The following is a 57,470-nucleotide window of genomic DNA, read 5'->3' as shown; positions in this document are numbered from 1 at the left end:
CAAATCGGCACTGGCGTCGACAAAGGTGTGACATACGCCGATACCGGTTTCAATAACGGGGATAGTACTGTTTTCCACGACGGTTTGAATAAGGCCCGCACTGCCGCGGGGGATGATGACGTCGAGATAGCGGTTTAGGCGCAGTAAGGCATTGACGGCCTGCCGGTCGGTAGTCTCAATCAGCTGGATAGCCCCTTCCGGAATGCCGGCTGCTTGCGCCGCCCGGGTAATTACCTGGGTGATCGCGATATTGGAATTGATGGCTTCCGACCCGCCGCGCAAGATTACCGCATTGCCCGCCTTGAGGCACAGCCCGGCGGCATCGACCGTAACATTGGGCCTGGCCTCGTAAATAATGCCGATGACGCCGAGCGGCACCCGCACTTTGCCAATTTCCAGGCCATTGGGACGTCGCCACATGCCGAGCACTTCCCCCACCGGATCAGGCAGGGCGGCGATTTGCCGCAGCCCCTCGGCCATGGCCTTGATGCGACTGCCGTTTAAAAGCAGCCGGTCAAGCAGGGCAGCGCTAAGGCCTTTGGCCCGCCCGGTCTCCATGTCACGGGCGTTGGCCGCCAGCAGCGTTTCCTGGTGTTCTTCCAAGGCATCGGCCATATTTAGCAATGCCTGATTTTTGATATTTGACGGTAAAGTTGCCAGCTTGCGCGCCGCCTGCCTGGCTCTACTCCCCTTCGCCTCCAGTTCAGCCCGGTAGTCCATCATGTTTTGCCCCCTCCCACTAATAGTACCATGTTGTCACGGTGAATGACCTCATCATAAAGCTTATAGCCCAGAATGCCGGCGATCTCGTTGGTATGAGCGCCCATGATTTTGCGGGTATCCTCGGCGCTGTAATTGGTTATCCCCCGGGCAATTTCCCGGCCGGTGATGGACAGCACCCGAACGGTGTTACCCTGTTCAAAATCGCCTTCTACCGCCCTGATGCCGGCGGCAAGCACGCTCGAGCCTTTTAGCAGCGCCTGTTCACACCCTTCATCTACCGTTATGGCGCCATGAATGCGGGCGCCGAAGGCGAGCCATCGTTTGCGAATTTGCAGACGGCTTTCTTTCGGCACAAACAAGGTGCCTATCTCGGCGCCGCTCAGTACTTCCCGAACCACGCCGTCGCGGCTGCCGGAAGCAATAACCATCATTACGCCGGAACTCATGGCGATTTTCGCGGCCTGGATCTTTGTATACATGCCGCCGGTGCCCCGCACGGTACCCGGACCGCCGGCCAAAGCCTCCACGTCCGGGGTAATTTCACGGATTTCGCCGATCAGCGCGGCATCGGGGTTGGTTTGCGGGTTGGCGGTATATACACCTTCCACGTCGGAAAGGATAATGAGCACGTCGGCATCGACAATACTGGCCACCATCGCCGACAAAGTGTCATTATCGCCGATTTTTAGCTCATCAATGGCAACGGCGTCGTTCTCATTGATGATGGGAATGACGCCCATATTAAGCAGGGTCAGCAAGGTGTTGCGGGAGTTGGCGTAGCGCTTGCGGTTAACCGAATCTTCCCGCGTCAAGAGTACCTGCGCTACCGTCTGGCCATATTCACCGAACAGTTTTTCATAGGTGTGCATAAGAATACCTTGCCCCACCGCCGCCGCCGCTTGTTTTTCCGGGATAGTTTTCGGCTTTTCCTTAAGGCCCAGCCGGTCCATGCCGGCGCCAACCGCGCCTGATGTAACTAAAATTATTTGTTTCCCCTGGTTAGCCAGGTCGGACAGTTCTCTTACCAACCGTTCAATGCGGAGTAAGTTCAGCTTACCGGTGCTATGGGTAAGCGTACTGGTGCCTACCTTGACGACAATGCGCCGAGCCGCGGCAAGGCTGTTTCGCGTAAGCATACCCTCTCCCCCATCCATACCTCTTAAGGCAGTTCAATTTTACTTTTTTCGGGGTTGCGTTTATATAACAGGCCATTGCGACCAATAACCTGGACGACCTCGGCGCCAACGGCTGCGGCCAGGGCCGCAATGGCCGCGGTCGGTTCTTGCGGACAGTTGCGCAACACCCGCACCTTGACCAGTTCCCGGGCCAGCAGGGCCTGTTCGGTGCTGACGGCCACTGAGCCGACGACTCCGGCCTTGCCGATTTGGACGACCGGGTCGATAACACTCCCTTTAGCCCGTAAAAAGCGTTTTTGTTTACCTGTTAACATCGTATTGTATAAACTCCTCCTATGGTCTGAATTCAAATTCCACGCCGCGGATGCGTACCGTATCCCCTTCTTGGATCCCCCGCTCGCGCAGCGCATCGTCAATGCCCAGCTTCCGCCAGATTTGCTGAAAGCGGCGCACTGCCTCGTCATTGGCAAAGTTAGTCATGGCGATCAGCCGCTCGATGTTTTTGCCTTCGACTACAAAGGCGCCGTCGTCATCGCGCCGAATCGTAAACGGCTCTTCCGGCTGAGCAGTGTACACTTTTACCTCTTCGGCCGCTTCCGGCTCTTCCCGGTACTCGGCCAAAAGCTGGGCGGCCCGCTGCATCAAGAGCGGAAGACCGTCGCCGGTGGCCGCCGAAATGGGATAAATCTCCCGTCCTTCCCGCGCCATGTACTCGGCAACCCGTTTGTAATTCGCCTGTGCCTCCGGCAAATCCATTTTGTTGGCGGCAATAATTTGCGGCCGCCGGGCCAGTTTCTCGTTATACAACCGGAGTTCCTCGTTAATCTTGTGATAATCGTCAATAGGGTCGCGCCCCTCAATGCCCGATACGTCAAGGACATGAATTAGCACTTTGGTCCGTTCGATATGGCGCAGAAAATCATGGCCAAGCCCTACACCGGCGTGAGCACCCTCAATTAATCCCGGAATGTCGGCCAGCACAAAGCTGTACCCTTCGCCGACACTGACGACCCCCAGCACCGGTGTCAGCGTGGTAAAGTGATAGGCGGCAATCTCCGGTTTGGCCGCCGACACCCGGGCCAGAATGCTTGATTTGCCGACGCTGGGATAACCAACCAGCCCCACATCGGCCAACACTTTCAGTTCCAGAATAAGCCAACGGCTTTCGCCAGGCTCGCCTTTTTCCGCAAATGTGGGAGCACGGTTAACACTGGAAACAAAGCGGGCGTTGCCGCGGCCGCCGCGGCCGCCCTTGGCCACCAATGCCTGCTGCCCGTTCTCGGTTAAATCGGCGATCACTTCGCCGGTAGCCTCATCGCGGACAATGGTGCCTGGCGGCACCTTGATGATCAGGTCTTCGGCGTCTTTGCCGTGCTTGTTGCCGGAACCGCCGGCACCGCCGTTTTCTCCCTGAAATTTACGTTTATAGCGAAAATCAATCAATGTATTAAGGCTGTCGTCAACAACAAGGTAAACGTCAGCACCGCGGCCGCCGTCCCCCCCACTCGGCCCGCCTTTGGGCACGTACTTTTCCCGCCGGAAGCTGGACATGCCGTTGCCGCCGTCGCCAGCCTTAACAAAAATCCTCGCACGGTCGATAAACATTCAAAATCCCCTTTGACTTTTCGTTTGGCCAGTGGGCCATATCTGGCAAGTAATAAGTAATATGCACTTTTTGCCAAAAAATAATCACGTTCCGGTTTTCCGCTGGCAATTGGCCAGCTCTTTGTGGCTGGCCAACTGGTCAGTGACCAGCGCCTGGTCGCGCGACAAGTCTTCGATATACCTGAGCGCCTTTTCCACCCGCCCGAGCTGCAACATGGCATGGATAATCTGTAGGTGATTAATAAAGTCATGGCGCTGCAGTTTCAGTAAGCGGAGAAGTTCGGAACATATCTCGCCGGTAGCCATTGATATCATTCCTTCCGGATTATTGGCACTTTGCTTGACTCTTTCGCGCTAAAATACAAAATTCCTACCGGTGTAGAAAAAAATAATACCTGCGGTCAGCCGCAGGTATTATCTCATTACATGGCTTGTTCGCTTTCCAAAGGATATACGCTTACCTGCCGGTTGTAGCGCCCTTTCCGTTCAAAAGCGACCCGTCCGGCAATTTTGGCGTACAAGGTATCGTCTTTGCCAATACCGACGTTAACGCCCGGATGGAAATGCGTACCACGTTGGCGCACCAAAATGCTGCCGGCGGTGACAACCTCACCGGCATGGCGCTTTACGCCAAGACGTTTCGATTCACTATCGCGGCCGTTGCGCGAGCTGCCAACACCTTTTTTATGGGCAAAACGCTGAAGATTAAACTTAAACACGTGTTTCACCTCCCGTGTTCAACAATCCGGACAATGCGCGGATATAAGCGGGCAATTTCCTTAATACCTAGCAGCATAGTTTCCAAAATGGCGTCCGTCCGCTCATCAGGCGGCGCCGCCAATTTCACGGCCAGAAGACCTGAGCCGGCCTGCAAGGTCAGCTTGCGGCCAAGATAACGCTCGAGACCGAGCACCGCCGAATCCGTCAGCGCCGATACGCCGGCGCAAACGATATCCGCACCGTGCGGCGCCGTATTAGCATGGCCGGTAACACAAAAACTTTCAATCGAACCGGCACGGTTACGAACTATCTCCACCCTAATCATGGTTAGGCGTGAATCTTCTCAATTACAACTTTGGTAAAGGGCTGACGATGGCCTTGCCGTCTGCGGTAGTTGGACTTAGCTTTATATTTGAAGACTAAAATTTTCTTGCCTTTACCATGTTCCAGCACTTTGGCGGTTACTTTCGCACCAGCCACCATCGGTTTGCCGATAAGTACTTCGCCGTCTTTCACAACGGTGAGAACACGGTCGAAATCGATCGTTTCCCCTTCACCGGCGTCAATTTTTTCAATCGTCAGTACATCGCCTTCGGCTACACGGTATTGTTTGCCGCCAGTCTCGATAATTGCGTACATTGCTACACCTCCCTTGCGATAGACTCGCCGGATACGGTATCCTTCCGGATTTTTCCCACCTCTCCGAGCGGTTGAAAGCAGGCCAGTGCCTACATCAATTAATTCTACCAGCCCAAATAGGCTTTGTCAATGAAGCCCAGTCATTCTTTATCATATAAAATAGAGTAGCATTCGGGGTGCATGGTCGGCACCGCCTCAAGTGTAAGTTTTCGCGCCAAATCCCGCTCCAGTCGCGCCAATTCGCCCTGGCGGGATAATATTTCCACAACCTGCGGGTGGGCCTGAATAACCAGGCGCGATGCCAGTTTGCGCTGCGCCGCCGCCTGGCGCAGACGCCGGCGGATATTAATGGCCACCGTCTCTGGCGACTGAATTCGTCCCCGTCCTTCGCAGCAGGGACACTCACTATACATAAGACTATTCAGGTCCGGTCGTCCCTTCTTGCGGGTAATTTCCACCAGTCCCAGGCTGGTAAGACCCAAAATCTTGGAGCGCGTGCGATCCTGACGCATTTTTTCCGCCAAAAAAGCGAGTACGGTCTGTTTATGTTCTTCCTTGGCCATGTCGATAAAATCGACAATTATAATGCCCCCAATGTCGCGCAACCGGAGCTGGCGGGCAATTTCCGCCGCCGCCTCCATATTAACCCGGAAGACCGTATCACCAAGGCTGGTATCGCCGACAAATCGGCCGGTATTGACATCGATTACCGTAAGCGCTTCGGTCTGGTCAATAACAAGAAAACCGCCGCAGGCCAGTTCCACCTCCCGTTTGAGCAAGCGGCTCAAGTCAGCGGCAATACCATAGTGGACAAAAACATCTTCCGGGTCTTCATAAAACTTTACTTTCGCCAGCGCCGCCGGCGCCAGATGCTGCAAGAGGTCGCACACCCGCCCGTAGGCATCGCGATTATCAATGACCACCTCGGTCACATCGTCATCCAAATAATCGCGCACAATGCGAATCGCTAAATCTACGTCGCGGTAAAGCAAGGTCGGCGCCGGCGACCGTTTGGCCCGGGCAGCAAGGGCTGCCCAGAGGTTATATAAATATTCCACATCACGCGCCAGTTCCGTTTCACTGCACCCGGCGGCAGCGGTACGGACAATCACTCCCATACCCTCGGGCTTGACCTTATCGGCTAATTGCCGGAGCCGCTGGCGCTCAGCCTCGTCTTCGATCCGGCGGGAAACGCCGGTGCCGTCAGCATAAGGCGCAAGCACCGCATAGCGGCCGGGCAGCATTAATCCCGTTGTCGCCCGCGGTCCCTTACTGCCGCTGGCGTCTTTGACAATTTGGATCAGTATGTCCTGCCCGACCGTAAGCCGTCCTTCGTTCGCGTCAACATTTTCCACATACAGATAGGCGTTTTTGTCGCCGCCAATATCAATGAATGCCGCCTGCATACCAGGCAGGACGTTTTTTACTTTTCCTTTATAAATATTGCCTACCAGGTGACCGGTTGCGCCCCGCTCGAGAACATACTCCACCGGTTCGCCATCCTCTACCAGCGCCATCCGGCTCTCTTCCGGCATAATGCTGGCGATAATGGTTTTGTTCACAGGCCTCTCCCCCTTTAGCCTTCCCTTATACGTCAAGGGGCGTCAGCCGCACCGCCCCGTCACAAATGTACAAACCGGTGCGGTCAATTACGGCCGCCATAGGCTCTACCGGCAGGCCAAATTGCCGGACAAGACATTCGAGCACTTCGCCGGGCTTGACACTGCCAACCTTGGTAATCTTTACCTCCACTGCCAGCCGCAGTACGTCGCCTGTCGTCACGGCCTGTACCGGCCCGGCCAGATACTGCTTAACGTCCACTTCGCGCCGGCCTTTCGGGCTTTCTTTCACATAAGGAGCAACTGGCGCATCGTGAAACCGGGCCAGGCTGGCCAGCGCCGCCGGTGCCGCCGCCAGCGGCAGGGGAGCGCGAATTTCGTAAGCCGCCAAATTAACCGTTGCCATCAGGGCCGGCGTTTTCGGATTGATGTAGCGCGCCCGGTTTACGCTAATTCCGGCCGGAAGCTGCGGCATCACCCGGGCGAGAAAATCGTTCAGGGGTATTTCTTCGGTCAGTTCAATATCCACATATTCGGCGGAGCTGGCTATCCCCACCGCCAAGGCAGACGCATAGGCTACCTTCATATGCGGATTAAAGCCCTCTGAGTAAGCCACGGGCACGTTAGCCCGCCTAAGCGCCCGTTCTACGGTGCGCGAGTAGTCAAGATGCGAAATATAACGTATTTCATCGCCTTTGGTAATCTCCAGCCGCACTTTGGCCATCACCGCTTATCCCCCCAGTCAATGATATCCACGCCTAGTCCCGGGCAGACGCCACAGGCGCTGCACAAATCGCGGCGGCAGTCGGCCGTGAACATGCCGGCCAGCGCCCGCTCGTATTCACGGCGCAGAAAAGCCTTATTAACGCCGGCATCAAGGTGATCCCACGGCAGCCGCTCAGCGAAGGAGCGCTCCCGCGTGGCGTAGAAATGCGGATCCAGTCCGGCCGCCGCAAAAGCCGCCAGCCAAACTTCGTATTTAAAGTGCTCCGACCACCCGTCAAATTTAGCGCCGCGCCGCCAAGCCTCCATAAGAACTTTGCCCAGCCGGCGGTCACCGCGCGCAAAAACGCCTTCCAGGAAGCTGATGCGGGCATCGTGCCAATTGAAGGAAATATTGCGGTCGCGCAAAAGCGAGCGGAGATAGTTTTGTTTCTCATGAAGCGTATCGACCGTGTTCTGGCCGTACCACTGAAAGGCCGTATGCGGCTTAGGCACAAACGACGACACGCTGACAGTTACTTTGGCCCCGCGCCGCCCCTTGATTGCTTTATATAGGTCGAGAACGCGATATGCTAAGTCGGCAATGCCTTTTATGTCTTCCTCTCGTTCGGTAGGCAGGCCAATCATAAAATACAGTTTAACGGACGACCAGCCAGCCCGGAAGGCGGCGCCCACGGCCTCCTCCAAATCTTTTTCGGTCACGCCTTTATTAATGACATCGCGCATACGCTGGGTTCCCGCCTCTGGCGCAAACGTCAGTCCGCTTTTGCGCACCTGCTGCACTTTTTGGGCCAGCCCGATGGAAAAGCTGTCAATCCGCAGTGAGGGAAGGGAAACACTAACCCCGCGGTCGCGGAAACGATTAATCAATGCGGTTACTAACCGGTCTAGCCCTGAGTAGTCGGCCGAACTGAGCGAGGTGAGGGAAATCTCGCTGTAGCCCGTATTGTTTACCAGTTCTTCAGCCAGGCGGAGCAGCGTTTCCACTTTGCGCTCGCGCACCGGTCGATACAGCACCCCGGCCTGGCAAAAGCGGCAGCCCCGGGTACAGCCGCGGAAAAGTTCCAGCATAATGCGGTCATGGACAATGTCTATATATGGTACTATCGGTTTAGTGGGATAGTCGATTTTCTCCAGGTCCTTAACAATCCGCTTGGTAATGGCCGCTTTGGCCTCCGGGCGGCGGGCAGCGACGGCCGCTACCGTGCCGTCGGCATGATAGGTCACATCATAAAAGGAAGGAACATAGACGCCCTCGATTGTCGCCATGCGGGCCAACAAACCGGTGCGCCCGCCCGGCCGCCCGGCCTTTTTCCAGGCGGCAATGCCGGCGGCAACTTCTTCTATTGCTTCCTCTGACTCACCCAGCACAAAAAAGTCGATAAAGTCGGCCAATGGTTCGGCATTAAACGCGCAGGGGCCGCCGGCAATAACAACGGGATCATTGTCCCCCCGCTCAGCCGCCAAAAGCGGGATCCCCGCCAGATCAAGCATATTGAGAATGTTGGTATAGCTCATTTCGTACTGCAGCGTGAAGCCAAGGACATCGAACTCCCGGACCGGGCGAAAACTCTCCAGCGCAAATAACGGAATACCGTGGCGGCGCATTTCTTCTTCCATATCCACCCAGGGGGCAAAAGTGCGCTCCGCGGCCGTATCCGAACGCCGGTTAAGGATATGGTACAAGATTTTGAGACCGAGATGGGACATGCCCACCTCGTAAACATCGGGAAAAGCCAACGCAAAAGTAACATCAACCTTTGCATGGTCTTTGTGCACACTGTTCCACTCGTGGCCGGTATAACGGGCAGGTTTAGCCACTCGGCTGAGAATGGCCGGATCGAGAACAATCATCGGTTACCTCCAAAGCAAGAAAAATATCGCCTTTTTGCCATAGTATTGCCCATAAAGGGGCATTACTTCCTGAATGCAACCTTAGCTTCTCCGCCCCATGCAAAAATCCTGCCAAACGCGGCAGGATTAAGATAAAAAATCACCGATTTTAGCGTACATTCCATGCTCTGGCAACGCTTCCCACACCTCTGTCTCGGTGAGGGCGCCGCGCAAGCGGAAGGTATCATCAACAATGAGCACAATATGATATTGCTCCGGACCAAAAAGGCGGACAACGTCGCGGGCAGCCGCACCCGCCACCGCCGTGAAGTGAACGGTGGGCAACACCCCCCGCGCCGTCAGTTCGGCCTTTTTACCGGCCAGCACCCGCATTATGCGGAAACTGGCAGCAGAAGTTTCTGCCTTGGCGGCGGCGTATAAAAACACGGCGGCAATAAGAAAGGTGAGATTAATACTCTGGTGGACAAAGTAGTCAAAAGCCACGGCCGCTACTAGTCCCAAGCTGATAAGTTTGCCCAGCCTGACGACTGCCGCTGTCGCCTGGCCGTAATCACGCCCTTTACTGAGCAGCGCCCGCAAGATGCGGCCGCCGTCGAGCGGCAGAGCCGGCAAGAGATTAAAAGTGGCCAAGGTTAAGTTCACGTGGAGGCAGAAGGTAAGTTCCTCCGCCCAGGCTGGCCATGCCGTGCGCCCCATAGCTAAAAGGCCGGCCACAACAAGACTGGACAGCGGCCCGGCCGCGGCAATCCAAAGTTCGCTCGCCGCCGCGGCTTCCCCCAGCCGGTCGATACGGGCAACCCCCCCAAACGGCAGCAGTTCGATCTCCCGCACGCGATAGCCCAGCTGGTGCGCCACCAGGGCATGGGCCGTCTCGTGCCACAAAACCGCGACAAACACCACCAGCGCTTTGCCTAGCATGCCGGCAGCAGCAAATAAAGCCATCAACAGTAAGAACCAATTATTAAGGATTAACTGTACGCCTGCTACTTTGCCGGCCCGCAAACTGTCACTTCCCCTCTTTGTCCGGGTATGTTCCTTTAAGCCGTGTCAGCGGATCTACCGGTTTGCCCTTTTCCCTGACCTCAAAGTACAAAAGCGGCCCGGCCGTGATGCCGGTTTTGCCCACTCGGGCGATTACCTGGCCCTGGCTGACCGGTTCATTTGGTTTTACAAGCACTTCGCCTAAATGCCCGTAAAGCGTTTCCACTTCCTGGCTATGTTCGATAATGACCACCCGGCCGTATTGGGCGCTGTCCGTAACCATTTTTACCTTGCCTGGCGCTGCCGCCTTAACGCTGGCCCCCAGCGGCGCTTCGATATCAATGCCTTCATGCAGCATTTGCTGTTTGAGCACCGGGTGGGTCCGCCAGCCAAAAGGAGCAACAATGTTACCGTCCACGGGCTTACTCATATACAAGAGCGGATCGGCCGGACGGGAAACAGTCGTCTGGACCCGTTTGAGCACCGTCGTGTCAAACCCGTGTGGCGCGTAGTTTGCCAACCGGTCGGCAAGATAGGCAAAATCCGTTTCCGTAGCAAGGATGTAGCGGATGCCGTCATCTACCAATCTGCCGACTACCGTCTCGGAAACATGGGCGATGTAGACAACGGAAAAAATAAGTGTTGCCACCGCCGTGCGTTTGAGCCAGCCGTAATCCACTTCGTCATCACGGTACTGCCAATGATAGTCCCTGCTGTCCCAGCGGTTTTTCCATCTATGCCACAGCTTTGCCATCGCCATCCCTCCACCTGCATGCGGAAAATAAGTTCTTATGCAATATATATGACAAAGCCGTTTAAATATAACAAAAGAGTGCACAAGCCTAATTGTGCACTCTTTTAGTCAAAAGAGGATTTTCTGTCGCCGCATATAGATATTTAGCAAGAGACCAATACTCATTAGGTTGGTGGTAAGCGAACTTACCCCATAGCTCATCAGCGGCAGCGGAATACCGGTCACCGGCATGATGCCCGCCGTCATACCTACGTTGACAAGTACGTGGAAAGTCAGCATTGACGTGATACCGGCCGCCAGCAGCGTACCAAAGTTATCCTTGGCGGCGGCGGCAATCTTCACGCCGCGATACAGGAGAATAAAATACAGCAGAAGAATGGCAACGGCACCGACAAACCCCAGTTCTTCGCCAATGACGGCAAAAATGAAGTCGGTATGGTTTTCGGGCAAAAAGTTAAGCTGACTCTGCGTACCGGCAAAAAGACCTTTGCCAAAGAGCATGCCGGAGCCGATGGCAATCTTGGACTGGATAATGTGGTAACCCGACCCGAGCGGGTCAACGCTGGGGTCCATAAAGACAATGAGCCGCTTTTTCTGATAGTCTTTGAGAAAATGCCAAAAAATCGGCATAAAGGCGGCGCCGGCGCCAAAAATGGCCAGCAAGTGCTTAATGCTGATACCGGCTATAAAAAGCATCCCGAACAGAATGGCCAGAAAGACGAGGGACGTGCCGAGGTCAGGCTGCTTGAGCACCAGGAGAAAGGGGACGCCCACAAAGATAAAGACGGGAATAATGTCTTTGAAAGTGTTAAGCTTATTCATGCGCTTATCCAGCATATGCGCCAGGCAAATAATCATAATCAGTTTTGAAAATTCGGAGGGCTGCAGGGTAATCGGCCCGATTTGAATCCAACGCTGGGCGCCGAGGGCGGAAGTGCCGACAAACATGACCGCCAGCAGCATGACCAGGTTGAAGACGTACAGGATATTGGCATACTTGCTTAGCACCTTGTAGTCGAAATGGAGCATGATAAAAATTAACACGAAGTTAATAAGGGCGAACAAGCCCTGGCGCTGCACATACCAATAACGGTCCTCGCTCGGCGTATTAATATGGGTGGCACTGCCAATGATGACCAAACTAATCATGATCAGCAGCACGGTCACGGTGATAACCGTGTAATCGAGATTTTTCAGTAAACGACGGTTTAACATTCCTATTTTCCTTATCTTAAACAAATTTCGGTTATATTATAATCCCAAACGCCGCCGTCGTCCAGGCGCACTTAAAGTGACAAAAGCAGGGCTACCCCTGCTTTTATGGCTCGGGCATCAAAGCGCTGCGTTTCATACGGTTAACAGGAATATTGGCCACCAATGCTACCGAACTGTTGGTATGGGTAAGCTGAACTTCCATTTCCCGTTCGTTAATCTCCATGTAATTGGAGATAACCTTAATCATGTCCTCTTTCAAAACTTCCATAAACTGTGGCGAAACGTTGACCCGATCGTGGACCAGCACCAACCGCAGCCGTTCTTTCGCGATGTCCTTTGACCCACCCGTCTCTTTGCCGAACACTTTCTGCAACAACTCAAACACGCCGCTCCCCTCCTAACCTTACAGGCCGAAAATTTTTTTCAGTTTGCCGAAAAACCCTTCCTCGGCTTCCAATGTCATTAGCGGCACATTTTCACCCATTAGCCGCCGGACGATATTTTTGTAAGCCGTGCTGGCCAGGGAAGCCGGATTGGCCACCGCGGGCTCCCCGCGATTCGTGGAAATAACGATATACTCATCTTCGGGAATAATGCCCAAAAGGTCGATAGCCAGAATTTCGATGATGTCGTCAATATCCATCATGTCGCCCTTTTTCACCATATGGGGCCGGATCCGGTTGATAATGAGCTTAGGATTGTGTTTGCCTTCGGCTTCCAAAAGACCGATGATACGGTCGGCATCCCGTACCGCCGAAACTTCGGGCGTAGTCACAATAATCGCCCGGTCAGCGCCGGCAATGGCATTCTTAAAGCCTTGTTCAATGCCGGCAGGACAGTCAATGATTACATAGTCAAAGTCCTGCGCCAAATCCTGACACAACTGCTTCATTTGGTCTGGACTCACCGCCGTTTTATCCCGGGTCTGGGCCGCCGGCAACAAATACAGCGTTTCATAACGCTTGTCGCGGATTAACGCTTGCTTTAGCCGGCAGTTGCCCTCGGTGACATCGACCAAATCGTAGACGATACGATTTTCCAGGCCCATTACCACATCCAGGTTGCGCAGGCCGATATCTGCATCAACAAGTACGACCCGCTTACCCTGAAGGGCAAAGCCTGTTCCCAGGTTAGCGGTAGTCGTCGTCTTGCCAACGCCGCCTTTGCCTGATGTTATAACAATGACCTCTCCCATCTAATTCCTCCTCGTCACTAATTGGCTGGCTCAATAATTACCGCTTCGCCCACGATGCGCGCCCGCTCCGGACACTGCGGCTCTTCCAGCTGATCAGGCGCACGGGCTATTAAATCGGCAATTCTAAGTTGTGTGGCCATAAGCCGGTCGGCAGTAATGGTTGCCTGCCGGTTACCGTAAGCGCCCGCATGGGCAACGCCCCGGCAGGCGCCGAGAACGGTTATATCGCCGCCGGCAATGACGACGGCGCCCGGATTTACATCACCGGCCACAATAATGGCGCCCTCATATTCCACTTTCTGACCGCCGCGCAGCGTCTTGCCGATCACCAGTACTGACGGCTTGTCCTGGCCAGCGGGTAGCGGCGCCTCTTCCCGCTTGGTCGGCGCTAGTTCGTCCGGTTCGGCCATGATCAAACCATACCGGGCCAACAGGTCGCGGAGCTGCTGCCGCTGCTCAGGCATGAATGTTGCTGCCGCCGGGACGGCAATGCTGGCGCCGGCGGTAAAGAATGCGGCTGCCTGCTCCAGCTTTGCGGCTAACTGCTGTAAGACGACGGCAAAATCTTCTGTTTCATCAAAGAGCAGTCTAAGACCACCCTTGGTACCTTTAAATACTACAGTTTCCGCCATATTCTCTCCCAAATTTTACCATATACACTGAATCTCTGCAATTAAATTCGCGGCCCAGACGAAATATTCCTGCCGGAAACGGAAAAAGGGGCGCGCCTGGCCCCTTTTTCCGTTTTCATATGCCGCTATGCTTATAAGGCGGTATGCGGTTGATACACGCGCTGTTCCTCGCTCGGCGGCTGATTTAGGTTAAAGGCCGCCTCAAAGATTTTCTTAGCAATGGGCACGGCGGAGGAAGCGCCGAAGCCGCCCTGTTCCACAATTATCGCCACGGCGACCCGCGGGTCTTCATAAGGCGCGTAGGCCACAAACCAGCCGTGGTCGTCGCCATGGGGGTTTTCCGCCGTCCCTGTCTTGCCGGCAATGGTGATCGGGAAATCGCGGAAGACTTCCCCGGCCGTACCACCTTCCTTGGCCACCTCGCTCAGCGCCTCGCGGATCAGGCCCAGCGTCTGCGGCGAAAGCTCGACCTTGCCTACGACTTCAGGCTGAAAGGTTTTGATAACACTTCCGTCCGGCCCGGTAATTTTGCTTACCAGATAAGGCCGGTAGCGATAACCGCCATTAGCCACTTCACTGATAAGCATCGCTAATTGCAGCGGCGTCGCCAATTGAAAACCCTGACCAATGGCCGCATCAAAAGTTTCAGATAAGTACCAGTCTTCGCCGTATACTTTTTCCTTATAACGGCGGTTGGCCACCAGCCCGTCCATTTCGCCGGGCAGGTTTATACCGGTGGGAGCACCCAGGCCAAACATCCGTGCGTACTTCTCCAGATTGTCGATGCCAAGCCGGTTGCCCATCTCGTAGAAATATACGTTGTCCGACTTGGATAACGCTTCCTTAAAGTTAATCCAGCCAAGGGCCTCGCCCATTGCGTTGCCTTTGGGAATGAGCCAGTGTTTGCCGGTGTCCAGAATTTTTTCCTCAGGCGTAACTTTTCCCAGTTCCAGGGCGGCTGCCCCGGTCACGATTTTAAAAGTTGAACCAGGCGGATATTCCCCGGAAATAGCCTTATTCGTCATCGGGTCAAAGGGATTTTCGTTAATCGCCTTCCAGTCTTTAGCCGAGATACCGCCGTTAAACAGATTAGGATTGAAGGCCGGCCGGCTGACCATGGCTATAATCTCGCCTGTTTTCGGGTTCATTACCACGGCCGCCGCCGCTTTCGCGTTAATATATTCGGTCTTGGTCTGCAGATATTTAAGCTGTTCGTCAATAGCAGCTTCGGCCGCCTTTTGTACCCGGTAATCGAGAGTCAAAACAAGATTGTTGCCCGGGACCGGATCTTTTTTGCCCAAAATCTGTACCGGCCGGCCGGTTACGTCAACCTCTACCTGGCCGCCGCCGTCAACCCCGCGCAACTGACGGTCATACACCCGTTCCAACCCGGCTTTGCCGATAATGTCGCCGATTTTATAGCCTTCGGCTTTCTTTTTTTCCAGTTCCGTATCGTTGATCTCGCCGACATAGCCGAAAACATGCGCGCCGAGTTCGTTATAAACATAGTTGCGGACAGGCTGGATCTCGATTACCACACCGGGAAGCTCACTGCGCCGCTCCTCGATTTTCGTCACGATTTCCGGGCCAATATCGGTCTTGATGCGGATGGGTTCAAAGGTGCCGGTGTGCTGTTTTATTTTGGTCTCAATTTCTTCCCGCTTCATCCCCAAAATCCCGGCCAGCTTGTCCACTACTTCCGGCGGCACAGGCCCGGTAATCGGCAAGAGCGATACGGTAAAACCGGGGCGGTTGGATACCAGCGTCATCCCGTTACGGTCATAGAAAATGCCGCGGGGGGCCATAATAGGAATAAGCCGGATACGGTTGCCGTCTGCCAGTTGCTCGTAATATTTACCTTGTACCACCTGCAAAAATGCCAGACGACTGACAAGCGCGACGAACACCAGGATAATGATTATCGCCAGCACGTCAAAGCGGTGGTTAATCCGTTTGACCAGCACCCAACACCCCTCCTTTCTAACCAAAAACCCCCGCTTAATCAGGCGCGGGGAGAATTGCCAATCCGGCTGACGCGAACCACCAGCAGATGGACAGGAATGGCCAAAACTACATTATACGCAAGTTGCGGTAAAAAGTTATAAATAAAAGCCGCCGCAATATCGACCTTATACCCCAAACCGGCAAGCAGCACCACAATGATAGCGCCGTGAAACAGGGTAGCGGCGACGGTAGCCAGCACCGGCAGCAGGACGTTTTCTTTAAAGACCTTGCGTTCCGCCAGACCGGCCACATAACCGGCCGCCATTTTGGCCAGCGTATTAAGTCCAAAGATATTGCCTGACGCCAAGTCCTGGACCAGGCCGGCAAAAAAACCGACGCCCACTCCCTGTTCTTTGCCCAAGAGCAGACCGGTGGAAACGGCAATAATCAGAAGTAAATCGGGCCGCACTCCCTTATAGGCAATGAGCGGGACCACGGCCGCCTGAAAAATTATCGCAATCAGAATAAGCCCCGACCATATGAGCGTCCTCATCCTCCCGCTCCTTTCGGCGTCGCAGGCGCGCTTTTTCCGGCAGGCGACGGCGCCGGCATAGCAGGCACGGGTTCGCGAGAACGGACGATTACCATAACCTCTTCTAGTCTATCAAAATCGACAGCCGGCTTCAAGATAGCATATTTTAACAGCCCGCCTTCTTCGTTGACGATGTCAGTAACCTCGCCAATCAAAAGCCCCTTGGGGTAAATACCGCCAAAACCGGAGGTAATAATTTTATCACCTTTAATAATATCGGCATCGCGGGCCAGGTTAACCATGCGGGGCGCCAGCGGATTGGCGCCGGTCCCTTCGACAATAGCCGCTACCCGTGATTCGGGTCGCTGCACCATGGCGCCGACAGCGCTGCGCGGGTCTAAAATAAGCTGTACCTTGGCCGTCGTTTGGTACACCTGGACAACGTTGCCTACCAGTCCTCGCGGCGTGACGACCGGCATGTCCTTGGTCAGGCCATCGGCTGCCCCGCGGTTAATAACAATCACATTTGTCCATGTGCCCGGATCGCGCGCGATCACTGCCGCCGTTACAAAATCAAACTGCGGCGCTCCTTTTTTATAGTCGAGCATGGCCCGCAGTCGTGCGTTTTCGGCAAGAATTTCCGTCACGTTCAGGTTGGTTTGTCTGAGTTGTTCGATTTCGGCCCTAAGCTGCTGGTTTTCGCGATATGCGGTCACCAACTGCCAGGAAGAGGATGTTGCCCGGCGAACACTAAAGCCAATTTGGGCCACCAGTGATTCTACCGGCGCCAGCACCGTCGTCACCACTTGCTCCAAAACGGTGAACTGGTATTTGCCGCGGGCAGCGAAGAAGGCCAGCGAAAAGACGGTCAATACCGCTACTGTTAACAGGACCGCTTTTTTTCGAAAAAAACGCACCGCGGGCCTCCCCCTTATCCGAGCTTTTTCGGCGACATTAGCACGCGTTTAAGCAGGTCAATACTCTCCAGCGCTTTGCCGGTACCCAAAGCGACGCACGACAGGGCGTCTTCCGCAATATGCACCGGCATGCCGGTTTCTTTGTTAAGTAGCGTGTCCAGACCGCGCAGCAGCGAACCACCCCCGGTCATGACAATACCCCGATCCATAATGTCGGCGGCCAATTCGGGCGGTGTCTTCTCCAGCGTAACTTTTACCGCCTCAATAATCCCGAAAACAGGCTCACTGAGCGCGCGCTGAATTTCCGTTGCCCGAATCGGCAGTGTTTTCGGCAGGCCGGTAACCAGGTCGCGACCACGGATCTCCATGGTCTCATCCGCCGGCGGCACAATGGCCGAACCAATGGAAATCTTTATTTCCTCGGCGGTCCGCTCGCCGATCATGAGGTTATACGTCCGTTTAATGTATTGAATGATGGCCTCGTCCAATTCGTCGCCGCCAATGCGAATCGAGCGGCTGGTAACGATACCTCCCAGGGATATGACCGCCACTTCGGTCGTACCGCCGCCGATGTCTACAACCATGTTACCGGTCGGTTCGTGTACCGGCAGTCCGGCGCCTATGGCCGCCGCCATCGGTTCTTCAATCAAATATGCTTCCCGGGCGCCGGCCTGAATGGTGGCATCAATGACGGCCCGTTTTTCGACCTCCGTCACGCCTGACGGAACACCGACAACAACACGGGGGCGGATGAAAGACCGCGTATCCATTGCCTTGCGAATAAAATACTTGAGCATGGCCTGCGTAACGTCAAAATCAGCAATGACGCCGTCTTTCAGCGGCCGGATGGCAATAATATTGCCAGGCGTCCGACCGATCATTTGCTTGGCCTCCTCGCCCACGGCCAGTACTTCGCCTGTATCGCGCTGAATCGCCACTACCGACGGTTCGCGCAGCACAATGCCTTTGCCTTTTACATGAACAAGTGTATTGGCCGTGCCAAGATCGATCCCCATATCGCGCGCCAGCGAATTGAATAAACTAACCATATATGATTAATACTCCTTTCATCAACACATAAAACTAATTATATTATTCCCTTTTCTTTCAGGCTAACATACTTGCCGTCACCGATTATTACATGGTCGAGAACGGCAATGCCCAAGATCTCGCCCGCCTGGATCATCTTCCTGGTAATTTCTATATCTTCCCGGCTGGGAGTAGGGTCGCCGCTCGGGTGGTTGTGAACAAGAGCGACGGCGGCGGCGCTATGATTGATGGCCTCGCGGAAAAGTTCCCGCGGATGAACCAGCGAAGCGTTCAGATTACCTACCGAGATAACCGGCATGGCCAGAACATGATTCTTGGTCGACAGCAGCAGAGCGACAAAGTGCTCCTTGGTTTCATAGCGTAAGCGTGGCATCATAAGATCCCGAATGTCCTGAGGCGATCTGATGACCGCGCGCTGCATGGCTTCGAGCGATGCCAACCGCTTGCCAAGTTCCATGGCGGCGACAAGCGTAACGGCTTTGGCCGCGCCAATGCCTTTTATCTTGCTAAGCTCCTGAGCCGTAAGCCGGCTAACCTTAGCCAAACCATCCTGCATGGCGAGCAGTCCTTCAGCCAGACGCATGACCGACTGATTTTTCGTGCCGGTGCGGAGCAAGATCGCCAGCAGTTCGGCATTGCTTAAAGCCTGAGGACCTTTGGCCAGCAGTTTTTCCCGTGGCCGCTCCTCTGCGGGCAGCTCTTTAAGTAACAAAGGTTTATCCAGCGTTGTTTTCATAGTAATTCAACGCCTGCTTTTTTCAAGAGTCCGGCCAAAGTAACCAGAGGCAAGCCCACTACGTTGGCGTAGCAACCGCTGATACCCTCGACCAAGAGAGCGCCCTTGCCCTGAATAGCATAAGCGCCGGCTTTGTCCATCGGTTCACCAGTGGCAATATAGCGTTCAATTTCCACGGCGGACAAATTACGGATCCTGACGCTGGTTACGGCAAAGTCGGTCCATATGTTTTGGCCCTTGACGACAGCCACGCCGGTAATGACATGATGTTCCTTGCCAGACAAGTCGGTTAGCATGCGCCGGGCATCGTCGGCATCGGCAGGTTTGCCATAGACCTGCCCCTCCAGCACGACAATGGTATCAGCGCCGATCACTACCTGATCGCTGCTCACCCTGGCCGCTACGTCAAGCGCCTTAGCCTTGGCCTGTGTTACCGCCAATTCGGCAGGCGGCACGTGCTGTCCGTTATCCTCAATCACATCACTGACAACAATCTCGAACTGACACCCTACCTGCCGCAATAGTTCCTGCCGCCGCGGCGACGCGGACGCTAAAATAATGCCCATTAAGATACCTCCTAGAAACGACGGAAAAGAACCAGCGCCACAATAACACCCAACAGGCTAATCAGATTTGGATGGAAAGCAAATCCTATTACCAGGCGAAGCACGTATAAGTTTATGGTAACCGGCGGAAAATCAAAGACCGGATAAGTTTTAATCAAATAGGGTACAATTCCGGCCATCAGTGTCGAACCGGCAATGACCTCGCCAAGGACCCCGCCCAACACCGCGCCGGTTACTAAAAACAACACCAGCGTACCAACGCCTTTGTTTCTGCCGCCCTTCACCAGTATAACCCCCTGTATCGTCCAAGATACCGCTTGTGCCGTATCAAACATTCTTCTACAAAAAAAAAAGAAATCCTTGCACCAGCGGTCTGGGATTTTATGTTTCTATTGCTAAATTTGTCATATTGAAATAATTTGCCAACATTGTCCACCCCGATTTTTTGCTTTTCTGTTATATTATCGACATGAAAATATTCGTCATCGTTGTGCAGCTGATTTTGACGCTACTATGGTTTCCTAACCGCAAATTCACGGGGCAGTTTCGCTAAAAAATGGCGCGCCGTCAAGCCGGTCATTAGGCCGGTAGGCACCGCAAACAGCAGTAAATAGGGCAAATACCAGAGAAGGCCGGGGCTGGCCACCACAATGGCCGCAATTAGCATTTGGGCTATGTTGTGTACCGCCGCGCCCATGACGCTGATGCCGACCAGCGAGAAAGGCGGGCACAGTCGCGGGAGAGCCGCAGCCATGACCACCGTGCTGACAACGGCGCCGCTTAAGGCCATCGCAAAAGCCGGGCCAAGCAAGGCGCCGCCCAGCAGCGTCCCCAGCAGAACGCGCAGCAGGCCAACAAGTAGTGCCGCCCGCCAGCCAAACAATTCCAGGACAACAAGCGACACAATATTCGCCAAACCAAGCTTGGCGCCGGGTACGGCCACCGGCAGGGGCAGCCAGCCTTCCACCGCGTGGAGGACACCTGCGACCGCAGTAAGTAGCGCAATAAGAACCATTCGTCTGGTGTGCATGGCTTTTCCTCACTAACGGACGATTGTATCAACGTCGGGCGGAGCGGATGACACTACTTTGACCACGACCCGGTAGGGCAAGCATACCACCTGCTGCGGTTCGGCCATAACCCAGCCGGTGCGAACGCACAACCGGTCGGGACAATCGGCATCGCGCACCCGCACCCGCGTACCGTCTATTTCCACGATATTGAAGCGACTGGCGCCGCCTAGCCGTATTTCCTCGCGGTAGCCTTCCCGCAGCGTAATCGTCCGAACAAGTTGGCCGTCCTGCCAAATTTGGACAACTTTACTGCCTGACTGGGGTAAAAACCACAGCTCAAGGCCTATTCCGACCAGCGCCGCCGCAACCAGCAAAGCCGCCAGCCATTTATCCGCCCGTGTAATGCCCATTAATCTCAACCCCGCCGGCATATTTTTCTGTTTACCATTGTAAACTATCGGGGCAGTCGTGTAAACAATTTAAAAAACTTAAGGAGGTGGTACACCACCTCCTTAAGTTTTTTAAATTAGACCCTCGACATGCAGCATGATTTGCGCAATCAGCGTGGCAAAGACGAAAGTGCCGGTGTAAACAGCCAGCGCCACGATTACAATCCGCCAGGACATTTGCTTGAACATAGGCAAATCCTTGCCGACCGACAAACCGGCATAGGCTAAGATCGGCGTACAGAGGGCGAGGAAGTCCACTTTATTAGTATAAGCAAGCACGATTTTCGCTACCGGCGAAAACGGCGCCGTAGTGAGCAGGGCAATAATCGAAATCCAGAAAACCATCGGCAATTTCAGGGGAACAACCCGCGCGAGCAGGATACCGACCAGGGTAATGGCCATAATAATCGCATAACCGATTGCCCCGTCCAGGATGGATGTTTTATAACCGATGCTATTGCCAATGACGGACATAACGCCCATCAGCGCAAAAATCAAAATCATGTCAAGCCATTTCATTTCGCTTCAGCCTCCTTCGCCGGCTGCTGACGCCGTCCGAGAATAGGGGTAAGCATTTTGTACAGTCGTTCGGTCACAGGCAGGGAGACAAACAACGAGAAATAAATGCCGATAATAGTCGTAAGTAAGTTGCTGGCGCCCGCATACATAAGGATTTCGTTGGCCTGCTCGGGAAATACCGCCTTAATCGCCCCCGACGCCGCCGCCATCATGCTGCCGGAACCGACGCCGGCGCCCATCGCCAAGGCGTAAGGGTGAAAAATCTTGAGAGCGGCAAGATAACCAGCGAGCAGCCCCAACCAGACCGCCCCGAACAGCGTACCGCAGATATATACCGACATAACGCCGCGGCCTTCCGGCGAATTAAGGCCGTATTTTTCGGCAATGATGGCGATGTTGGGTTCACGGTCGATCGAGAAGGTGGCGCCGATGGACTCTCGGCCCAGACCAAGCAGAATGGCAATTGGCAGCCCGAGAATAACGGTGCCGAAAAAGTGCCCCAGCTCTTGCAGGGAGAGCGCCAGGCCGGACTGGGCCAGCTTGGCCAGCTGCGGCCCGATGATCAGGCCCAGTTTGGTGACAAGAACAAGCGCGGTCAAGCTCAGAACCGATGCCGCGGCATTCATCTCGTCCAGTTTAACGAACTTTAACCGGGGCAAACTCAAAAACCCGCCAATAATCATCGCCCACAACATGGGCAGGAAAAGCAGCACGCCCGGGCCGAGCGGCACCTTGCGGGTCCCAATGAGTTCACAAATAATGACAATAATGAGGGCACAGACATGGATTTTCCAATTCTTCAGGACATTCACCCCTAGTTCCTCCTTCTTGGTTGGTTCAGCAATTCGCAATGTTTTTCACAGGGACAATTGTATCACCGTACAATACAAAGCGTCAATAGTATGGGAGAAATTTTTCACCTGTCTAACCTACCCGGACAGGAATTCCTGGACAAGATAGCGAAAGGGAAAGAAAAAAGAAAAAACGTGATGGAGTGATATTCGTGACTGTCCAGGAATTAAAAACACTTGTCTGCCAGGCCATTGACGAACAGGCGGACAGGATAATTGCTTTCGCCAAAGCCGTGGAAGAGACTCCAGAACTAGGTTTTAAGGAAACCAAGACGGCGGCGCGGACGGCCCGGTTTTTTCAGGACCTTGGCCTTCCGTACCGCGAGGGGCTTGCCCTTACCGGCGTTAAAGCACGACTAAAAGAAAATGCCGCCGGCCCCACGGTGGCTATTCTCGGTGAACTCGACGCCGTACGTTGCCCCGACAGCCCGCAGGCCGATCCGCTCACCGGCGCAGCTCATGCCTGCGGCCACAGTCTACAGCTGGCCGCCATGTGCGGCGCCGCGCTGGGACTTAAGCGCGCCGGCGTCGCCGACCACTTGGCCGGCAATGTTGCCTTCATGGCCGTGCCGGCCGAAGAATATGTGGAAATCGCCTATCGTCTTAAACTGCGGGAAGAAGGCAAGCTCCATTATCTTGGCGGCAAACAGGAACTCATTTACCGCGGCGAGTTTGACGACATTGACATTGCCATGATGGTGCATTCGGCCAAAGAGCAGCCGGAAGCTGCCGTTGTGATCGGCGAATCGAGCAACGGGTTTATCGGTAAAACCATCCAATACATAGGTAAGGAAGCCCATGCCGCCGAAGCCCCCGACCAGGGCATTAATGCGCTCAACGCTGCCATGTTGGGCCTGATGGGCATCCATGCCCTGCGCGAGACTTTCCGCGATCAGGACGTTGTTCGCGTCCATCCCATTATTACCAAAGGCGGCGACCTGGTCAACAGCGTGCCGGCCGATGTGCGTCTGGAAACATATGTGCGCGCCAAAACCATGGCGGCCATCGACGCTACCCATCATAAAGTTGACCGGGCCCTCAAAGCCGGCGGTGATGCCGTCGGCGCCCAAACCATCATTAAGACGCTACCCGGCTATCTTCCGCTCGACTGCCCGGCCGAGCTCAACGAACTCTTCGCCGCTAACGCGCGTCAGTTCATTGCTCCGGATAAACTGATCCGCGCCGGTCATTTCGGCGGTTCTACCGATATGGGCGACGTGTCCCATCTTATTCCGTCCATTCATCCCTATGTGGGCGGGGTAACCGGTTCACTGCATGTCCGCGATTTCCGGGTGGTCGACTACTTTGCCGCCTGTGTTCTGCCGGCCAAACTGCTGGCCATGACCGCTGTCGATCTCCTGGCCGGCAATGCCGAGAAAGCCAAAGCCATCATCGCAAACTTTAAACCGCTATTGACCAAAAAGCAGTATATCAAGCTGCTCGACGGTTATTTTGCCGGTTAAAAACACTACCCACAATAAATCCGCCGACGCATAAGAAAAGGGACAAGATCACTTAAGACCTTGTCCCTTTTTGCCTTTTCTACTCCGCTCTTACATCCACTTTGGTATCGTAAAAGGTGCTGCCGCCGGCCCGGTCAGTAAGGCGCTGCGACGTGAGCGCGTTGACAGTGCGGCCGTTTAAGGCGTAGTCCAGCCACCATACCCCTTCGGCAACAACAACGCCAGGCGGCAGCGCCGGCGACACGGCCAGATAAAAAGCAACTTCTCCCCGGCGGTTAAACGCAATCACGCGCTGGCCGTCGCGCAGTCCCTTACCCGCGGCGTCGTCAGGATTCATGAGCAGGTTCATGCGCTGGCGCCGCCGGATGAGGTCGGCCCGCTCGCTGAAGGACGAATTCAGGCCATACAGGCTAGGGGCCGTCATCAGCCAGAACGGTGCGTCGTCGCCATGGGGCGGCAGATAACGGGGCAGCGGTTCGGCTTCGCGGGGGTTGAAAATTTCAATCTTACCGGATGGAGTTTTAAAATCCAGTTTATAATCCGCCGGCAGCGGGAGCTCAACCGGCAGACCGGCCCTTAGCCGCGCCATATCCACTCCTTCAAGCCATGGTGTAGGGTGAGCGAGCATTTCTTCAATCAGCTCGTCGGCTGTCCGCCGGAAAATCTCGTCCGGAAAGCCCATCGCCTGCGCCAGCAGACAAAAAACTTCCCAGTTGGACTTGGCCTCGCCGACCGGCGCAATGACTGGGAAGGCGCGCTGCAGGCAGTAGTGGCCGTAAGCGCGGTAAATGTCGCTGTGTTCCAGCGATGTGGTCGCCGGCAAGACTATATCCGCATAGCGGGCGGTGTCGGTGAGGAAGCGCTCATGGACGACGGTGAACAAGTCTTCCCGTAACAGACCCTGGATTACCCGGTTCTGATCAGGCAGCACGGCCGCCGGATTAGAATGATAAACATAGAGGCTCTTTATCGGGGGATCGGTTAAATCATTCAGGGCATCGCCGATTTGATTGATATTGATGATACGCGTCCGCTCATCCATAAGGTCTTCGCGGGTTATGAGCGAAAGGTTTAAAGCGCTGCCGGTACTAACGCCGACCAGCACGCCGCCGCCCCGCTTCTGCCACGCCCCGGTCAGCGCCGGCAGCGTCACAATCGCCCGGACCGTCATCGCCCCGTTGCCATAGCGGGCTAAACCGCCGCCCACGCTGATAAACGGCGCCGCGGCGCGGCCATAGGCCAAGGCCATTTCTTCAATCACGTCCGCCGGCAGGCCGGTCAGTTTACTGGCCGCGTCGGGGGTATAGTCGGGCAGTATCTCCCGCTTATACTCTTCATAGCCTTGGACATAGCGGGTAATAAAGGCCCGGTCTACCAAACCGTCCCGTACCAGGACATGGGCCATCGCTATCGCCAGGGCGGCGTCACTGCCGGGACGGACGAGAAAGACGCGGTCGGCAATTTTGGCCGTAGGGTTGGCATAGGTATCGATTAGCCACACGGCTGCGCCCTGCCTTTTGGCCCGCCGCACGGCATGAAGGAAATGAATGTTGGTGGCTAACGCATTCAAGCCCCATAAAATGATGAGGTCGCTGTCGGCTGCTTCATCGGGATGGGGTGCCAGCGTTCCGCCCATTACCGCTTTCCAGCCATAATCTTTCGCCGGCGTGCAAAGGGTGCGATCAAGCCGTGATGCGCCCAGCCGGTAAAAAAAGGCGTGACCGGCATTACGCTGGACGAGTCCCATCGTGCCGGCGTATGAGCACGGCAATATGGCCTCACTGCCATCCTCGGCAATGATTTTTTGCCACCGGTCAACAATTATCTTAATGGCTTCATCCCAGGAAACAGGCTTAAACTCCCCTGCCCCTTTCGGGCCGGTGCGTAGCAGCGGCCGGGTCAGGCGGCCCGGCGCGTGAACCGTCCGTTCGTAGTGGGCCATTTTCGGGCACAAAACACCGCGGGTAAAGGGATGGTCAGGGTCGCCCTTAACGCCCACCGCCTTGCCGTCGGCCACCTCCACCAGCAGTCCGCACGCGTCGGGACAATCGTAGGGGCAAACCGAACGTTTTACTGTATACGCCATAAAAAACCTCCCGCTGTCGTGGTAAGACATTTATATCTTAACACGGATTAGCCCGGCGCGGTAGACATTATCCGGCTACGCTCGGCGGTTTTATACAAGAAGCGCAGACCGCTTCGACGCTGGCCTGGCTCTCGCTGCCGGGGACGACCCCCAGCACGGCCGGCCGGATGGCCTTCGTCGGACATTTAGCCAGACACTTGGCGTCAGTGCACCGCTCTTTACAAATGTGGGCGTCGACGGTGGCCAGGTTATTCTCCATTTTAATCGCCCCGTGGGGACACTCCCGCATGCACAGCGTGCAGGCAATGCAGGCCACGCTGCAGGCCTTGCGGGCCACCGCCCCCTTGTCTTTGGAGTTGCAGTTCACCCGCACGCGCGCCCCCAGCGGCATCATCGTAATAACCTGTTTCGGACATACTGTTTCACATTTGCCACAGCCGGTACATTTATCAGGGTCAATGACCGGCAGCCCGTCCGGGCTCATGGTGATAGCGTTAAACGGACAATTTTTGGCGCACGTGCCAAGCCCCAGACAACCGTATTTGCAAGCTTTGAAGCCGCCGGCCAAAAGGCTTGCGGCAACGCAGTCCTGTACGCCTTGATACTCATAGTCCTTGATCGCTTTTCCCGCCACGCCGGCGCATTTAACCTGGGCGATGCGCGGCTCAACGGCTTCCGCAACTTTGCCGGTGAGTTCGGCAACCGCTTTGGCCACCGCTTCTTTGCCGGGGATGCAGAGATTGGGCGGCACGTCGGGTCGCAGCACCACCGCCTCGGCATAGGCCTGACAGCCGGCGAAGCCACAGGCGCCGCACTGTCCTTTCGGCAAGACATCTTCTACTAAGTGAATAAGCGGGTTGACCTCAATGGCAAATTTTTTGTTGGCAAAAGCCAGGATAAACCCAAACACCAGGCCGAGCGACGTTAACACAAGCAAAATCAGTATGGATGTGCTCATCTTATTTTCCCTCCGCTTCTAATTAAGGCATTATAGCGGGATCATGCCCGAGAAGCCGAAGAACGACAATGCCAGCATCCCAGCCAGGATAAAGGCAATGCCAAGCCCCTGTAGCGGCTTGGGCACATCGGCATACTGCAGCTTTTCCCGGAGACTGGCCATAAGAATAATGGCCAGTGCGAACCCCGCCCCGGAACCGATTGCATGGATGACGCTCTTGGTGAAGTTATACCCCGACTCGGCATTCAAGAGCGGTACGCCTAAGACGATACAGTTGGTGGCAATCAGCACCAGGTAAATGCCCCACATGTTATACAGCGTGGGCGCGTGTTTTTTAATAATCATTTCTAATAGTTGCACGAAGCTGGCGATCAAAACGACGAAGACTACCGTGGTTAAAAAGGTAAGGCCAAAGGGATGGAGCACATAGTTATAGACAACCCACGCCAGAATGGAGCTCAGCGTCATAACCGAGGTAACGGCCATCCCCATGCCGATGGAAGCATTAAGGTTTTTCGACACACCAAAGAAGATGCACAGGCCCAAAAACCGGGTAAGCACAAAGTTATTGACGATAACGGCGCCCATGAATAAGGTAAAGTACTCTGCCATCAGGCTTCACTCCTTTGCGTCGCCATGGCTGCCAGTTCCGGCTGCAGTTTCACCTGCTTCGCCTTGGCGGCTTTTGCTTTATCCTGATATTCGCCAATTAAATTGAAAGTGCCGATTAACAAACCGATCAAGATAAAACCGCCGGGTGGCAAGACCATAATCAGAACCGGGTCATACCCGGCGCCGAAAACAGGTATGCCGAAGACCGTACCGGCGCCAAACAATTCGCGGATTATGCCAATCAGCACCATCGCCCCGGCAAAGCCAACGCCCATACCCAGGCCATCAAAGAACGATGGAACGACGGTGTTCTTGGCGGCAAATACTTCGGCCCGCGCCAAAATAATGGCAAACACGACGATCAGCGCCAGGTAGATGCTCAATTCTTTGTACAACGTCGGGAAGAAGGCTTCAAGGGTTAACTGTACTACGGTAACAATGGTAGCAATCGAAGTAATAAACACCGGTACGCGCACTTTCGGGTTGACCCAATGCCGGAAAATTGATACGACAACATTATTTGCCGTAATGACAAATAGCACCGAAAGACCCATCCCTAAGGCATTGGTCGCAGTGGAGGTTACTGCCAGGGCCGGGCACAAACTCAAGGCCAGCCGGAAAATCGGGTTCTGTTCAAAAAGACCTTTATAAAAAATTTGCCACAAACTCACGACCCACACCTCACTTCTTCTGGCTTGCCGCGTAAGCCGCCACTTGTTCCGCCGCTTCCCGGATGCCTTTGGTAACGGCCCGGGAAGTGATGGTAGCGCCTGTCAGGGCCTGAATATTTTTGTCCGTCGGTGTTTTCACCACTTCCAGATCTTGGGCGGCTTTGCCGGCGAACTGCTTGCGGAATTTGGGCTCGGCCGCCTTGTCGCCCAGGCCGGGGGTTTCATTGTGAGCCAATATTTTGTAGTCGATTACTTTGCCGTCGGGGCTGATGGCCGTCACCATCTTGATGGCGCCGCCATAGCCCTTGCTTTCCGCCGGCACCACATAAGCCACGATTTTGCCGTCTTTCAAGGCCGCGTACCAATCCGTTTTACCGTCAACAGGCTTAAATTCCTGGGCGTCGGCGACGAGTTCTTTCATGGCCTTGTTTTTCTGATTAATGCGCTCCTGGGCGGCGATCGGCGCCGTCATGGCGTAAGTGCTGGCAATAACCGCCCCGGAAAGAAAGCAGGCGATGGCAAGATTTATGCCTACTTTAAAAATACTGCTGCTTTGCTGCTCATGGCCGTGTGACATGCGCGCTTACCTCCTTGCCCCATACTTTACCGGTTTTATCAACCGGTCGATGAGCGGCGTCACCGAGTTCATCAACAAAATGGCATAGCAAACGCCTTCGGGATAACCGCCAAGCAGACGGATAAGCACCGTTAAAACCCCCGCACCAACGGCAAATATAATTTGCCCTTTAATGGTAATAGGAATTGTGACCATATCGGTAGCCATAAAGAAGGCGCCGAGCATCAAACCGCCGGAAATCATATGCACCAGCGGATCGCCGGTAAACAGGCCGGCCGAGCCGCCAAACGCCCAGGTCAGGACGGCGACTGTGCCGATCATGGCCGCCGGAACCTGCCAATTAATGTAGCCGCGGTAAATAAGATACAAACCGCCAAGCAGTATGAGCAGCGCCGACGTCTCGCCCATGCTGCCGCTGCGGAACCCCAAAAAGAGCGCTTTGTACAATTCCGGACGATCGCCGAACACCTGCACCAGCTTTTCATAGCCCTGCAGTTTCAGGATGCCAAGCGGTGTTGCCGATGTCACGCCGTCCACTTTGCTCGGCATCGTCGGCCAGGTTGTCATGGCTACCGGCCAGGACGCCAGCATAAAAGCCCGACCGATAAGGGCGGGGTTAAAAATATTGTAGCCAAGGCCGCCCATGGTATGTTTGGCGATCGCAATCGCGACAATCGAGCCTAAAAGCGGCATATACCATGGCAAAGTAGCGGGTACGTTCATGGCGAGCAAAAGCCCGGTCAGAAAAGCGCTGCCGTCGCTGACCGTTACCTCTTTCCCCTGCCATTTCTGGATCAAATATTCCGTACCTACCGCCGCGACAATACAGATCACCATGGTCGTTAGCGCCGGCAAACCAAAATGATAAACGGAAAATAGCGCCGCCGGCGCCAGGGCCGCGTTGACCGTCCACATAATCTTGGCAATCGACTCATCGCACCGGATATGGGGCGATGCCGACACTGTAAGCGTGCCTGTTTCAATTTTCGCTTGTACGCTCATACCGCCGACCTCCCCTATTTCTTCGCGGCCGCTGCCGCGTTCTGTGCTTTGGCCAGTTTAATGTAATGCACAATATTGCGCTTGGCCGGGCAAACGTAAACACAGGAGCCGCACTCGACGCAATCCAGCAGGTCATGCTCGTCTTTAGCCACGACGTACAACCCCCGCTCGCCAAGCACACTCAGCATGCTGGGCACCAGTCCCATCGGACAGGCCTCGACGCAGCGGCCACAGCGGATACAAGGCCGTTCGGGGCCATGATTTACATCGCCGGCCGCCAGAGCCAAAATACCGGAAGTTCCCTTGATAACCGGCACGTCGAGCGTGCGTTGGGCCAATCCCATCATGGGGCCGCCCATGATCACCTTTACGGCCTGCTCTTTATAGCCGCCGCATAGTTCAATGGCCTGCCGGAAGGTTGTACCTATCCGGAGCAGCAAGTTTTTCGGCTCCGCTACCGCCCCGCCGGTGACAGTCGTGACCCGTTCAATCAGGGGAATGCCCTTTTCGACAGCGTCGGCAATGGCTACGACCGTGCCGACGTTCTGCACGACGACCCCCACGTCCATGGGCAGTCCACCGGAGGGAACTTCCCGGTCAGTCAGCACTTTTATAAGGGTTTTTTCCGCTCCTTGCGGGTATTTGGTTTTGAGCGGTACTACTTCGATGCCTGTCCCCTCACAGGCTTTACGCATGCCGTCAATAGCATCGGGCTTATTTTCCTCGATGCCAATAAGCCCCCTTGTTACGCCCAGCACCTTCATGGCGATTTGCATGCCTGTAACTACGCGGTCGGCCGCTTCCAGCATGACGCGGTGGTCGGCGGTTAAATAGGGCTCGCATTCGGCGCCGTTTAAAATAAATGTATCGACCGGTTTTTCCTTGGGCGGCGCCATTTTTACATGGGTCGGGAAGGTCGCGCCCCCCATGCCGACAATCCCGGCTTGGCGAATAATATCGCGGATCGCGCCGCTGTCCAGACTACGCCAGTCACGACTGAGCGGCAGCCCGTCGGCCCACTCGTCCAGACCGTCGGCTTCAATGACAATGGCCTGACACGTGCCGAACACAGGGTGCGGATATTCGCCGATTTCCACTACCTTGCCGGATGTGGACGCATGTACCGGACTGGCAACAAAGGCCTGCGCGTCGGCAATGACCTGGCCTTTTTTGACCAGATCACCTACCTTCACAATTGGCGCACACGGCGCACCAATATGCTGGCGGGTAGGAATAATGACTTTCTGCGGTACTGGCGCAACCTCAACGGGTTTGGCAGCCGTATACCCTTTCCGATCGTTGGGATGTACACCCCCACGAAAGCTTTTTGCCATACTTTCACCCCTTTTTAGTTAGACAAAATGCGCGTAATGATAGGCTGCATTTTGGCATTCGACTTGGCACTACGATCAACATACCGGATATAGGCAAGGGACGCTCCAAAAGCAAGGCCGCCGCCGCCGATTTGCAGCCATAAGGCGGGTATGCCCAGCCCTCCGGCCAAATAATTCCCGGCAGCCGCCCCAAGAAATATCGCCAAAAGCGGAAGGACGTAAACAATAAAAGCGGCTTTTAGCATGTTTACTTCCGGAACCTGCAGAGCTACCCGCTGTCCTGGCCGTGCCCCTACGGCATTGCGGGCTTCCACGACAATCGCCGCGTTGCCAGGGCAGGCACCGCAGTTTTCACAGTCGTTATGGCGGCTGGTTTTGACTCTGGCCATATCCCCTGCCAGCTCGATTACGATACCCTCCTGTTCTTTTGCCACTTTATCGCCTCCTTGTCTGGTCTTATGGTCATACCAGTTGACCGCTACCACGCCGCTTGCCTTTTCTCTCCTCTCGATTCCTATGCAGCCGCGTGACGAAATAGTCTCATTGGCGATATTAATCTTAATAAAAATATTGTTCCTAATAAAAATATTCGGTTAACAGGGAAAATTACCTCCAGCAACGCAAGTTATTTTTTTCACTTTCATGAAAAATGCCAAAAGTGATAATAAACAAAACAGGGCAAGCCAGCGGCCTGCCCCGTTTTCGTTAGCGCAAGTAAACGAAATAAATGTAAATATTGGAAATGACAATGGAAACAAGCATGAGCGGAAAGGCAATTTTCAGGTAGCTGACAAAAGTCATGGGATAACCGCGGGAAGCGGCCATACTGGATACCACGACATTGGCCGAAGCGCCGATGATGGTGCCGTTGCCCCCCAGGCAGGCGCCCAGCGACAAGGCCCACCACATGGCGGAAACGTCTATGCCGCTGATTTGGTTCACAGCCTTAATCAGTGGTATCATGGTCGCCACAAAAGGAATGTTGTCAATAAATGCCGAGGCTATAGCCGAAAGCCACAGGATTAAAACATTCATCAACAGAACATCGGAATGGGTAATTGCCAGCCCCCATTCGGCAATCATGCGGATGACGCCGGTGACCTCCAGGCCGCCGACCAGAATAAAGAGGCCGATAAAGAAAAAGATGGTGTTCCACTCGACGTCCCGGAAGATTTCTTCCGGCTCAATCCCGCTGATTAAGAGCAGGATGGCCGCGCCCCCCATGGCAATGGTAGCCGATTCAAAGCCAAGCGGCCCGTGGGCAACAAAGCCGCCGATCGTCAGGGCGAGGACGATGAGCACTTTGCGCAGCAGCGCTTTATCCGTGAGATACGACTCCTCATCAAGCTGCATAATTCCTTGTTGGGCCGCCGGATCGACGACAAGCTCCTTGCGGTACAGCCAGAGGAACAGCCAATTGGTAACAAAGCCAATGATAATAATGACCGGCGTCAGGTTGATGACAAAATCGTTGAAAGTCAAACCGGTGGCGCCGCCAATCATAATGTTGGGAGGATCGCCGATAAGCGTCGCCGTGCCGCCGATATTGGAAGCCATGATCTCGGAAATGAGAAATGGCACCGGATTGATTTTCAAAATCCCGGTAATGGAGAAAATAATCGGCGTTACCAGCAAAACGGTCGTCACGTTGTCCAAAAAAGCCGAGGTAACGGCAGTAAAGGCAAAAAAGACGCTCATAATCCTGACCGGATTACCCCGCACCCGCTTGGCGAGCTTGACGGCCATATACTGGAACATGCCGGTGCGCATGGCTATGGCCACAATAATCATCATGCCGATAAGCAGGCCTAAGGTATTAAAATCGACCTTGGCGATCGCTTCTTCCTGCGGCATGATTTTAATCAGCAGCAGGACAAGGGCGCCAACGAGGGCAATCTTGGTCCGGTGAATTTTTTCCGAAACGATAATGCCGTAGGTTGCAACAAAGACAATCACGGCCATGAGGGCCATTTGCCCATTCATGTAAATTACCTCCTCAGTCAATCAAAAAATTGACCTTGCGTTTGTTGTTTATTACCAGTTACGATGGGCCCGCCAAAATTCCGGCCGTAAAAATACAAGCATTGTCATTACATCCAGGTTATTTTGGACAATACTGCGGCGTTCTTCATCTTTCTCTATTACCACCACCTCGTGGTTTTCTTCGGACAGGCGTTGGGCGAGACTATAGCCCACCTTGCCTGCGCCGACAATGACAACGCGCACAGGGTCACCTCCGTAAATATGAGAAAATTTTCATTAAATATCAAACATCGAAGTATTCGCTGTTAAAAGGAAAATTCCTGGTAAAAGTAAAGAAAAAAGCCCCAAAGAATCTTCTTTGGAGCTTTACGCCTAGTCGGTGTTCTTAATAATATCGACAACGACCTGTTCTTCCGGCACCATAACCTTGTTCGGCATCTTTTCCTGCAAAAAGCGGAGCATGGCCTCACTTGGCTTAAAGTATACCCGCCGGTTTTCCGGTTTGCCTTTTTTGCCCGGCGCGGTATAAGCGACCGTCCAAACCCGCCGGTTGTCAAGGGCCGAGTGGAGTCGGTATGTGCGCCGGAACTTAACCGGCCGGATGAGCTGCGCTTTATACTGGTAGATGCCGAAGATATCCTTGTACGGAATTTCATAAACATCGGTGCCAAATAAGCCATGTTTGGTAATCCGTAGCGTCTTTTTGCCGGCCTCATACACATAAGTCGGTTTGGACCGCTCAAACAGTGCAAATGCCAGCATCGCCAGGAAAAAGGCTTCCGACGGTTGTTTAATATTCAAATAGAACCACCGGTAAGCGGTAAATGCCGCCCAGGCTAGAAAAAGCAGGGCGGCAATGCCCATCACTATAACGTTTTTCCGGGAAATAATCGAATGCTCGATAATACTGTCATTTGTGCCCATAGCTGCTGCCTCCCCTGCTTGGATTATGCTGCAATCACAGTATACAGCATAACGGACAGCGGTGCAACAAGCCGGTTACAGCACGTCCTTGGCCCGCAAGGCGGCCACTTCTTCGGCTGACAGCCCCAGCACTTCCGCCAATATTTCCTCGGTATGCTGGCCTAACAGCGGCGCCGGCCGCTCTACCGCGCCAGGGGTAGCGGACATCTTGATGGGTACGCCCGCCATCTTGATTTTACCGGCAACGGGATGGTCGGTTTCGACAATCATCTCCCGGGCCTGGACTTGTGGGTCGTTAATCACCCGGTCGATGGTATTAATCGGCCCGCAGGGAATACCCGCTTCTTCCAGTTCTTTAAGCCACTCGTCCACCGTTTTGGCAGAGAAGACATCATCGAGAATTACTTTAAGCTCCTTCACATTCTGCGTCCGTTTGGCATTGGTAACAAACCGCTCGTCGGCTACCAAATCGGGACGGCCGATGAGGTTGCACAGTTTCTCCCACAGCCGGTCATTGCCGGCGCCGACGATGACATACCCGTCTTTCGCCGTAAAGGCTTCAAACGGCGTAATCGACGGATGACGGTTGCCAAGGGGTTTAGGCACAATGCCGGAAGTAAGGTACCGGGCAATGGCGTTTTCCAGGATGGCTACCTGGCAGTCCAGCATACCGACATCCACTTTTTGCCCCTCACCGGTGATGCTGCGATGATAGAGGGCCATCATAACCCCAATCATGGTAAACAGGCCGGCCGTAATGTCGCCAATCGAAGCTCCCACCCGCGTCGGTTCGCCGTTTTCTTGGCCGGTAATGCTCATAATGCCGCCCATGGCCTGGACGATGACGTCATAGGCCGGCTTATCCATGTAAGGACCGGAATGGCCAAAGCCTGAGCAGGCGGCATAAATAATGCGCGGATTGATTTTCTTAAGATCATCATATCCCAGCCCAAACTTTTCCATAGTACCCGGCCGGTAATTTTCCAAGACAACGTCAGCCTTTTTCACCATCTCTTTAAAAAGTTCCCGGGCTTCAGAATGCTTTAAATTAAGCGTCATCGACCGTTTGTTGCGGTTAAGGCTCATGAAATAAGCGCTCTCTTTACCGACAAACGGGCCGAACGCACGGGAATCATCACCAACCCCCGGCGGCTCAATTTTAATCACATTGGCGCCGAAATCGGCCATCATCATGGCCGCATAAGGGCCGGCCAACACCCGGGTCAGGTCTAAAACGACAACTCCTTGCAACGGTTTCATCGCTAAAACTACTACCTCCTCATTTGATATTCCAGGATAAATATAGTATTTTGAAAAAACAACGAAAAAACCCTGCTAGCGGAAATTTTAAAATTTAAAGACCGGAGCGAAAACCCGCTCCGGCCGCAAGACCAATTAAAGGTTGAGGATGCCGAAGAAGACCCAGCAAACTATGGCGCCGACAACCGACATGGACAGACCCCAGATGAGCAGGTTGCGGAACAGTTTGGCTTTGTCTTCGTGTTCGCCGGCGCAAGCGATGCAGAGCGCGCCGAGCGTGGATAGTGGCGAGGTATCGACGAGGTGGGCGCCGATGTTGATCGAGGAAATCATCGCCACCGGGTTGCCGCCGCCGATTTCCTTGATCAGACCGGGCACCATCGGCAGGAACATGGGCATTACCACCCCGGACGAGCTGGAGTAGGCGGAGATGACGCCGGTGATGAGACCCAGCCAGGCATTTACGGTAACGGGGTTGGAAATAGCGCCAATCATCTTGACCATGGCATTGAGGCCGCCGGCTTTATCCATTACCTCGATGAGGACGGTAACACCGCACACCATCATGATAACGCCCCAGGGCATTACCTTAATCGCCGCCTTGCTGTCACCCGAGCCGGTCAGCATGAGAATGCCGGCCAGTATGAAAGCGATGGAACCGACGTTGGACAAGAGGTTCATAACGGTTTTGGGGAAGACGCCTTTGAAGGCCGGCAGACCGGGCAGAACAACAAGGACGATAAGCACGCCGACCGCGGCCAGGGTAAGCCACTGATGCTTATTGAAGGGTTCAGGCTTGGGTGCGAGCTCATCAATATTAAGCTTTTCACCGCGCTGTTTGCGGATCCAGGCCCAACCGCCGAGGAGGAAAAAGCCGCCGATGTTGACAAAGCCTTGGGCGATTTCGGAGTTGAAATGGATTTTCCAGGCCAGGCCGCTCAGGTCGGTGAGGCCCAGCTGAGGGGCCATCTTCGCAATTATGCCATTGGAAATAATGCCGGTCGGCGCAAAGGGCGAGAAAGCAGCCCCGTTAGCGGCGCCGACAACCAGTAGCGTCATGAGGAAAGCCGGCATGCCAATCCGGGTGGCAATCGCCATGGCAACCGGCGCCATGAGGGCGGTACCGGCGATATTGCCCGGTCCAATGGTGGTAACAAAAGTGGTAAGAATGAAAATAATCAGCGGCATTAACGCAGTGTTGCCTTTACAGAGGCGGACCGAGTAAGCGGTCAGCTTTTCCATGGTGCCGTTGGTCTGCGCCATCCCGAAGAGGAAGGTAACGCCGACCAAGATCATAAACAGGCTGGTCGGGAAATAGCTCATAACTTTGGCGGCCGCGGTCCCGCCCCAGAGACCGCCGACAAGGATAGCAAAACCGATGCCAAGGAAACCGACGTTGAGGTCTTCGTTAACACAGCTTATAATAACGACAATTGCAAGCGCAACAATTGACATAATCGCTGCCAACGAGATATCCATATCTTTTTTCTCCTCCTCCACATCATAGAATAAAATACATGAGAGCGGTTTTACAATTTTTGTCCGGGACAGGAGGACTTGCCGTTTTGTCCATTACAGGTTTGACCAGGCTGCATTACCATCTCAAAAACTGCCGCCACTCGGCTGTCACCGCGCACATCCCCCCTTCCTTTTATAATATTATCACGATACCCACAATTATGTAAATAGGGACTAGTCTGACAACTATTGCGAAAAAAAATATAGAGCATCATTTTGGTATTTAATAATACTCTATATATGACACGCTAATGCCTGCAGGACAATGAAATTGCCAGTCTAGTCCTCTTGCGTGGGCCAAACCCGCAGCGGGGGAGGAAGTTTCCTCTCCCCGCTCATAGGTAACTATAGACCGAGAATACCGAACGCAATGTAGCAGACGACCGCGCCGACGACCGACATGGATAGTCCCCACAACATGAGGTTGCGGAAAAGTTTGGCCTTGTCTTCATGTTCGGCCGCACAGGCAATGCAGAGAGCGCCGAGCGTGGACAGCGGCGAAGTATCAACAAGATGGGAGCCGATGTTGATGGACGAAATCATTGCAACCGGGTTGCCACCGCCGATTTGCTGAATAAGACCAGGTACCATCGGCAGGAACATCGGCATTACCACCCCGGAAGAACTGGAGTAAGCGGAAATGATACCAGTGATAAAGCCAAGAACGCCGTTAACAGTAGTCGGGTTGGACACAGTAGCGATCATGCTGACCAACGCCTTCAGACCACCGGATTGATCCATGATGTCGATCAGCACCGACATACCGCAAACCATGAGGATAACGCCCCAGGGCATGGCTTTGACGGCTTTGGCATCATCGGCAATGCCGAAGAGCATGAAGATTGCGCCAATGCCAAAGGCTACAGCGCCAACGTCCCATTTAAGAACGATAACGGAGAAAATAAGGGCAGCAATACCGGCCAAAGTAGCCCATTGTTTCGCGGTAAACGGTTCGGGTTTCGGGGCAATTTCGTCAATGTTCAGCGCTGCCCCGCCACGCTGTCTGCGCATCCAGGCTAAGCCGCCAAACAGGAAGAAACCGCCGAAGTTAACAATGCCTTGGACAATTTCCGAATTCCAGTGAACCTTCCAGGCCAAGCCCTGTAGGTCGGTTATACCGAGCTGGGGCGCCATTTTGGCAATAATGCCGTTGGAGATAATGCCGGTCGGTGCAAACGGCGAAAAAGCAGCACCGTTAGCCGCACCAACAACCAACAGGGTCATGGCAAACGCCGACAGGCCAATCCGGCCGGCGATGGCCATGGCCATGGGCGCCATCAGTGCCGTAGTGGCAATATTGCCAGGACCAATCGTAGTGATCAGCGTAATGAGAATGAAAAGAATAATGGGGATCAAAGCGGTATTGCCTTTGGCCAGACGAACGGCGTAAGCGCTGAATTTTTCCATGGTGCCGTTGACCTGGGCGCAGGCAAACATGAAGGTAACGCCAATGAGGATCATGAACAGGCCGACCGGCCAACCCTTAAAAATTGCGGCAATCTTCATGCCGGAAAAGAGAATGCCGACCAACAGGGCGGCGGCAATGCCGAGGATACCGACGTTCATTTCCTTGAAACAGGAAATGAGGACAATGATGCCTAGCGCAATGATTGACGCCAGGGCTGCTGTGCTGATTGCCATGATTTTTCCTCCTCGCTGTTTATTATTCCCACTAGACTGCTTTGCCTGGGTAGCAAGAGGCCTTTCCACTGCGATATCAGGACATTTGCCTGGTGCAAAAAAGCAGGGATGCTGGCGTTTACATATTAATTTAGATGGTTTTTATGCAATCTGTCTAGCAACACCTAATGTATCGCTAGACAGATTATACCAACTTCTTATTCCTTATTCTTATTCTTACACTTATTCTTCGTCTTCGTCGCCCTCTTCTTCGTCTTCAACCGCCGGGAATGCGGCATGGAGAGCTTTCGTGGCAAGATAGAACACGCCAATTACGGCAAACATGGTCGGCAGGGCAACTGCCATCATGGTAAGAGCTTTCGCGGTAGCACCCATTGCTTCTCTCCTCCCTTACTTCGCCAAAGCGGGAATCAGTGCCAATACCAGACCGCCGGCCACCACGGACGCAACCTGTCCGGCAACGTTAACCCCGATAGCGTGTTGAATAATGAAGTTGGTGGGATCTTCTTTCAACGCCATTTTGGCAATAACACGGCCAGACATCGGGAAGGCCGAAATTCCACAGGCACCAATCATCGGATTAATTTTGGTCGGGCTGAACATATTTAGCAGTTTGGCAAACAGGACGCCGCCGGCAGTATCAAAGACGAAGGCGATAGCACCCAGACCCATAATCAGAGCGACGTCAATCGTCAGGAACCGGTCAGCATCCATCGTGCCACCGATAACAATACCGAGCAGCAAGGTTACCAGATTGGCCAGCTCGTTTTGCGCGGCATTGGCCAAGTTTTCGACTACGCCGGACTCTTTGAGGAGGTTACCAAACATCAGGCTGCCGATAAGGGCTACGGAAATCGGTGCAACGATGCCGGCAATAAGGACAATCATAATGGGGAACAGGAATTTGGCAGTTTGGGAAACAGGTTCTTCCCCAACAAAACCCATTTTTATTTTGCGCTCGTTTTCGGTCGTAAGAAGCTTCACGATCGGCGGCTGAATAACCGGTACGAGCGACATGTAGGAGTACGCGGCGACCGAAAGGGGTCCAAGCAAATCTTGGGCGAAACGGCTGGCGACATAAATCGTGGTCGGGCCGTCGGCGGCGCCGATAATGCCGATAGATGCGGCATGTTCAAACTTGAAGCCGACCAGCGTGGCGCCGACAGCGGTGGCAAAAATGCCGAACTGGGCGGCGGCGGCGAAGAACATGACCGACGGACGGCGAATCAGCGGGGTAAAATCGCACATCGCGCCGATAGCAATAAAGATAAGTACAGGGAACAGTTCGTTGGCAATACCGCCTTTATACAGAACATACAGGAAACCTTCTTCCCCAGGGATCTGCGAAACGGCCGATGAATGGGGAATGTTAGCGAGAATGGCACCGAAACCAATGGGCAGGAGTAGCGCCGGCTCGTAGTCATGCTTCACGGCCAAATAGATAAGAATCGCGCCGATGAGCCACATGACCGCGTGTTTCCAGGAAAGCCCCAGGAAACCCATGAGCAGCTCGTCCAGCCAGGGATACTGTTGAATCAGAGCTTCCATTGTTGTTTTACCCTCCCACGGTAAATAAAATATATGGATGCAATATACATAATACAGATTGTAATGGAAACTAACAACCGGATATTTCTGGATTTATACTATTTATACTGGTTTTGCGCGGCAATTGCCGCGCAAAACCAGTAAAGCACTTCGCCAATTAGCTAATAACCGCCATAACTTCGCCAGGCTTCACGCTTTGACCGGCGGTAACGTTGATGGACTTAACGGTGCCGGCGGCAGGAGCGCCGATTTCGTTCTGCATCTTCATGGCTTCGAGAATCATGATGGTGTCGCCCTTCTTGACTTGCTGGCCAACTTTGGCAACAATCTTGGTCACTTTGCCAGGCATCGGCGCGGTAACCGGCGTATCGCCGGCAGCCACTTCAGCCGGAGCGGCTTTCGGAGCGGGTGCGGGCGCAGGAGCAGCTGCCGGCGCGGGGGCAGCGGCCGGAGCGGGTGTGGGCGCGGGAGCAGCAGCCGGAGCGGGGGCGGCAGCGGGAGCAGCCACAACGGCTACGCCTTCTTCTTGTACTTCAACGTTGTAAGTGACACCATTGACAGTTACTTTAAACTTTCTCATGCTCTTATTCCTCCATCCTTATGTTTTTTAAACAAACTGCCGGCTATCCATAATTTTTTGGCGACCGGTAACAGCCCAAATGTTGCTGGTGCGCTTAAAGCGAACAGCCCTGGCGCCGCCCTGGGCGTGGGCAATGGCAGCCACTACTGCTGCCACTACGGCCGGGTCGGACTCATCGGCGAGAACCATGTTCACGCTTGCACTGATGGCGGCAATAATTTCCGGCGTCAGACCGGAAGCCTGCGCCGGTTCAGCCGTCTCGTCGGCGGGAGCAGGCGCAGCCTTCTTTTTCTTTTCTTTTTTCGGAGCCTCGGCCTTTTTGCCGCCGAACAAGGAATCAAAGAACCCCATGTTGCAATCCCCCTTCTTGACGGCTACAGCGGAATGTTGCCGTGTTTCTTGGCCGGGCGCGCTTCACGCTTGGTAGCTAGCATATTAAGAGCCGTAATGATGCGCGGTCTGGTCTCCATCGGTTCAATGACCATGTCGACAAAGCCGCGTTCCGCCGCTTTATACGGGGTAGCAAATTCTTCCACATATTTTTCGGTCTTGGCTTTAGCGTCAGGGTCACCGCGGAAAATAATGTTGGCAGCGCCGGCAGGACCCATAACGGCGATTTCAGCGGTCGGCCAAGCCAACACCTGGTCGGCGCCGAGGTCTTGCGAACACATGGCCAGGTACGAGCCGCCATAGGCTTTCCGCGTAATAACGGTGACCTTCGGCACGGTAGCTTCGGAGTAAGCATAGAGCATTTTCGCCCCGTGACGGATAATACCGCCATATTCTTGGCCTGTTCCGGGCAAGAAACCGGGAACGTCGACAAGGTTGACCAGCGGAATATTGAAGGCGTCGCAGAAGCGAATGAAGCGGGCTGCCTTATCGGAGGCGTTAATATCAAGGCAACCGGCCATAACGGAAGGCTGGTTGGCAATAATGCCTACCGTTTGTCCGTCAAAGCGGGCAAAACAGGTAATAATATTTTGTGCGTAATGGGCATGAACTTCGTAGAACTCGCCGTTGTCGACAATACGGCTAATGACGTCTTTCATGTTATAAGGCTGGTTCGGGTTATCAGGCAGCAGCGAATTCAGGCTTTCGTCCATGCGGTTGGGGTCGTCGCCGGTATCGACAACCGGCGGTTCCTCTAAATTGTTGCTGGGCAGGAAGCTCAGCAAATAGCGGATCTGCCGCAAGCAGTCCTCGTCGTTTTCCGCCGCGAAATGCGCCACACCGGATACGCTGTTATGCGTCATGGCGCCGCCCAACTCTTCGGCGGTAACTTCTTCGGCCGTAACCGACTTGATAACCTGCGGACCGGTAATAAACATCTGGCTGGTGTTTTTCACCATAAAGATAAAGTCGGTAAGAGCGGGCGAATACACGGCACCGCCTGCGCACGGGCCCATGATGACCGAAATCTGCGGAATAACGCCTGATGCCAGTGTATTACGGAAAAAGATCTTACCGTAACCTGACAAGGCATCAACGGCTTCCTGGATGCGAGCGCCGCCGGAATCATTTAGACCGATGAGCGGTGCGCCCATTTTCATGGCCAGTTCTTGTACCTTGACGATCTTGGCGGCATGCATTTCGCCCAGCGACCCGCCGACAACGGTGAAATCCTGAGCAAATACATAGACAAGGCGGCCATCGATTGTGCCGTAGCCGGTAACGACGCCTTCACCGGGCGCTTCTTCTTTCTCCATGCCGAAATTGGTGCAGCGATGACGGACAAATTGGTCAAGCTCGACAAAACTGCCGGGATCAAGTAGCTTTTCAATCCGTTCCCGCGCCGTCAGTTTGCCGGAGGCATGCTGTTTTTCTATTCTCTTTTGACCGCCACCTAATTTAACCTTTTCTTGACGTTTTTTCAGGTCTTGAATTTTTTCTTGAACAGTAGCCATATCACACCTCCTAGATGCGCCGGCCAGGCACATTACTTGCGCTCGGACAATTCGAGCAAAACACCACCGGTGGCTTTTGGATGCAAGAAGGCGATGCTGGCGCCACCCGCACCATAACGAGGTTTCTCGTCAATCAGGCGAACACCCTTGGCTTTGAGGTCAGCCAAGGCGTTTTCAATGTTATCGACGCGCAACGCAATATGCTGGATGCCTTCGCCGTTCTTTTCAATAAACTTGGCAATCGGGCCGTCCGGCGAAGTGGACTCTAAGAGTTCGACCTCGCTGTCGCCGCAGGGAATGAAGCAGACCTTCACTTTTTGCTCGGCCACTACTTCCTCGCCCATTGCTTCCATGCCAAGTACTTCCGTGTAAAACTTCTTGGCTTGCTCAAGGTCTTTCACGGCAATACCGATGTGGTCAACCTTCAGAACTTTAAACATGGGTAAACCTCCTTCGCTTAACAGAATTCGACATATGGGAACATTGGATAATTATACTAATTTGCAAAAAATCCTTTTGTTTTAATATTCTTTTTTATTTACGCGGCCAATTACCCCTAGCGCAAAACGGCGCTGAGAATGCCGCTTACCACACTGTACGGATCCCGCTCGCGGCTTTGTACGCTGGCCACCAAGCGGGCAAATTCGTCGCCGGTAAGAACTTTATTCATAATATAACGCCCGATTTGTTCGTCAAGCATGGCGACAATTTCATTTTTCGTCCGTTCGGTTCGGCGTTTTACCAGCTGGCCCGATTGCTCTAAGTAGCGCCGGTGTTCTTCAATGGCCGCTACCAGCTCGCTGATGCCGCTGTTTTGGCTGGCGATAGTGCGCTTAATAGGCGGCCGCCAATCAACGGCTTCGGCATTAAGATCAAGCATCATTTCCAGTTCAATGTTCAGTCGGTCCACGCCCTCGCGGTCAGCCTTGTTGATGGCAAAAATATCGCCAATCTCCAAGATGCCGGCTTTAATAGCCTGAATGTCATCACCGAGGCCGGGAACTAGTACCACCAGCGTCGTATCAGCCGCTTTGACGATGTCCACTTCCGACTGGCCGACGCCGACCGTTTCAATAAAGATAATGTCCTTACCGGAAGCATCCAGAATTTTTACTACCTCGGCCGTCTTGCGCGATAAGCCGCCCAAGCTGCCCCGGGTACCCATACTGCGGATAAAGACGCCTTCGTCCAGCGTCAGTTCATTCATCCGGATACGGTCGCCCAGGATGGCGCCGCCGGAAAAGGGACTGGTAGGATCTACCGCGACAATGCCGACTGTTTTCCCCTGGCGACGGTATTCTTTGACCAGCTTGTCGGTCAGCGTGCTTTTGCCGGCGCCGGGAGGACCGGTGATACCAATAACATAAGCCTTGCCGGTATGAGGGTATAATTCCTGCATAATTTTAACAGCGTCGTCATATTCATTCTCCACGGCAGTAATTGCCCGGGCGAGCGCGAGTCGCGAGCCGGCAAGCACTTCTTCTGCGATTTTCAATAACATGCACCACCCTATGGTTCAGTGCTGCCCCCCCACAGGAGAGCAGCACTGGCACCATATTTGTCAATGGTTACTTAACGTTTGCTTTAATGAAGTCGATAATGGCCGACGTGGGCGTGCCAGGCGTAAATACTTCTTTAACGCCGGCGGCTTTCAGGCCGGGAATGTCGGCGTCGGGAATAACGCCGCCGCCAATTACCAAAACGTCGTTCATTCCCTTTTCTTTCAGCAGGTTTACAACTTTCGGGAACAGCGTGTTATGCGCGCCGGATAACAGGCTCATTGCCACGACATTTACGTCTTCCTGCAGAGCTGCTTCGGCAATTTGTTCAGGCGTTTGCCGCAGTCCTGTATAGATTACCTCAAAGCCGGCGTCGCGGAGAGCGCGGGCTACGACTTTGGCGCCGCGGTCATGACCGTCCAGACCCGGCTTAGCTACTAATACTCTAATCCGTTTTTCCATCGTTGTCCCTCCTAACTCTTCGCTTACAGGTTGGTATGCGCTTCGTATTCACCGAATACTTTGCGCATTACGCCGCAGATTTCGCCGAGAGTAGCGTAAACTTTGACGGCATCGAGAATGTAAGGCATAAGGTTAACATTTTCGTCCTGGCAGGCTTTTTCCAGGGCAGCCAGTTTTTCTTGTACGGCGGCGTTGTCGCGTTTGGCCCGCAGGTCAGCCAGCTTCTTCTTCTGCAGTTCGCCGACGGATGCATCGACGCGCAGCAGGCCTTCGACCGGCTTTTCTTCAATCTGGAACTGGTTGACACCGACGATAATGCGTTGCTTGGTTTCAACTTCCATTTGCCATTTGTAGGCGCTGTCCTGAATTTCTTTCTGAATGTAGCCTTTTTCGATGGCAACCACGGCGCCGCCCAGTTCGTCGATCTTCTTAATGTATTCCCAAGCCTCGTTTTCAAGCTTGTTGGTCATCGCTTCGATATAGTACGAACCGGCCAGCGGATCGATTACGTCAGCTAAGCCGCTTTCGTAAGCAACGATCTGCTGGGTGCGCAGGGCGATGCGTACCGAGTCTTCGGTAGGCAGAGCGAGTGCTTCGTCTTTGGAGTTGGTATGGAGCGACTGGGTGCCGCCGAGTACCGCCGCCACCGTTTGCAGGGCAACGCGGACGATGTTGTTGTCAGGCTGCTGGGCGGTGAGCATGGAGCCGGCAGTTTGGGTATGGAAGCGGAGCATCCAGGATTTCGGATTTTGCGCCTTGAAACGCTCGCGCATGATTTTGGCCCACATGCGGCGAGCGGCGCGGAACTTGGCCACTTCTTCCAGCACGTTGTTGTGAGCGTTGAAGAAGAAGGACAGACGGCCGGCAAAGTCGTCGACATTCAGGCCGGCTTTAACCGCAGTATCCACGTAGGCAATGCCGTCGGCCAGCGTGAAGGCGATTTCCTGCGCGGCAGTCGAACCGGCTTCGCGGATATGGTAACCGGAAATGGAGATGGTGTTCCAGTTGGGCACATGCTTGGAGCAGTATTCAAAGATATTGGTGATAAGCCGCATCGAGGGCTTGGGCGGGAAGATATAGGTGCCGCGAGCGGCGTATTCTTTCAGAATGTCGTTTTGGATGGTGCCGTTGAGTTTATCCGGCGTTACACCCTGCTTTTCCGCAACCGCGATATACATGGCCAGCAATACGGAAGCCGGGGCGTTGATAGTCATAGAAGTGGAAACTTTGTCGAGCGGAATGCCGTCGAAGAGGATTTCCATGTCAGCAAGCGAGTCGATGGCCACGCCTACTTTGCCGACTTCACCTTCCGACATCGGATGGTCGGAGTCATAACCGATCTGGGTCGGCAGGTCGAAAGCTACCGACAAACCGGTTTGACCATTCTCGAGAAGGAATTTGTACCGTTTGTTGGACTCTTCGGCAGTAGCAAAGCCGGCATACTGGCGCATGGTCCAGAAACGGCCACGGTACATGGTGGGTTGGACGCCGCGGGTGAAGGGGTACTCGCCCGGGAACCCGAGGTCTCTTTCATAATCGAAGCCCTCAAGGTCGACCGGAGTATAGATGCGTTGTTCCGGCAGATTTTTACGCTCTGGGAATTTGGCAAGCGCTTTTTGCACTTTGGCATTATACGCTTCCAGTTTGGCCTTCAAAGATTCGTTAGCCATTCACAAGTCCTCCTTTGCAGTTACTTTTTCATTGTACCGGTTTGCATGAACCGGATATGCCAAGAAAGAGCTTCCTCCAGCAAATGCGGAGTATGGGCAAAGCCGGTGGCTTTTTCCGCTCTTTCGAGGTAATCAAGCAGCATGGGTTGATAATCGGGGTGAGCGCAGTTATTGATGATGACCCGGGCCCGTTCTTTCGGGCTTAAGCCCCGCACATCGGCAACACCGCGTTCGGTAATGAAGACGTCAACATCGTGTTCGGTGTGGTCGATATGGGAGCACATCGGCACGATGGAGGAGATTGCGCCGCCTTTGGCCACCGAACTGGTGAAGAAGAAGGTCAGATAGCCGTTGCGGGCGTAATCGCCGGAACCGCCAATCCCGTTCATCATCTTGGTTCCCATGATATGGGTGGAGTTGACATGACCAAAAATGTCGAACTCGATAGCGGTGTTCATGGCAATGACGCCTATCCGGCGGGCAACTTCCGGGTTATTGGAAATTTCCTGCGGACGGAGCAGGATCTTTTTGCGGTATTCGGCAATGTTGGTGTAGAAACGCTTGAGACCTTCCGGTGAAGGCGTAAGCGATGTACCGGAAGCAAAAGTAAGCTTGCCGGCGTCAATAAGGTCCAACATGCCGTCCTGAATGACCTCAGTATACACGGAAAGGTTTTCAAACGGCGAATCGACAAGACCGGAGATTACGGCATTGGCAACCGAACCTACGCCCGACTGCAGCGGCAGCAGATTTTTCGGCAGCCGCCCGTGCTTAATCTCATTATTCAAAAACTCAATAAGATGACCACTCATGGCCCGGGCGTCATCGTCGATAGCCGCCAGCGGACGAACGGCATCCGGCAGGTCGCAGGGAACTATGTAGGTTATTTTATCGACGCCGCAGGGAATGTAGGGAGTGCCAATCCGGTCATCCGCCTTCACGATCGGAATCGGTTCGCGGTTAGGTGGATCTTTCGGAATATATACGTCATGCATGCCTTCCAATTCAAGGGGCTGCGTAACGTTAACTTCCACAATGACAATGTCGGCGTCCTGCACGAAAGATGCCGAGTTGCCCAGTGATGTAGTAGGAATAATGTGACCTTCTTCGGTGATGGCGCAAGCCTCGACAATGGCTACATCAACCTTGCCGCCCAAAAAGCCGTAGCGCGCCATTTGGGCTACGTGGCTGAGATGCAGGTCGGTGTACTGGATGGAGCCGTTATTAATCATTTTGCGGATAGCTTCATTGGTCTGATAAGGCAGTCGTTTGGCAATGCCATTGGCCTCGGCCAGGGCGCCATCCAACTCCTTGCCGACCGAAGCGCCGGTCCACAGGTTAACCTGGAATTTCTCCTTTTTCATTCTTTCCGCCAACGCCAGGGGCACAGCTTTCGGATAACCGGCGGGAGTAAAGCCGCTGGTACCGATATTCATGCCCGGCTTGATGATGGCGGCCGCTTCCTCGGCGCTGACAATCTTGGCATGCAGCGCACTGTTGCGGACGCGGTCACGAATGTCAATCATGGCACTCTCCTCCTCAATAAAAAATATATAAGTCCATGCTACTGGGAAAACCCTTTAGCAGCATCGCCAAGCTACGCGGCGCCTCTTTCCCCTTACGTTTTTACATACTGTCTATTTCGCAATGTTACATTTATTATCAGCGAAAAGGCAGAAAATATATACGCCGGCGTTTTGACACAAAAAAACACCAATGTTTATTTTGCATAAATGTTGGACAAATGCAAAATAAACCTTGGTGTTCATACTTGCCTATGGCCTCCTAACCCTCAGCCAAAGGTCTGTACGAACCTGGTTTTCTGCGCACTTTCAGTCTGGCAACCTGACCATCCTGTCCGTGCATTAATCATCGTTAAACTAATGGTAAAGGCGCGTACCGCAGCCGCAAAGCTTCGGTTTCTTTACCACGCTATAATATTCCATAATAACGCGATAAATTCCTGCTACGTTTGCAGAAAAATTAACGTTTTTTTACTTATTTTTTACTTATCGCAAAGTTGCCGGGACAAATAGTAGGACAAACTGCTCAGTCCCACCGACAAGTCCTCGCTGACAATGCGGACCGATGGGGGCACGTTCACTTTGATGGGCGCAAAATTCCAAATCCCCCGTACCCCGGCGGCAACAAGCCGGTTGGCCACGTCTTGGGCCTGTTCGGCAGGAACGGTAATAACGCCGATTTGAACGCCTATTTCTTTAACCACCATCTCCAAATCTTGCAGATGGTGCACCTGAACGCCATTAACTTTCTGTCCGACCTTCGCCGGGTCTACGTCAAAAATGGCGACCAGATTAAAGCCGAGGGAAGCAAAGTTGCGGTAATTGGCCAGGGCCCAGCCGAGGTGACCAATCCCGACGATAGCAATGTTCCAGTTGCGGTGGAGTCCCAAGATTTCACCGATGTGACGGATAAGCTCGCGCACATAATAGCCCACGCCTTTTTTGCCAAACTCGCCGAACGAAGCCAGATCCTTGCGGATTTGTTCGGGTGTTACACCAATTCGCCGGCCAAGTTCTTCCGAGGAGATGATTTCCACCCCTTCCTCCTGCGCTTGGCGGAGCGTGCGAAAATAAAGCGGCAAGCGATCAATTGTGGCTTTGGAGATGACGATATGCCCTTTCAAAAAGCGGTCCTCCCCCCGATAATGTTCTTCTACATATTCGGATTTAGGCGAAGAAAATCCTGCTACTTTGTTCAAAAAAGCACAGATATATATTATCGTATTTTCTAACCTTCCAATAAATAACGGTTATGACAAAGAAGGCGACCAACCGGTCGCCTTCTTTGTCAGCCTTTAGCCGCGCTTTTGCGGATGGTAGTGGGTATGGAGCAGGTGATGCGATTTTTCGCCCAGCGGCCTTCCCAGCCATGTCTCGTAGAGTTCTTTAATAGCCGGGTTTTCATGGGATTTTCGCAGCTGCGAACAGCTGTCGCACTCGTAAATGGACTTGATGCGCTGCTGGCGAACTTCGGCGCAGACCGGAATGGGCTGGCCGCCGCCACCGATACAGCCGCCGGGACAAGCCATAATTTCAATGAAATGATAGTCGGCTTCACCCCGCCGGATTTGGTCAAGCAGCATCCGGGCATTAGCCAGGGTATGGGCTACCGCCACCTTAACCGTCAGGTCGCCGACCGGTACCTCGGCTTCTTTGATACCGGTAAGGCCGCGGACGTTATGGAAATCAATGCACGCCAACTCTTTGCCGGTAACGAGTTCGGCCACCGTCCGCAGCGCCGCCTCCATAACGCCGCCGGTTGCGCCGAAGATAACGCCGGCGCCGGTCGAAATACCTAGGGGCGCATCATATTCTTCTTCCGGTAAACCGGCAAAATCAATGCCTGCTTCGCGGATCATGCGAGCCAGTTCCCGGGTGGTAAGAACATAGTCAACGTCCTGATACCCGCTGGCGCGCATCTCCGGCCGTACGGCCTCGGCCTTTTTCGCGGTGCAGGGCATGATGGACACCGATACGATGTCTTTGGGGTCAATGCCCATCTTCTCCGCATAGTATGTTTTGGCAAGCGCGCCAAACATCTGCTGCGGCGATTTGGCGGTGGAAAGGTGATCCAGCAGGTCAGGGTACATTAGTTCAATGAAGTTTACCCAACCGGGGCTGCAAGAGGTAATCATCGGCAGTTTACCGCCCTTGGCCAGCCGGTCAAGAAACTCCGAACCCTCTTCCATGATGGTTAAGTCAGCCGTGAAGTCGGTGTCAAAAACTTTGTCAAAACCAAGTCGGCGCAGCGCAGCCACCATTTTGCCGGTAACAATGCTGCCGGTGCCCATGCCCAGCGCCTCGCCCAAGGCGACCCGCACAGCCGGCGCGGTCTGGACGACAACATGTTTCGCCGGGTCACTGAGGGCCCGCCAAACGGCAGCGGTGTCATCTTTTTCGACAATGGCGGCAGTCGGGCAAACGGTAGCACATTGCCCGCAATAAGTGCAGGCAACCTCGTGAAGCCCTTGTTTGAACGCAGGCGACACAATGGTATCGAAGCCGCGGTTAACAAAGCTGTACACATGAACACCCTGGCGCTCGCTGCACGCCCGGATGCACCGACCGCACTTTATACACTTGGAAGGATCGCGCACCAGTGAGGGGTTCTCGGCATCAAGCGGGTAGAAATTTGTCTCGCCGTCAAACCGGACTTTGCGAATACCGAGGTCGGCGGCAATGGTCTGCAGTTCGCAGTTTAAGTTCCGCTGGCAGGAAAGGCAGTCTTGCGGATGGTTCGCCAGGAGCAGCTCCACGACCAGCTTGCGCGCTTCCCGCACAGCTGGGGTATTCGTCCGCACCACCATTCCTTCACTTACGGGATAAACACAGGATGCGACCAGCGTACGCGCTCCTTCCACTTCGACCATGCAGACGCGGCAGGCACCCTCCGGCCTCAGTTCAGGATGATAGCACAGGCTGGGAATTTTAACGCCGCAGGACCGGGCCGCTTCCAAAACTGTCGCGGTTTTTGGTACTTGTATCTTTTGGCCGTCGATTGTTATATTAACCATTTCCATTGTTTCACGCTCCTATCTTAGCCCTTGATAATGGCCTTAAAGGGGCACTTGGCCATACAGGCGCCGCACTTGATACATTTTGCTTGATCGATGCCGTGCCGCCCTTTGATTTCGCCGCTGATCGCCTCGACCGGGCATGCTTTCTTGCAAAGACCGCAGCCTTTACACAGCTCGGTGATCTGATAGCCGGACAGTTTGGCGCAGACTCCGGCCGGACAGCGCTTGTCATTAATATGGGCCTCGTATTCATGGCGGAAATAGCGCAGCGTGCTGAGCACCGGATTGGGAGCCGTCTGCCCCAGTCCGCACAGCGCCGTAGCCTTAATATTTTTCGCCATTTCCTCTAGCAGGGCAATATCATCCGGGCGACCCTCGCCTTCGGTAATGCGGGTAAGGATTTCCAGCATGCGTTTGGTGCCCTCGCGGCAGGGTGTACACTTACCGCACGACTCCGACTGGGTAAAGTTGAGGAAAAATTTAGCCACGTCGACCATGCACGTCGTTTCGTCCATAACGACAAGGCCGCCGGAACCCATCATCGCGCCTGCCTGGGTGAGTGAATCATAATCTATGGGCAGATCAAGCAGTTCTTCCGGCAGACAGCCACCTGACGGACCACCGATTTGGACGGCCTTAAACTTGCGGCCACCGGGGATGCCGCCACCGATGTCATAGATGATTTCCCGCATGGTAATACCCATGGGAACTTCTGCCAGACCGGTATTGTTAATCCGGCCGGTAAGCGCAAAGACTTTGGTCCCTTTGCTGCGCTCGGTGCCGATGCCGGCATACCAGTCGGCGCCCTGCGTAATAATTTGCGGCACGTTGGCAAAAGTCTCGACATTGTTAATGTTAGTGGGCTTGCCCCACAGACCGGAAATAGCCGGGAAAGGCGGCCGCGGCCGCGGCATGCCACGCTTGCCTTCAATCGAGGCCAGCAGCGCCGTTTCTTCACCACAGACAAACGCGCCGGCGCCTTCTTTGATTTTCAGGTGGAAATTAAAACCGGTTCCTAAGATGTTGTCGCCCAACAGCCCCATGTCCTCGGCTTGTTTGATGGCCAGCTTGAGACGTTTTATCGCCAGCGGGTATTCAGCCCGCACATAGACATAGCCTTCATCGGCGCCAATGGCGTAGCCGCAAATGGCCATACCCTCGATGACGCGATGCGGATCGCCCTCGAGAACGCTGCGGTCCATGAAAGCCCCAGGGTCGCCCTCGTCGGCGTTGCAGACTACATACTTCTTATCACCTTTGGCATTACGGGTAAACTCCCACTTCAATCCAGTGGGGAAACCGCCGCCGCCCCGGCCGCGCAGGCCCGACTTTTTGACTTCGGCCACTACCTGCTCGGGGGTCATTTCCGTCAACGCTTTGGCCAAGGCGTCATAACCGCCGACCGCGATATATTCTTCGATCGACTCAGGATTGATATGGCCACAGTTGGCCAGCACCAACCGCATTTGTTTTTTATAAAACCCAATTTCACTGTAATGGGGAATTTTCTCGTGTGAGACCGGCTCGCGGTATAAAAGCCGCTCGACGATCCGCCCCTTGTACAGGTGGCTTTCGACCAGTTCCGGCACGTCGCTTTCCTGCACACGGCAGTAAAAAACGCCTTCCGGATAGACGATGACAACCGGCCCCATTTCACAGAAGCCATGACAGCCGGTTTCGACAACTTTGACTTCTTTGTCCAAGCCTGTTCTGGCCAGCTCAGCGCGCAAAGCCGCTTCCACTTTCTTGGATCCGGAAGAAACGCAGCCCGTGCCGGCGCAAATAAGAACATGCGCTCTAATATGTTCCATTTTCTTTCCTCCCATTCACTGCAGGTCCTAATTAAGCGTCGAGTTTACCGACAACCAGTTCTTCCACGATGCGCCCGTTGACGACATGCTCGGCAATGATCTTGGGTACGTCGGCCACTTTGACCTTGCCGTAGGTGATGCGGGGCTCACCGGGACGAATTACGTCGACCAACACTTCCTTTTCGCACATGCCAATGCACCCCGTCTGCCGGACGGTTACATCCTGGAGCTTGCGCTTGGCAACCTCGTCGAGAATGGCGGCCATCACTTCGCGCGCGCCGGCAGCGATACCGCATGTCCCCATACCGACAATAATTTGCGTACCGGCTCCGTGTCTCAGTTTGGTCTGGGCCTGAACCTGTTCACGCAACCGTTTTAAATCCTCAATGGTTTTCATCTGTCACACCTCCGTATAAATTAGCTAACCCTTCCCGCAAATACTCCTTTAGCCAGGCAAGCACCTCCGGGTGGCTGAACGGCACCCCGTCCAAAACGGCTTTAAGTTCCCGTGTCACCAGGGTAAACTCGCGTTCACCCACTTTATGACGGTAAGAAAAGTCCAAATCCGGATTAGCGACAATAATCGCGAGCACCGTGCCAGCTATATCGCCAAGGGGCGGCCGGTCCCAATGACTGCGACCATAAACCGCCTTTATCATTGTTCCCCTGCCCGGCTGTGAATCAATTGTTAAATAACCGCCCGTGCGCCGCGCCGTCATTTCTGCCAGCGGCAGCCCCAAGCCGACTCGGCGGGTAGTTCTGCTGGTTACAAACGGGTCGGTAGCCTGTCGGCGCATAGTTTCATCCATACCCCGCCCGTTGTCGCTTACCTGCAGCGCCAAGAGGTCATGCTCCGCATCTTCGATAATTGATACTTCTACAGCGCTGGCCCCCGCCTCAATCGAGTTTTGTACCAAATCGAGAATATGCAGGGACAAGTCGCGCATGTTTACGAGTATTTAGCCAAGATGTCCGGGATAACTTCCGGCGTCAAACGGCCGTGCGTATCATCGTTGATCATCATGACCGGAGCAAGACCGCAGGCGCCAATGCAAGCCACCGTTTCCAGCGTAAATTTGAGATCGGCCGTCGTACCGCCGGCCGTAATCTTGAGGTTTTCCTCGAGTGCTTTCAGAATGGCTTTGGCGCCGCGCACATGACACGCTGTACCCTGGCAGACGCGAATAATGTTACGGCCCCGCGGGTTAAGATGGAATTGAGCATAAAAAGTGACAACGCCGTAAATTTGGCTCACAGGAATGTCCAACTTCTTAGAAATATACTCAATAACCTCTTTGGACAGATAACCATAGGCGTTTTGCGCCTCCTGCAAAACCGGGATAAGGGCGCCTTTAACTCCCTGGTATTTGGCCAGAATTTCATCAAGTTGAGTCAGCGCCGTGGATTGGCCGCCTGAGCAGCAGCAATTGTGTTCCTTATTACCAGTCATTCGTTTCGAAAGCCTCCTTTGTGAATTTATTAACATATCAAGGCAAAAAAAGCATTGCGGCTAGACCACCACCACCTTTCGCTGGTTTTGCCCATATAAAGCCTGCCGGAGTTCCGCCAAGGTAGGTTGCTCTATTAAAAAAACTGTTTTCGGGCCCCGAATGAAATCATCGATAGTATGGGCATCGGAAGCAGTGACAAAAGGCAGCTTTCCTGCCTGCGGAAACCGCCCCCTTGCCTCCCGCAGGTTCACCCGGCCTGATACCTCCACGGCCGCGAGCGATAAATCGTCCGGCACAAACCCAAGCTGGGACAGGATGCTGTAAGACGGACGGTCAATATGGGCGGCGATACACAGTCCGCCAAGAGAGGAAACGGCTGTCACCGTTTCGGCCACTCCTATTTTCAGCGAAGTCAATAACAGTCGCTCTTTTTCTTCCAGCAGATTATCTTCGGCGTCAACGACAAACTGCGCGCCAAACCGGGCCGCATCGTTGACAAGATAGGGAGAATTGGCCTCGACCAGCCGCTGCCATTCCCGCAAAGCGGCTAGCTGATCAAACAGGACAATCAGATGAACTTCTTCCCGCGTCTCCACTTCCATGCCCGGAAGCACCGTCACCCCTGTCCCCGCCGCCGCGGCCAAAGCGGCCGGCACATTGTCGCCGGCATTGTGGTCGGTGATGGCCACAATATCAATGCCTACGGCGGCAGCGTGCAAGATAATGTTGCGCGGCGTCATTTCCACAGCGGCGCACGGTGACAGTACGGTGTGAACATGAAGGTCAGCAACGTACCGGCGCATCACAAGCCCCGCACACCCATGCTGTACAGCCGGCCAACTGCCTCGAAAGCTGAAAGAGCAGTGGCAAGAAGGACAACTTCCTCGGCCGCCGCTTTTTTTACCGTAGCGTCCTCAGGCCGGACGCCGCCGGCAATGACGACGGCTGTCAGGCCGGTCAGGGCTGCGACGGCCACGACGTTAGGATGGGCCTGCATCGTAACCCACACACCGCCGCCCGGCGCCTGCGCCATGACATTACTGAGCAAGTCGGACACATAACCGCCGGTAACGGCGCCGTCCAGGCGACCTGCGCCGGCTAATACCTCCGCTTCCAAAGCGTCTGCCAATTCCTTAACGGTCATATCTTACTCCCCATTTTCTTTATCCAGTGATGGCGGCAGTTTTTCCGCCAGGTCTACCATTTCCTTCGCCAAATCGCGCACCCGCTCCCGCAATTTAAACACGCAGTCCGTTTCGCTGGCTGTGCCCTGCGCGATGTCTTCGGCCAAGGCCTTGCAGTTTGGCGAACCGCAGGAGCCGCAGTCCAGGCCGGGCAACTTTTTCAGCATTGTCTCCATGACTTCCACTTTGTACATGGCCTTAAAAATATCCTCGTCCAGGCGCAGGATGGGCCGGGGCTCAATCGCCCGCCGTTCGGCGCCGCCCAGTTCGGCTTCGTCAAAAGACTGGCGGGGCTGCTTGCCGTTTTTGCCATCCTCTTGCTGCATGAGCTTGAGTCGCTGTTTCATGCGGTGTTCGGCCACAAAGCGGTTTTCCACGGTGAGCGGCCCGCCGATGCAGCCGCCGGCGCAGGCCAGCCCTTCAATATAGTCCACCCCGGCAAGTTTGCCAAGAGCCACCTGATCCAGGACGTCGCTGACGTTGTGAATTTCGTGGACCACAAGCGCGTTGTCCACTTTAGCCGCCACCGTTTCGCCGCCGGCGCAGGCCCAGCCGATGCCGAGCCAGGAAGCGCGACGGCCGCACTTATCATTAGCATCAACATCAGGATTGACCGGCAACGTTTTAAGAAGAAAGCTGTAAACCTGCGCAATGGCCAGTGCGCCGCTAATATTGGATTTCTCCGTTCCCAGCGGCTGCCGGACGGCCGTCATCTTGGCCGGGCAAGGCGTAATAAACCATGTTCCGATTTCTTCCGGCGCCAGCCCTAACTCGGGGCCGCGCTCCGTCCGCACCACCCGGGCGGCTACTTCTACCGGCGCGTCAACAGGAACCAAGTGATCAATTAATTCAGGGTATTTCACCTGAATGAGCCGTACGACCGCCGGACACGCGGAAGAAATCGCCGGGCGTTTGATGTCACCGCGCTGCAAATAGCGATGGACGGCCAAAGCGACAATTTCCGCACCTTGCGCGACCTCAAAGACCTCGTCAAAACCGATATTCAACAGACCGCACAAAATTGACTCGATGGGGATTTCCAGGCCGAACTGGGCATAAAGCGACGGTGCCGGCAAAGCAATATTATATTTGTAGTTTTTTAGATCGGCGAGACAATCAGTGACCGCCGTTTTGGCATGGTTGGGACAGCGCCGGATGCACTCGCCGCAGTCAATGCAGCGCGCCTCGGTAATCTGCGCCTTGCCGCCCCGGATACGAATGGCTTCCGTAGGACAACGCTTTATGCAGTTGACACATCCCTGGCAGCGACTGGCAATAAGCCGCACCGAGTGAAAATACTCTGCCATTTTCCCCACCACACAGTCATGAATGGCGGATTACCATTCGGATTTTCGTGCCCGCATTAACTTCTGATTGAATCGTAAATTCATCGGAACATTTGTGCATATTGGGTAATCCCATGCCAGCGCCAAACCCTAGCTCGCGGATATGATCCGGCGCGGTCGAAAATCCCTCTTGCATCGCCTGTTCAATATTGGCAATTCCCGGCCCTTCGTCTTCAATGGTCAGTTCAGTATGATCGGCGTAGATACAAGCGCGCAGCACGCCCCGCCACGCATGAATAATAACATTCATTTCCGCTTCATAGGCGCCGATCGCGATCCGCCGCACAATATCAGGCCGGATGCCCAACTGCTGAAGTACGCGTTTAACTTTGCTGGAAGCTTCCCCGGCGCCTTCAAAATTTCCCCCGGTCAGCGGAAACTCCAAAACAATGGCTCCATCGGCATTCACTGTCCATCACCGTTGGGAACAACCGACCAAGCCGTTGGTATATAATAGTCCGCAGGCCTCATACAAAGGAAGGCTGCAAACAAACAACGGAATACCTTTGGCCTTGGCTAACCGGACCACGTCATCGCCCGGCCGTTTGCCGCGAACAAACACGATGCCGACTAAATCGCTCACTTCGGCTGTCCGGATGACCTGAATATTGGTTAAACCCGTCAAAAGCAACGTTTTTTCTTTGGTAAAAGCCAATACGTCGCTCATCAGGTCAGCACCGCAAGCGCAGATCGCTTCCGTTTCCAGCAAGTTTTCGCCGCAAATCACCTCGGCCTGCAGTATTTCCCGGATTTGGGCCAATTTCATCTTCCCGCCTCCCCGCCACCCGTTTGCAAATGGTAGAATATAAATGTATGTTCGAAATTTCACAAAACTGCGCGGAAAAAATTAAGGGCACTAGGCCCTGTGGTTCTCTTGATTATTTTATTATTTATATAATAAAATTCGCAACAGACATAAAAAATCCCTGCCGGGCTGAAGAGGAAATATGCACTAAATTACACAAAATGTGAACGAAGTTGCACTTAAGCCCGCAGGTATGCGTTGTGCCACACCACTACCACCATGGCATTAAGCAACCAAAACAGCATTGACAGCTGGATGTTAAACAAAATGTGGTCGGTCAGGCCGCTGACAGCCAAACCCACTAACGCGGCCACCACTCCCAGCATAA

63 protein-coding genes and 1 pseudogene (2 of these 64 cut by a window edge) are annotated in these 57,470 nt (G+C 54.2%); 1 reads left to right on the top strand and 63 read right to left on the bottom strand.

Features of this window, described 5'->3' with window-relative positions:
- The 27 genes and pseudogenes from BLQ99_RS04065 to BLQ99_RS03930 all read right to left on the bottom strand — a co-directional run.
- Positions 1-720 carry the 5' portion of a glutamate-5-semialdehyde dehydrogenase gene (locus tag BLQ99_RS04065; RefSeq protein ID WP_093688456.1) on the bottom strand. Its footprint begins 534 nt before the window's first position, so only the first 720 of its 1,254 coding nucleotides appear in the window; its start codon is at positions 718-720; the stop codon falls past the left edge of the window.
- On the bottom strand, positions 720-1,859 hold the full coding sequence (gene proB / locus BLQ99_RS04060; RefSeq protein WP_093688384.1) for a glutamate 5-kinase: 1,140 nt from the start codon (positions 1,857-1,859) through the stop codon (positions 720-722). Before proB ends, BLQ99_RS04065 begins: the two co-directional genes overlap by 1 nt.
- 23 nt (positions 1,860-1,882) lie before the next feature.
- Positions 1,883-2,173 carry a ribosome assembly RNA-binding protein YhbY gene (gene yhbY, locus BLQ99_RS04055; RefSeq protein ID WP_093688382.1) on the bottom strand — a complete coding sequence of 97 codons (291 nt, stop codon included), beginning with the start codon at positions 2,171-2,173 and terminating at the stop codon, positions 1,883-1,885.
- 19 nt (positions 2,174-2,192) lie between these two features.
- Positions 2,193-3,464, bottom strand: coding sequence for a GTPase ObgE (gene obgE, locus BLQ99_RS04050; protein ID WP_093688380.1), 1,272 nt, complete (start codon positions 3,462-3,464; stop codon positions 2,193-2,195).
- Between the two features lie 84 nt (positions 3,465-3,548).
- Positions 3,549-3,770, bottom strand: coding sequence for a Spo0B domain-containing protein (locus BLQ99_RS04045; protein WP_093688378.1), 222 nt, complete (start codon positions 3,768-3,770; stop codon positions 3,549-3,551).
- A 116-nt stretch (positions 3,771-3,886) separates the two neighbouring features.
- Complete coding sequence (rpmA, locus tag BLQ99_RS04040; RefSeq protein ID WP_093688376.1) at positions 3,887-4,183, bottom strand: 50S ribosomal protein L27; 297 nt, start codon at positions 4,181-4,183, stop codon at positions 3,887-3,889.
- Between the two features lie 5 nt (positions 4,184-4,188).
- On the bottom strand, positions 4,189-4,509 hold the full coding sequence (locus tag BLQ99_RS04035) for a ribosomal-processing cysteine protease Prp (RefSeq protein ID WP_093688374.1): 321 nt from the start codon (positions 4,507-4,509) through the stop codon (positions 4,189-4,191).
- Positions 4,510-4,511: 2 nt separating this feature from the next.
- Positions 4,512-4,823: a 50S ribosomal protein L21 gene (gene rplU, locus BLQ99_RS04030; protein WP_093688372.1), complete on the bottom strand. Its 312-nt coding sequence runs from the start codon at positions 4,821-4,823 to the stop codon at positions 4,512-4,514.
- A 140-nt stretch (positions 4,824-4,963) separates the two neighbouring features.
- Entirely contained in the window at positions 4,964-6,385 is a 1,422-nt protein-coding gene (locus BLQ99_RS04025) for an Rne/Rng family ribonuclease (protein WP_093688370.1), read from the bottom strand.
- 25 nt (positions 6,386-6,410) lie between these two features.
- Positions 6,411-8,959: pseudogene (locus BLQ99_RS04015) on the bottom strand (TIGR03960 family B12-binding radical SAM protein).
- 126 nt (positions 8,960-9,085) lie between these two features.
- Positions 9,086-9,961, bottom strand: a complete 876-nt coding sequence (locus tag BLQ99_RS04010; RefSeq protein WP_093688366.1) for a M50 family metallopeptidase — start codon at positions 9,959-9,961, stop codon at positions 9,086-9,088.
- 4 nt (positions 9,962-9,965) lie between these two features.
- A complete protein-coding gene (locus tag BLQ99_RS04005) occupies positions 9,966-10,694 on the bottom strand; it encodes a M23 family metallopeptidase (RefSeq protein ID WP_093688364.1) in 729 nt (242 codons plus the stop codon).
- Positions 10,695-10,802: 108 nt separating this feature from the next.
- Positions 10,803-11,909 (bottom strand): rod shape-determining protein RodA, encoded by a 1,107-nt coding sequence (gene rodA / locus BLQ99_RS04000; RefSeq protein WP_093688362.1) that lies wholly within the window; start codon positions 11,907-11,909, stop codon positions 10,803-10,805.
- 103 nt (positions 11,910-12,012) lie between these two features.
- Positions 12,013-12,294 carry a cell division topological specificity factor MinE gene (gene minE, locus BLQ99_RS03995; protein WP_007288760.1) on the bottom strand — a complete coding sequence of 94 codons (282 nt, stop codon included), beginning with the start codon at positions 12,292-12,294 and terminating at the stop codon, positions 12,013-12,015.
- Between the two features lie 18 nt (positions 12,295-12,312).
- Positions 12,313-13,104, bottom strand: a complete 792-nt coding sequence (minD, locus tag BLQ99_RS03990; protein ID WP_093688360.1) for a septum site-determining protein MinD — start codon at positions 13,102-13,104, stop codon at positions 12,313-12,315.
- A gap of 17 nt (positions 13,105-13,121) precedes the next feature.
- Positions 13,122-13,736: a septum site-determining protein MinC gene (locus tag BLQ99_RS03985; RefSeq protein WP_093688358.1), complete on the bottom strand. Its 615-nt coding sequence runs from the start codon at positions 13,734-13,736 to the stop codon at positions 13,122-13,124.
- Between the two features lie 131 nt (positions 13,737-13,867).
- A complete protein-coding gene (gene mrdA / locus BLQ99_RS03980) occupies positions 13,868-15,700 on the bottom strand; it encodes a penicillin-binding protein 2 (protein ID WP_093688356.1) in 1,833 nt (610 codons plus the stop codon).
- 38 nt (positions 15,701-15,738) lie between these two features.
- Entirely contained in the window at positions 15,739-16,233 is a 495-nt protein-coding gene (mreD, locus tag BLQ99_RS03975) for a rod shape-determining protein MreD (protein WP_093688354.1), read from the bottom strand.
- Positions 16,230-17,129, bottom strand: a complete 900-nt coding sequence (gene mreC / locus BLQ99_RS03970; RefSeq protein WP_093688352.1) for a rod shape-determining protein MreC — start codon at positions 17,127-17,129, stop codon at positions 16,230-16,232. Before mreC ends, mreD begins: the two co-directional genes overlap by 4 nt.
- Positions 17,130-17,143: 14 nt before the next feature.
- Positions 17,144-18,178 (bottom strand): rod shape-determining protein, encoded by a 1,035-nt coding sequence (locus BLQ99_RS03965; RefSeq protein WP_093688350.1) that lies wholly within the window; start codon positions 18,176-18,178, stop codon positions 17,144-17,146.
- A 38-nt stretch (positions 18,179-18,216) separates the two neighbouring features.
- The gene (gene radC, locus BLQ99_RS03960) at positions 18,217-18,915 is read right to left on the bottom strand and encodes a RadC family protein (protein WP_093688348.1); all 699 of its coding nucleotides are present in this window, start codon (positions 18,913-18,915) and stop codon (positions 18,217-18,219) included.
- Positions 18,912-19,481, bottom strand: a complete 570-nt coding sequence (locus tag BLQ99_RS03955) for a Maf family protein (RefSeq protein WP_093688346.1) — start codon at positions 19,479-19,481, stop codon at positions 18,912-18,914. Before BLQ99_RS03955 ends, radC begins: the two co-directional genes overlap by 4 nt.
- 11 nt (positions 19,482-19,492) lie before the next feature.
- Positions 19,493-19,765, bottom strand: a complete 273-nt coding sequence (locus BLQ99_RS03950; RefSeq protein WP_093688345.1) for a DUF4321 domain-containing protein — start codon at positions 19,763-19,765, stop codon at positions 19,493-19,495.
- A gap of 227 nt (positions 19,766-19,992) precedes the next feature.
- Entirely contained in the window at positions 19,993-20,511 is a 519-nt protein-coding gene (locus tag BLQ99_RS03945; RefSeq protein WP_093688344.1) for a Gx transporter family protein, read from the bottom strand.
- Between the two features lie 12 nt (positions 20,512-20,523).
- The gene (locus BLQ99_RS03940) at positions 20,524-20,904 is read right to left on the bottom strand and encodes a NusG domain II-containing protein (protein WP_245690242.1); all 381 of its coding nucleotides are present in this window, start codon (positions 20,902-20,904) and stop codon (positions 20,524-20,526) included.
- Between the two features lie 111 nt (positions 20,905-21,015).
- On the bottom strand, positions 21,016-21,462 hold the full coding sequence (locus tag BLQ99_RS03935; protein WP_093688341.1) for a hypothetical protein: 447 nt from the start codon (positions 21,460-21,462) through the stop codon (positions 21,016-21,018).
- A complete protein-coding gene (locus BLQ99_RS03930; protein ID WP_093688339.1) occupies positions 21,459-22,274 on the bottom strand; it encodes a DUF3100 domain-containing protein in 816 nt (271 codons plus the stop codon). The genes BLQ99_RS03935 and BLQ99_RS03930 overlap by 4 nt, the downstream gene beginning before the upstream one ends.
- Positions 22,275-22,465: 191 nt before the next feature.
- On the opposite strand from BLQ99_RS03930, the gene BLQ99_RS03925 reads away from it, so the two are divergent.
- Entirely contained in the window at positions 22,466-23,776 is a 1,311-nt protein-coding gene (locus BLQ99_RS03925) for an amidohydrolase (RefSeq protein ID WP_093688337.1), read from the top strand.
- Between the two features lie 79 nt (positions 23,777-23,855).
- Here the strand turns inward: BLQ99_RS03925 and BLQ99_RS03920 are convergent, their stop codons facing one another.
- The 36 genes from BLQ99_RS03920 to BLQ99_RS03750 form a co-directional block, all read right to left on the bottom strand.
- Positions 23,856-25,862 (bottom strand): molybdopterin oxidoreductase family protein, encoded by a 2,007-nt coding sequence (locus BLQ99_RS03920; protein ID WP_093688335.1) that lies wholly within the window; start codon positions 25,860-25,862, stop codon positions 23,856-23,858.
- Between the two features lie 67 nt (positions 25,863-25,929).
- The gene (gene rnfB / locus BLQ99_RS03915) at positions 25,930-26,820 is read right to left on the bottom strand and encodes an RnfABCDGE type electron transport complex subunit B (protein ID WP_093688333.1); all 891 of its coding nucleotides are present in this window, start codon (positions 26,818-26,820) and stop codon (positions 25,930-25,932) included.
- Positions 26,821-26,850: 30 nt separating this feature from the next.
- Positions 26,851-27,432 (bottom strand): electron transport complex protein RnfA, encoded by a 582-nt coding sequence (locus tag BLQ99_RS03910; protein WP_007288775.1) that lies wholly within the window; start codon positions 27,430-27,432, stop codon positions 26,851-26,853.
- Positions 27,432-28,103, bottom strand: coding sequence for an electron transport complex subunit RsxE (gene rsxE / locus BLQ99_RS03905; protein WP_171904589.1), 672 nt, complete (start codon positions 28,101-28,103; stop codon positions 27,432-27,434). Before rsxE ends, BLQ99_RS03910 begins: the two co-directional genes overlap by 1 nt.
- Before the next feature lie 10 nt (positions 28,104-28,113).
- Positions 28,114-28,680: an RnfABCDGE type electron transport complex subunit G gene (locus BLQ99_RS03900; RefSeq protein ID WP_093688329.1), complete on the bottom strand. Its 567-nt coding sequence runs from the start codon at positions 28,678-28,680 to the stop codon at positions 28,114-28,116.
- Positions 28,681-28,686: 6 nt separating this feature from the next.
- Positions 28,687-29,682, bottom strand: a complete 996-nt coding sequence (locus BLQ99_RS03895; protein ID WP_093688327.1) for an RnfABCDGE type electron transport complex subunit D — start codon at positions 29,680-29,682, stop codon at positions 28,687-28,689.
- A gap of 14 nt (positions 29,683-29,696) precedes the next feature.
- Entirely contained in the window at positions 29,697-31,016 is a 1,320-nt protein-coding gene (gene rsxC, locus BLQ99_RS03890) for an electron transport complex subunit RsxC (protein ID WP_093688325.1), read from the bottom strand.
- A gap of 14 nt (positions 31,017-31,030) precedes the next feature.
- The gene (locus BLQ99_RS03885) at positions 31,031-31,450 is read right to left on the bottom strand and encodes a SoxR reducing system RseC family protein (RefSeq protein ID WP_093688323.1); all 420 of its coding nucleotides are present in this window, start codon (positions 31,448-31,450) and stop codon (positions 31,031-31,033) included.
- Between the two features lie 271 nt (positions 31,451-31,721).
- Positions 31,722-32,999 (bottom strand): ArsB/NhaD family transporter, encoded by a 1,278-nt coding sequence (locus BLQ99_RS03880; protein WP_093688321.1) that lies wholly within the window; start codon positions 32,997-32,999, stop codon positions 31,722-31,724.
- A gap of 51 nt (positions 33,000-33,050) precedes the next feature.
- The gene (locus BLQ99_RS03875; protein ID WP_245690240.1) at positions 33,051-33,242 is read right to left on the bottom strand and encodes an NAD-binding protein; all 192 of its coding nucleotides are present in this window, start codon (positions 33,240-33,242) and stop codon (positions 33,051-33,053) included.
- Between the two features lie 129 nt (positions 33,243-33,371).
- Positions 33,372-33,923 carry a hypothetical protein gene (locus BLQ99_RS03870; protein WP_093688319.1) on the bottom strand — a complete coding sequence of 184 codons (552 nt, stop codon included), beginning with the start codon at positions 33,921-33,923 and terminating at the stop codon, positions 33,372-33,374.
- A gap of 75 nt (positions 33,924-33,998) precedes the next feature.
- On the bottom strand, positions 33,999-35,183 hold the full coding sequence (locus tag BLQ99_RS03865) for a CaiB/BaiF CoA transferase family protein (protein ID WP_093688317.1): 1,185 nt from the start codon (positions 35,181-35,183) through the stop codon (positions 33,999-34,001).
- 135 nt (positions 35,184-35,318) lie between these two features.
- Positions 35,319-36,662: an SLC13 family permease gene (locus tag BLQ99_RS03860; protein ID WP_093688315.1), complete on the bottom strand. Its 1,344-nt coding sequence runs from the start codon at positions 36,660-36,662 to the stop codon at positions 35,319-35,321.
- A 384-nt stretch (positions 36,663-37,046) separates the two neighbouring features.
- Positions 37,047-38,342 carry an SLC13 family permease gene (locus BLQ99_RS03855; protein WP_093688313.1) on the bottom strand — a complete coding sequence of 432 codons (1,296 nt, stop codon included), beginning with the start codon at positions 38,340-38,342 and terminating at the stop codon, positions 37,047-37,049.
- Between the two features lie 222 nt (positions 38,343-38,564).
- On the bottom strand, positions 38,565-38,717 hold the full coding sequence (locus tag BLQ99_RS14885; protein ID WP_171904588.1) for a hypothetical protein: 153 nt from the start codon (positions 38,715-38,717) through the stop codon (positions 38,565-38,567).
- Between the two features lie 15 nt (positions 38,718-38,732).
- Positions 38,733-39,890, bottom strand: a complete 1,158-nt coding sequence (locus tag BLQ99_RS03850; RefSeq protein ID WP_093688311.1) for a sodium ion-translocating decarboxylase subunit beta — start codon at positions 39,888-39,890, stop codon at positions 38,733-38,735.
- Positions 39,891-40,047: 157 nt separating this feature from the next.
- A complete protein-coding gene (locus tag BLQ99_RS03845; RefSeq protein WP_093688309.1) occupies positions 40,048-40,470 on the bottom strand; it encodes a biotin/lipoyl-containing protein in 423 nt (140 codons plus the stop codon).
- Positions 40,471-40,497: 27 nt separating this feature from the next.
- Complete coding sequence (locus BLQ99_RS03840; RefSeq protein WP_093688307.1) at positions 40,498-40,821, bottom strand: hypothetical protein; 324 nt, start codon at positions 40,819-40,821, stop codon at positions 40,498-40,500.
- A gap of 23 nt (positions 40,822-40,844) precedes the next feature.
- Positions 40,845-42,374 carry a methylmalonyl-CoA decarboxylase subunit alpha gene (gene mmdA / locus BLQ99_RS03835; protein ID WP_093688305.1) on the bottom strand — a complete coding sequence of 510 codons (1,530 nt, stop codon included), beginning with the start codon at positions 42,372-42,374 and terminating at the stop codon, positions 40,845-40,847.
- Between the two features lie 32 nt (positions 42,375-42,406).
- Positions 42,407-42,814 (bottom strand): methylmalonyl-CoA epimerase, encoded by a 408-nt coding sequence (gene mce / locus BLQ99_RS03830; protein WP_007288793.1) that lies wholly within the window; start codon positions 42,812-42,814, stop codon positions 42,407-42,409.
- 116 nt (positions 42,815-42,930) lie between these two features.
- Complete coding sequence (gene meaB, locus BLQ99_RS03825) at positions 42,931-43,869, bottom strand: methylmalonyl Co-A mutase-associated GTPase MeaB (protein WP_093688303.1); 939 nt, start codon at positions 43,867-43,869, stop codon at positions 42,931-42,933.
- A 73-nt stretch (positions 43,870-43,942) separates the two neighbouring features.
- A complete protein-coding gene (locus BLQ99_RS03820) occupies positions 43,943-44,335 on the bottom strand; it encodes a cobalamin B12-binding domain-containing protein (RefSeq protein ID WP_093688301.1) in 393 nt (130 codons plus the stop codon).
- 23 nt (positions 44,336-44,358) lie between these two features.
- The gene (locus BLQ99_RS03815; protein WP_093688299.1) at positions 44,359-46,005 is read right to left on the bottom strand and encodes an acyl-CoA mutase large subunit family protein; all 1,647 of its coding nucleotides are present in this window, start codon (positions 46,003-46,005) and stop codon (positions 44,359-44,361) included.
- Positions 46,006-46,025: 20 nt separating this feature from the next.
- Positions 46,026-47,531, bottom strand: coding sequence for a succinyl-CoA:acetate CoA-transferase ScpC (scpC, locus tag BLQ99_RS03810; protein ID WP_093688297.1), 1,506 nt, complete (start codon positions 47,529-47,531; stop codon positions 46,026-46,028).
- Between the two features lie 479 nt (positions 47,532-48,010).
- Positions 48,011-48,652, bottom strand: coding sequence for a redox-sensing transcriptional repressor Rex (locus BLQ99_RS03805; protein ID WP_093688295.1), 642 nt, complete (start codon positions 48,650-48,652; stop codon positions 48,011-48,013).
- 171 nt (positions 48,653-48,823) lie between these two features.
- Positions 48,824-50,548 carry an NADH-dependent [FeFe] hydrogenase, group A6 gene (locus BLQ99_RS03800; RefSeq protein ID WP_093688293.1) on the bottom strand — a complete coding sequence of 575 codons (1,725 nt, stop codon included), beginning with the start codon at positions 50,546-50,548 and terminating at the stop codon, positions 48,824-48,826.
- A 17-nt stretch (positions 50,549-50,565) separates the two neighbouring features.
- Complete coding sequence (nuoF, locus tag BLQ99_RS03795; protein WP_093688291.1) at positions 50,566-52,356, bottom strand: NADH-quinone oxidoreductase subunit NuoF; 1,791 nt, start codon at positions 52,354-52,356, stop codon at positions 50,566-50,568.
- 31 nt (positions 52,357-52,387) lie between these two features.
- A complete protein-coding gene (locus tag BLQ99_RS03790; RefSeq protein ID WP_093688289.1) occupies positions 52,388-52,753 on the bottom strand; it encodes a (2Fe-2S) ferredoxin domain-containing protein in 366 nt (121 codons plus the stop codon).
- Complete coding sequence (locus tag BLQ99_RS03785) at positions 52,740-53,303, bottom strand: ATP-binding protein (RefSeq protein WP_093688287.1); 564 nt, start codon at positions 53,301-53,303, stop codon at positions 52,740-52,742. Before BLQ99_RS03785 ends, BLQ99_RS03790 begins: the two co-directional genes overlap by 14 nt.
- 2 nt (positions 53,304-53,305) lie before the next feature.
- A complete protein-coding gene (nuoE, locus tag BLQ99_RS03780) occupies positions 53,306-53,806 on the bottom strand; it encodes an NADH-quinone oxidoreductase subunit NuoE (RefSeq protein ID WP_093688285.1) in 501 nt (166 codons plus the stop codon).
- Between the two features lie 60 nt (positions 53,807-53,866).
- Positions 53,867-54,610 carry a PHP domain-containing protein gene (locus tag BLQ99_RS03775; protein ID WP_093688283.1) on the bottom strand — a complete coding sequence of 248 codons (744 nt, stop codon included), beginning with the start codon at positions 54,608-54,610 and terminating at the stop codon, positions 53,867-53,869.
- On the bottom strand, positions 54,610-54,951 hold the full coding sequence (locus tag BLQ99_RS03770; protein ID WP_093688281.1) for a DRTGG domain-containing protein: 342 nt from the start codon (positions 54,949-54,951) through the stop codon (positions 54,610-54,612). Before BLQ99_RS03770 ends, BLQ99_RS03775 begins: the two co-directional genes overlap by 1 nt.
- Positions 54,952-54,954: 3 nt before the next feature.
- Entirely contained in the window at positions 54,955-56,298 is a 1,344-nt protein-coding gene (locus BLQ99_RS03765) for a [Fe-Fe] hydrogenase large subunit C-terminal domain-containing protein (RefSeq protein ID WP_093688279.1), read from the bottom strand.
- 16 nt (positions 56,299-56,314) lie between these two features.
- On the bottom strand, positions 56,315-56,746 hold the full coding sequence (locus BLQ99_RS03760; RefSeq protein ID WP_171904587.1) for an ATP-binding protein: 432 nt from the start codon (positions 56,744-56,746) through the stop codon (positions 56,315-56,317).
- Between the two features lie 6 nt (positions 56,747-56,752).
- Positions 56,753-57,103 (bottom strand): DRTGG domain-containing protein, encoded by a 351-nt coding sequence (locus BLQ99_RS03755; RefSeq protein ID WP_093688277.1) that lies wholly within the window; start codon positions 57,101-57,103, stop codon positions 56,753-56,755.
- Positions 57,104-57,321: 218 nt separating this feature from the next.
- On the bottom strand, positions 57,322-57,470 hold the final stretch of the coding sequence (locus BLQ99_RS03750) for an O-antigen ligase family protein (protein WP_093688275.1). Its footprint extends 1,090 nt past the window's final position; the window shows 149 of its 1,239 coding nt (coding positions 1,091-1,239); its start codon lies beyond the right edge, outside the window; it ends in the stop codon at positions 57,322-57,324.

Source organism: Sporolituus thermophilus DSM 23256, from assembly GCF_900102435.1.
Lineage (GTDB): Bacteria > Bacillota > Negativicutes > Sporomusales > Thermosinaceae > Thermosinus > Thermosinus thermophilus.
The sequence above is the reverse complement of the archived record's forward strand: the minus strand, read 5'-3'. Positions and strand labels throughout refer to the sequence as shown.

Coding starts and splice junctions, on each gene's coding strand:
- proB (WP_093688384.1), bottom strand. CDS start 1,859: ATGCTTACGCGAAACAGCCTTGCCGCGGCTCGGCGCATTGTCGTCAAG.
- yhbY (WP_093688382.1), bottom strand. CDS start 2,173: ATGTTAACAGGTAAACAAAAACGCTTTTTACGGGCTAAAGGGAGTGTT.
- obgE (WP_093688380.1), bottom strand. CDS start 3,464: ATGTTTATCGACCGTGCGAGGATTTTTGTTAAGGCTGGCGACGGCGGC.
- BLQ99_RS04045 (WP_093688378.1), bottom strand. CDS start 3,770: ATGGCTACCGGCGAGATATGTTCCGAACTTCTCCGCTTACTGAAACTG.
- BLQ99_RS04035 (WP_093688374.1), bottom strand. CDS start 4,509: ATGATTAGGGTGGAGATAGTTCGTAACCGTGCCGGTTCGATTGAAAGT.
- rplU (WP_093688372.1), bottom strand. CDS start 4,823: ATGTACGCAATTATCGAGACTGGCGGCAAACAATACCGTGTAGCCGAA.
- BLQ99_RS04005 (WP_093688364.1), bottom strand. CDS start 10,694: ATGGCAAAGCTGTGGCATAGATGGAAAAACCGCTGGGACAGCAGGGAC.
- rodA (WP_093688362.1), bottom strand. CDS start 11,909: ATGTTAAACCGTCGTTTACTGAAAAATCTCGATTACACGGTTATCACC.
- minD (WP_093688360.1), bottom strand. CDS start 13,104: ATGGGAGAGGTCATTGTTATAACATCAGGCAAAGGCGGCGTTGGCAAG.
- BLQ99_RS03985 (WP_093688358.1), bottom strand. CDS start 13,736: ATGGCGGAAACTGTAGTATTTAAAGGTACCAAGGGTGGTCTTAGACTG.
- mreD (WP_093688354.1), bottom strand. CDS start 16,233: ATGAGGACGCTCATATGGTCGGGGCTTATTCTGATTGCGATAATTTTT.
- BLQ99_RS03965 (WP_093688350.1), bottom strand. CDS start 18,178: ATGGTTAGTTTATTCAATTCGCTGGCGCGCGATATGGGGATCGATCTT.
- radC (WP_093688348.1), bottom strand. CDS start 18,915: ATGAAAACAACGCTGGATAAACCTTTGTTACTTAAAGAGCTGCCCGCA.
- BLQ99_RS03955 (WP_093688346.1), bottom strand. CDS start 19,481: ATGGGCATTATTTTAGCGTCCGCGTCGCCGCGGCGGCAGGAACTATTG.
- BLQ99_RS03945 (WP_093688344.1), bottom strand. CDS start 20,511: ATGCACACCAGACGAATGGTTCTTATTGCGCTACTTACTGCGGTCGCA.
- BLQ99_RS03940 (WP_245690242.1), bottom strand. CDS start 20,904: ATGGGCATTACACGGGCGGATAAATGGCTGGCGGCTTTGCTGGTTGCG.
- BLQ99_RS03935 (WP_093688341.1), bottom strand. CDS start 21,462: ATGAAATGGCTTGACATGATTTTGATTTTTGCGCTGATGGGCGTTATG.
- BLQ99_RS03920 (WP_093688335.1), bottom strand. CDS start 25,862: ATGGCGTATACAGTAAAACGTTCGGTTTGCCCCTACGATTGTCCCGAC.
- rnfB (WP_093688333.1), bottom strand. CDS start 26,820: ATGAGCACATCCATACTGATTTTGCTTGTGTTAACGTCGCTCGGCCTG.
- BLQ99_RS03910 (WP_007288775.1), bottom strand. CDS start 27,432: ATGGCAGAGTACTTTACCTTATTCATGGGCGCCGTTATCGTCAATAAC.
- BLQ99_RS03900 (WP_093688329.1), bottom strand. CDS start 28,680: ATGTCACACGGCCATGAGCAGCAAAGCAGCAGTATTTTTAAAGTAGGC.
- BLQ99_RS03895 (WP_093688327.1), bottom strand. CDS start 29,682: ATGAGCGTACAAGCGAAAATTGAAACAGGCACGCTTACAGTGTCGGCA.
- rsxC (WP_093688325.1), bottom strand. CDS start 31,016: ATGGCAAAAAGCTTTCGTGGGGGTGTACATCCCAACGATCGGAAAGGG.
- BLQ99_RS03880 (WP_093688321.1), bottom strand. CDS start 32,999: ATGAATGGGCAAATGGCCCTCATGGCCGTGATTGTCTTTGTTGCAACC.
- BLQ99_RS03870 (WP_093688319.1), bottom strand. CDS start 33,923: ATGGGCACAAATGACAGTATTATCGAGCATTCGATTATTTCCCGGAAA.
- BLQ99_RS03865 (WP_093688317.1), bottom strand. CDS start 35,183: ATGAAACCGTTGCAAGGAGTTGTCGTTTTAGACCTGACCCGGGTGTTG.
- BLQ99_RS03860 (WP_093688315.1), bottom strand. CDS start 36,662: ATGGATATCTCGTTGGCAGCGATTATGTCAATTGTTGCGCTTGCAATT.
- BLQ99_RS03855 (WP_093688313.1), bottom strand. CDS start 38,342: ATGGCAATCAGCACAGCAGCCCTGGCGTCAATCATTGCGCTAGGCATC.
- BLQ99_RS14885 (WP_171904588.1), bottom strand. CDS start 38,717: ATGGGTGCTACCGCGAAAGCTCTTACCATGATGGCAGTTGCCCTGCCG.
- BLQ99_RS03850 (WP_093688311.1), bottom strand. CDS start 39,890: ATGGAAGCTCTGATTCAACAGTATCCCTGGCTGGACGAGCTGCTCATG.
- BLQ99_RS03845 (WP_093688309.1), bottom strand. CDS start 40,470: ATGAGAAAGTTTAAAGTAACTGTCAATGGTGTCACTTACAACGTTGAA.
- BLQ99_RS03840 (WP_093688307.1), bottom strand. CDS start 40,821: ATGGGGTTCTTTGATTCCTTGTTCGGCGGCAAAAAGGCCGAGGCTCCG.
- mmdA (WP_093688305.1), bottom strand. CDS start 42,374: ATGGCTACTGTTCAAGAAAAAATTCAAGACCTGAAAAAACGTCAAGAA.
- mce (WP_007288793.1), bottom strand. CDS start 42,814: ATGTTTAAAGTTCTGAAGGTTGACCACATCGGTATTGCCGTGAAAGAC.
- BLQ99_RS03820 (WP_093688301.1), bottom strand. CDS start 44,335: ATGGAAAAACGGATTAGAGTATTAGTAGCTAAGCCGGGTCTGGACGGT.
- BLQ99_RS03815 (WP_093688299.1), bottom strand. CDS start 46,005: ATGGCTAACGAATCTTTGAAGGCCAAACTGGAAGCGTATAATGCCAAA.
- scpC (WP_093688297.1), bottom strand. CDS start 47,531: ATGATTGACATTCGTGACCGCGTCCGCAACAGTGCGCTGCATGCCAAG.
- BLQ99_RS03800 (WP_093688293.1), bottom strand. CDS start 50,548: ATGGAAATGGTTAATATAACAATCGACGGCCAAAAGATACAAGTACCA.
- nuoF (WP_093688291.1), bottom strand. CDS start 52,356: ATGGAACATATTAGAGCGCATGTTCTTATTTGCGCCGGCACGGGCTGC.
- BLQ99_RS03790 (WP_093688289.1), bottom strand. CDS start 52,753: ATGAAAACCATTGAGGATTTAAAACGGTTGCGTGAACAGGTTCAGGCC.
- BLQ99_RS03785 (WP_093688287.1), bottom strand. CDS start 53,303: ATGCGCGACTTGTCCCTGCATATTCTCGATTTGGTACAAAACTCGATT.
- nuoE (WP_093688285.1), bottom strand. CDS start 53,806: ATGACTGGTAATAAGGAACACAATTGCTGCTGCTCAGGCGGCCAATCC.
- BLQ99_RS03775 (WP_093688283.1), bottom strand. CDS start 54,610: ATGCGCCGGTACGTTGCTGACCTTCATGTTCACACCGTACTGTCACCG.
- BLQ99_RS03770 (WP_093688281.1), bottom strand. CDS start 54,951: ATGACCGTTAAGGAATTGGCAGACGCTTTGGAAGCGGAGGTATTAGCC.
- BLQ99_RS03765 (WP_093688279.1), bottom strand. CDS start 56,298: ATGGCAGAGTATTTTCACTCGGTGCGGCTTATTGCCAGTCGCTGCCAG.
- BLQ99_RS03755 (WP_093688277.1), bottom strand. CDS start 57,103: ATGAAATTGGCCCAAATCCGGGAAATACTGCAGGCCGAGGTGATTTGC.